Source organism: Streptomyces sp. NPDC006368 (assembly GCF_040612535.1).
Classification (GTDB): Bacteria; Actinomycetota; Actinomycetes; order Streptomycetales; family Streptomycetaceae; genus Streptomyces.
In genome coordinates, this window is record NZ_JBEXQK010000038.1 from 1 (window position 1) to 57,671 (window position 57,671).

45 protein-coding genes and 1 pseudogene (1 of these 46 running past the window's edge) are annotated in these 57,671 nt (G+C 72.1%); 30 read left to right on the plus strand and 16 right to left on the minus strand.

Features of this window, described 5'->3' with window-relative positions; translation table 11 throughout:
• Positions 1-331 precede the first annotated feature (331 nt).
• The 4 genes from ABZZ38_RS23690 to ABZZ38_RS23705 all read left to right on the plus strand — a co-directional run bounded on the left by ABZZ38_RS23690 (position 332) and on the right by ABZZ38_RS23705 (position 5,197).
• Positions 332-1,339, plus strand: a complete 1,008-nt coding sequence (locus ABZZ38_RS23690) for an EamA family transporter (protein ID WP_356743240.1) — start codon at positions 332-334, stop codon at positions 1,337-1,339.
• Between the two features lie 107 nt (positions 1,340-1,446).
• Positions 1,447-2,889 (plus strand): aldehyde dehydrogenase family protein, encoded by a 1,443-nt coding sequence (locus ABZZ38_RS23695; RefSeq protein WP_356743244.1) that lies wholly within the window; start codon positions 1,447-1,449, stop codon positions 2,887-2,889.
• A gap of 733 nt (positions 2,890-3,622) precedes the next feature.
• The gene (locus ABZZ38_RS23700; RefSeq protein ID WP_356743246.1) at positions 3,623-4,060 is read left to right on the plus strand and encodes an NfeD family protein; all 438 of its coding nucleotides are present in this window, start codon (positions 3,623-3,625) and stop codon (positions 4,058-4,060) included.
• 27 nt (positions 4,061-4,087) lie between these two features.
• The gene (locus ABZZ38_RS23705) at positions 4,088-5,197 is read left to right on the plus strand and encodes an SPFH domain-containing protein (protein ID WP_356743249.1); all 1,110 of its coding nucleotides are present in this window, start codon (positions 4,088-4,090) and stop codon (positions 5,195-5,197) included.
• A gap of 427 nt (positions 5,198-5,624) precedes the next feature.
• On the opposite strand, the gene ABZZ38_RS23710 is transcribed toward ABZZ38_RS23705, so the two are convergent.
• The gene (locus ABZZ38_RS23710; protein WP_356743355.1) at positions 5,625-5,972 is read right to left on the minus strand and encodes a hypothetical protein; all 348 of its coding nucleotides are present in this window, start codon (positions 5,970-5,972) and stop codon (positions 5,625-5,627) included.
• On the opposite strand from ABZZ38_RS23710, the pseudogene ABZZ38_RS23715 reads away from it, so the two are divergent.
• The 9 genes and pseudogenes from ABZZ38_RS23715 to ABZZ38_RS23755 form a co-directional block, all read left to right on the plus strand.
• Positions 5,947-6,039, plus strand: a pseudogene (locus tag ABZZ38_RS23715) (hypothetical protein); the annotation flags it as partial. The gene ABZZ38_RS23710 and the pseudogene ABZZ38_RS23715 overlap by 26 nt on opposite strands.
• Positions 6,040-6,090: 51 nt before the next feature.
• Complete coding sequence (locus ABZZ38_RS23720) at positions 6,091-6,939, plus strand: BBE domain-containing protein (protein ID WP_356743353.1); 849 nt, start codon at positions 6,091-6,093, stop codon at positions 6,937-6,939.
• 415 nt (positions 6,940-7,354) lie between these two features.
• The gene (locus tag ABZZ38_RS23725; RefSeq protein WP_356743252.1) at positions 7,355-9,292 is read left to right on the plus strand and encodes an acyl-CoA dehydrogenase family protein; all 1,938 of its coding nucleotides are present in this window, start codon (positions 7,355-7,357) and stop codon (positions 9,290-9,292) included.
• Positions 9,293-9,452: 160 nt separating this feature from the next.
• Positions 9,453-10,715 carry a 1-deoxy-D-xylulose-5-phosphate reductoisomerase gene (gene dxr / locus ABZZ38_RS23730; RefSeq protein ID WP_356743254.1) on the plus strand — a complete coding sequence of 421 codons (1,263 nt, stop codon included), beginning with the start codon at positions 9,453-9,455 and terminating at the stop codon, positions 10,713-10,715.
• The gene (locus tag ABZZ38_RS23735) at positions 10,712-12,013 is read left to right on the plus strand and encodes a site-2 protease family protein (protein ID WP_356743256.1); all 1,302 of its coding nucleotides are present in this window, start codon (positions 10,712-10,714) and stop codon (positions 12,011-12,013) included. Before dxr ends, ABZZ38_RS23735 begins: the two co-directional genes overlap by 4 nt.
• Positions 12,014-12,152: 139 nt before the next feature.
• On the plus strand, positions 12,153-13,307 hold the full coding sequence (gene ispG, locus ABZZ38_RS23740; RefSeq protein WP_356743258.1) for a flavodoxin-dependent (E)-4-hydroxy-3-methylbut-2-enyl-diphosphate synthase: 1,155 nt from the start codon (positions 12,153-12,155) through the stop codon (positions 13,305-13,307).
• A 178-nt stretch (positions 13,308-13,485) separates the two neighbouring features.
• On the plus strand, positions 13,486-14,331 hold the full coding sequence (locus ABZZ38_RS23745; RefSeq protein ID WP_356743260.1) for a GNAT family N-acetyltransferase: 846 nt from the start codon (positions 13,486-13,488) through the stop codon (positions 14,329-14,331).
• Between the two features lie 16 nt (positions 14,332-14,347).
• Entirely contained in the window at positions 14,348-14,887 is a 540-nt protein-coding gene (locus tag ABZZ38_RS23750) for a GNAT family N-acetyltransferase (RefSeq protein ID WP_356743262.1), read from the plus strand.
• A gap of 67 nt (positions 14,888-14,954) precedes the next feature.
• The gene (locus ABZZ38_RS23755; protein ID WP_356743264.1) at positions 14,955-16,652 is read left to right on the plus strand and encodes a proline--tRNA ligase; all 1,698 of its coding nucleotides are present in this window, start codon (positions 14,955-14,957) and stop codon (positions 16,650-16,652) included.
• A gap of 78 nt (positions 16,653-16,730) precedes the next feature.
• On the opposite strand, the gene ABZZ38_RS23760 is transcribed toward ABZZ38_RS23755, so the two are convergent.
• The 4 genes from ABZZ38_RS23760 to ABZZ38_RS23775 form a co-directional block, all read right to left on the minus strand.
• The gene (locus ABZZ38_RS23760) at positions 16,731-17,726 is read right to left on the minus strand and encodes a slipin family protein (RefSeq protein WP_356743266.1); all 996 of its coding nucleotides are present in this window, start codon (positions 17,724-17,726) and stop codon (positions 16,731-16,733) included.
• A gap of 268 nt (positions 17,727-17,994) precedes the next feature.
• Positions 17,995-18,894: an aminoglycoside phosphotransferase family protein gene (locus ABZZ38_RS23765; protein ID WP_356743268.1), complete on the minus strand. Its 900-nt coding sequence runs from the start codon at positions 18,892-18,894 to the stop codon at positions 17,995-17,997.
• 69 nt (positions 18,895-18,963) lie between these two features.
• Positions 18,964-19,380 carry a ferritin-like domain-containing protein gene (locus ABZZ38_RS23770; RefSeq protein ID WP_356743270.1) on the minus strand — a complete coding sequence of 139 codons (417 nt, stop codon included), beginning with the start codon at positions 19,378-19,380 and terminating at the stop codon, positions 18,964-18,966.
• Positions 19,381-19,409: 29 nt separating this feature from the next.
• Positions 19,410-20,030, minus strand: a complete 621-nt coding sequence (locus tag ABZZ38_RS23775; RefSeq protein ID WP_356743272.1) for a hypothetical protein — start codon at positions 20,028-20,030, stop codon at positions 19,410-19,412.
• A 153-nt stretch (positions 20,031-20,183) separates the two neighbouring features.
• On the opposite strand from ABZZ38_RS23775, the gene rimP reads away from it, so the two are divergent.
• The 10 genes from rimP to ABZZ38_RS23825 all read left to right on the plus strand — a co-directional run bounded on the left by rimP (position 20,184) and on the right by ABZZ38_RS23825 (position 33,188).
• Entirely contained in the window at positions 20,184-20,681 is a 498-nt protein-coding gene (rimP, locus tag ABZZ38_RS23780) for a ribosome maturation factor RimP (protein WP_356743274.1), read from the plus strand.
• Between the two features lie 2 nt (positions 20,682-20,683).
• Positions 20,684-21,679, plus strand: coding sequence for a transcription termination factor NusA (gene nusA / locus ABZZ38_RS23785; protein WP_356743276.1), 996 nt, complete (start codon positions 20,684-20,686; stop codon positions 21,677-21,679).
• Positions 21,680-21,810: 131 nt separating this feature from the next.
• Positions 21,811-22,089: a YlxR family protein gene (locus ABZZ38_RS23790; protein WP_356743278.1), complete on the plus strand. Its 279-nt coding sequence runs from the start codon at positions 21,811-21,813 to the stop codon at positions 22,087-22,089.
• A 149-nt stretch (positions 22,090-22,238) separates the two neighbouring features.
• On the plus strand, positions 22,239-25,391 hold the full coding sequence (gene infB, locus ABZZ38_RS23795) for a translation initiation factor IF-2 (RefSeq protein ID WP_356743280.1): 3,153 nt from the start codon (positions 22,239-22,241) through the stop codon (positions 25,389-25,391).
• A gap of 169 nt (positions 25,392-25,560) precedes the next feature.
• Positions 25,561-25,854 (plus strand): DUF503 domain-containing protein, encoded by a 294-nt coding sequence (locus tag ABZZ38_RS23800; protein ID WP_356743282.1) that lies wholly within the window; start codon positions 25,561-25,563, stop codon positions 25,852-25,854.
• A 116-nt stretch (positions 25,855-25,970) separates the two neighbouring features.
• A complete protein-coding gene (gene rbfA / locus ABZZ38_RS23805) occupies positions 25,971-26,417 on the plus strand; it encodes a 30S ribosome-binding factor RbfA (RefSeq protein WP_356743284.1) in 447 nt (148 codons plus the stop codon).
• On the plus strand, positions 26,414-27,346 hold the full coding sequence (gene truB / locus ABZZ38_RS23810; RefSeq protein ID WP_356743286.1) for a tRNA pseudouridine(55) synthase TruB: 933 nt from the start codon (positions 26,414-26,416) through the stop codon (positions 27,344-27,346). The genes rbfA and truB overlap by 4 nt, the downstream gene beginning before the upstream one ends.
• Positions 27,347-27,548: 202 nt before the next feature.
• Positions 27,549-31,103, plus strand: coding sequence for a serine protease (locus ABZZ38_RS23815; protein WP_356743288.1), 3,555 nt, complete (start codon positions 27,549-27,551; stop codon positions 31,101-31,103).
• 42 nt (positions 31,104-31,145) lie between these two features.
• Positions 31,146-32,108 (plus strand): bifunctional riboflavin kinase/FAD synthetase, encoded by a 963-nt coding sequence (locus ABZZ38_RS23820; protein WP_356743290.1) that lies wholly within the window; start codon positions 31,146-31,148, stop codon positions 32,106-32,108.
• Between the two features lie 333 nt (positions 32,109-32,441).
• Positions 32,442-33,188, plus strand: coding sequence for an alpha/beta fold hydrolase (locus tag ABZZ38_RS23825; RefSeq protein WP_356743292.1), 747 nt, complete (start codon positions 32,442-32,444; stop codon positions 33,186-33,188).
• A 14-nt stretch (positions 33,189-33,202) separates the two neighbouring features.
• Here the strand turns inward: ABZZ38_RS23825 and ABZZ38_RS23830 are convergent, their stop codons facing one another.
• From ABZZ38_RS23830 to eccE, 8 genes are all read right to left on the minus strand, one after another.
• Positions 33,203-34,180: an ABC transporter ATP-binding protein gene (locus ABZZ38_RS23830; protein WP_356743294.1), complete on the minus strand. Its 978-nt coding sequence runs from the start codon at positions 34,178-34,180 to the stop codon at positions 33,203-33,205.
• Positions 34,177-35,136: an ABC transporter ATP-binding protein gene (locus tag ABZZ38_RS23835; RefSeq protein ID WP_356743296.1), complete on the minus strand. Its 960-nt coding sequence runs from the start codon at positions 35,134-35,136 to the stop codon at positions 34,177-34,179. Before ABZZ38_RS23835 ends, ABZZ38_RS23830 begins: the two co-directional genes overlap by 4 nt.
• Positions 35,133-36,017 carry an ABC transporter permease gene (locus tag ABZZ38_RS23840; protein ID WP_356743298.1) on the minus strand — a complete coding sequence of 295 codons (885 nt, stop codon included), beginning with the start codon at positions 36,015-36,017 and terminating at the stop codon, positions 35,133-35,135. The genes ABZZ38_RS23835 and ABZZ38_RS23840 overlap by 4 nt, the downstream gene beginning before the upstream one ends.
• Positions 36,014-37,048, minus strand: a complete 1,035-nt coding sequence (locus ABZZ38_RS23845; RefSeq protein ID WP_356743300.1) for an ABC transporter permease — start codon at positions 37,046-37,048, stop codon at positions 36,014-36,016. The genes ABZZ38_RS23840 and ABZZ38_RS23845 overlap by 4 nt, the downstream gene beginning before the upstream one ends.
• A gap of 6 nt (positions 37,049-37,054) precedes the next feature.
• The gene (locus tag ABZZ38_RS23850) at positions 37,055-38,899 is read right to left on the minus strand and encodes an ABC transporter substrate-binding protein (protein ID WP_356743302.1); all 1,845 of its coding nucleotides are present in this window, start codon (positions 38,897-38,899) and stop codon (positions 37,055-37,057) included.
• 167 nt (positions 38,900-39,066) lie between these two features.
• Positions 39,067-42,144 carry an SCO5717 family growth-regulating ATPase gene (locus ABZZ38_RS23855; RefSeq protein ID WP_356743304.1) on the minus strand — a complete coding sequence of 1,026 codons (3,078 nt, stop codon included), beginning with the start codon at positions 42,142-42,144 and terminating at the stop codon, positions 39,067-39,069.
• A 266-nt stretch (positions 42,145-42,410) separates the two neighbouring features.
• Positions 42,411-43,175: a hypothetical protein gene (locus ABZZ38_RS23860; RefSeq protein ID WP_356743306.1), complete on the minus strand. Its 765-nt coding sequence runs from the start codon at positions 43,173-43,175 to the stop codon at positions 42,411-42,413.
• A 131-nt stretch (positions 43,176-43,306) separates the two neighbouring features.
• Positions 43,307-44,602: a type VII secretion protein EccE gene (gene eccE / locus ABZZ38_RS23865; protein WP_356743308.1), complete on the minus strand. Its 1,296-nt coding sequence runs from the start codon at positions 44,600-44,602 to the stop codon at positions 43,307-43,309.
• A 191-nt stretch (positions 44,603-44,793) separates the two neighbouring features.
• Here eccE and eccB point away from each other — a divergent pair, with 191 nt between their 5' ends.
• The 4 genes from eccB to ABZZ38_RS23885 all read left to right on the plus strand — a co-directional run bounded on the left by eccB (position 44,794) and on the right by ABZZ38_RS23885 (position 48,439).
• Positions 44,794-46,344 carry a type VII secretion protein EccB gene (eccB, locus tag ABZZ38_RS23870; protein WP_356743312.1) on the plus strand — a complete coding sequence of 517 codons (1,551 nt, stop codon included), beginning with the start codon at positions 44,794-44,796 and terminating at the stop codon, positions 46,342-46,344.
• A 17-nt stretch (positions 46,345-46,361) separates the two neighbouring features.
• Entirely contained in the window at positions 46,362-47,618 is a 1,257-nt protein-coding gene (mycP, locus tag ABZZ38_RS23875; protein ID WP_356743315.1) for a type VII secretion-associated serine protease mycosin, read from the plus strand.
• Between the two features lie 143 nt (positions 47,619-47,761).
• A complete protein-coding gene (locus ABZZ38_RS23880) occupies positions 47,762-48,100 on the plus strand; it encodes a WXG100 family type VII secretion target (protein WP_356743317.1) in 339 nt (112 codons plus the stop codon).
• Positions 48,101-48,145: 45 nt separating this feature from the next.
• Positions 48,146-48,439, plus strand: a complete 294-nt coding sequence (locus ABZZ38_RS23885) for a WXG100 family type VII secretion target (RefSeq protein WP_356743321.1) — start codon at positions 48,146-48,148, stop codon at positions 48,437-48,439.
• A gap of 99 nt (positions 48,440-48,538) precedes the next feature.
• On the opposite strand, the gene ABZZ38_RS23890 is transcribed toward ABZZ38_RS23885, so the two are convergent.
• The 3 genes from ABZZ38_RS23890 to eccCa all read right to left on the minus strand — a co-directional run bounded on the left by ABZZ38_RS23890 (position 48,539) and on the right by eccCa (position 53,300).
• Positions 48,539-48,784, minus strand: coding sequence for a DUF397 domain-containing protein (locus ABZZ38_RS23890; protein ID WP_356743323.1), 246 nt, complete (start codon positions 48,782-48,784; stop codon positions 48,539-48,541).
• Between the two features lie 54 nt (positions 48,785-48,838).
• On the minus strand, positions 48,839-49,246 hold the full coding sequence (locus tag ABZZ38_RS23895) for a hypothetical protein (protein ID WP_356743326.1): 408 nt from the start codon (positions 49,244-49,246) through the stop codon (positions 48,839-48,841).
• A gap of 100 nt (positions 49,247-49,346) precedes the next feature.
• Positions 49,347-53,300 (minus strand): type VII secretion protein EccCa, encoded by a 3,954-nt coding sequence (eccCa, locus tag ABZZ38_RS23900; RefSeq protein ID WP_356743329.1) that lies wholly within the window; start codon positions 53,298-53,300, stop codon positions 49,347-49,349.
• Positions 53,301-53,495: 195 nt separating this feature from the next.
• Between eccCa and eccD the strand changes: the two genes are divergently transcribed.
• From eccD to ABZZ38_RS23915, 3 genes are all read left to right on the plus strand, one after another.
• Positions 53,496-54,974 (plus strand): type VII secretion integral membrane protein EccD, encoded by a 1,479-nt coding sequence (gene eccD, locus ABZZ38_RS23905; RefSeq protein WP_356743331.1) that lies wholly within the window; start codon positions 53,496-53,498, stop codon positions 54,972-54,974.
• 176 nt (positions 54,975-55,150) lie between these two features.
• Complete coding sequence (rpsO, locus tag ABZZ38_RS23910) at positions 55,151-55,441, plus strand: 30S ribosomal protein S15 (protein ID WP_003958228.1); 291 nt, start codon at positions 55,151-55,153, stop codon at positions 55,439-55,441.
• A gap of 374 nt (positions 55,442-55,815) precedes the next feature.
• A protein-coding gene (locus ABZZ38_RS23915) for a polyribonucleotide nucleotidyltransferase (protein WP_356743334.1) crosses the window boundary here: on the plus strand, positions 55,816-57,671 show its 5' portion. The gene runs 376 nt beyond the window's last position; the window shows 1,856 of its 2,232 coding nt (coding positions 1-1,856); the start codon lies at positions 55,816-55,818; its stop codon lies beyond the right edge, outside the window.

The window sequence follows — 57,671 nt, forward strand, 5'->3', positions numbered from 1 at the left end:
CCCCGCGCACCCCTACGGCGCGAGTGGTCACCCACCTTCGTGAGGGGGACGGGGTCGGGGCGTGGGGTGTGTTTCGGGCGTAAACGACCGAACTCGCGCGAAGCGCGGTGAACGAGAGCCCGAAGGCCCCCCACCGGAGACCCCGGCACCCGACCCCCACGGCGCACCACACCGGGCGCCCACCCCGGGCAACGGCACCGCACCGCACCGCAGCCGAGGAGCCCACCACGCAACGGCCCGCGCAGCGGCACCGCGCCCGAATCCGTAAATCCTGCCCGAACTCGGGCAGATTCCTGGCATCCGACCCGGCCGAATGCTTAACCTCCCGTGCATGACAAACGGTCCCGCGCCCGACCCCATCACTCCCGACCCGACCGCGCCCCGCCTCACCACCCACCATCCCACCGCGTCCCCTTCGGCCGTCCCCGGCGCCGCCCGCCGCCCTCTGGGGAAAGCCGTGTGGGTCGCGCTCGGGATCGTGTACGTCGTCTGGGGGTCCACGTACCTCGGGATCCGGGTCGTCGTGGAGACCATGCCGCCCTTCCTGTCCGCCGGCGCGCGGTTCGTCGTCGCCGGGCTGCTCCTCGCCGCGTTCCTCGTGTGGCGGCACGGGCCGGGCGTCCTGAGGGTGAACCGGCCGGCGGAGCTCGGCTCCGCGGCCCTCGTCGGGCTGCTGCTGCTCGTCGGCGGGAACGGCCTCGTCGTGCTCGCCGAGACATCCGTGCCCTCCGGTCTGGCCGCCCTGCTGATCGCCGTCGTGCCCGCCTGGGTCGTGATCCTGCGGACGGTGGCCGGCGAGCGCCCGGGCGCGGGGGCCTACGCCGGCGTGCTGCTGGGGCTGGCGGGGCTGGCCGTCCTCACTCTCCCCGGGCTCAGTGGCGAGACGCGCCTCGGTGGTGTCCTCACCGTGATCGTGGCCGCGTTCCTGTGGGCGCTCGGCTCGTTCTCGTCGTCGCGGATCCCGATGCCCTCCAACCCGTTCACGGCCAGCGTGTACGAGATGGTCGCGGGCGGTGCCGGCTGCCTCGTGACGGGGCTGGCCCGTGGTGAGCACCACGGCCTGGACGTGGGCGCCTTCTCGGCCCGCTCGTGGACGGCCCTCGGCTACCTCCTCGTCTTCGGCTCGCTGGTCGCGTTCACCGCGTACGCCTGGCTTCTGCAGTCGGCCCCGCTCTCGCTGGTCGCGACGTACGCGTACGTCAACCCCGTCGTCGCCGTCGTTCTCGGCGCGCTGGTGCTCGGCGAATCGCTGACCTGGGCCATCGTCCTCGGCGGCGGAGTCGTCGTCGCCGGCGTGTGCCTGATCGTCCGGACGGAGAGTACGGAACGGCGCAACTGACGCTCCCCACCACTCCATCCCGGACAAACGACCGCCCTGCCTCCCGGCCCTACCGTGTGAGCAGAGAGAACCCACCTCCGCACAGTTTCGAAAGGGCCGGGATCGCAATGACTGCCACCGCCTTCTGGCTCGCCGGCCGCCAGGCCACCGGCGAGACCACCTTCGACGTCACCTCCCCCTGGGACGGCCGCCTCGTCGGCCAGGTCAGCGTGCCCACGGAGGCGCAGGTCGAGGAGGCCGTGGCCGCAGCCCACGCGGTTGTGGACGAGTTCGCCGCGTCCCCGGCGCACGTCCGTGCCGCCGCCCTCGACCACGTGTCGAAGCGGCTCGCCGAGCGCACCGAGGAGATCGCCCAGCTGATCTCCGCCGAGAACGGCAAGCCCATCAAGTGGGCCCGCGGCGAGGTCGGCCGCGCCGTATCGGTGTTCCGGTTCGCCGCCGAGGAGGCGCGGCGCTTCAACGGCGGCGAGGCCCAGCGCCTCGACACCGACGCCGGCGGCCAGGGCCGTCTCGCCCTCACCCGCCGCTTCCCCAAGGGCGTCGTCCTCGGCATCGCGCCGTTCAACTTCCCGCTGAACCTGTGCGCCCACAAGGTCGCCCCGGCCATCGCCGTCGGCGCGCCCATCATCCTCAAGCCCGCCCCGGCGACCCCGCTCTCCGGCCTGATCCTCGGTGAGCTGCTCGCCGAGACGGACCTGCCGACCGGCTCCTGGTCGATCCTGCCGGTCACCAACGACCGCATGCCCGCCCTGGTCCAGGACGAGCGCCTGCCGGTCATCTCCTTCACCGGCTCGGACAAGGTCGGCTACGCCATCCAGGAGTCGGTGCCGCACAAGCACTGCACCCTGGAGCTCGGCGGCAACGCCGCGGCCGTCGTCCTCGCCGACTGGGCGTCGGAGGAGGACCTGGACTGGGCGGCGACCCGCATCGCCACCTTCTCCAACTACCAGGGCGGCCAGTCCTGCATCTCCGTCCAGCGTGTGATCGCCGACGCCTCCGTGTACGACCGGCTCGTCCCGAAGGTCGTCGCCGCCGTCGAGGCGCAGGGCACCGGTGACCCGTCCGACGACACCACCGACGTCGGCCCGCTGGTCAGCGAGGACGCCGCCAAGCGCGTCGAGACCTGGGTGGACGAGGCCGTCAAGGCCGGCGCCACACTGCTGACCGGCGGCAAGCGGGAGGGTGCGACCTACGCCCCGACCGTCCTCGCGGACCTGCCCGCCGACACCACCCTCGCCTGCGAGGAGGTCTTCGGCCCGGTCCTGACCCTGCACAGGGTGGACGGCGAGGCCGCGGCCTTCGCCGAGGTCAACAACTCGAAGTTCGGCCTCCAGACGGGCGTGTTCACGCACGACCTGCAGACCGCCTTCCGCGCCCACCGCGCGCTGGAGGTCGGCGGCGTGATCGTCGGCGACGTCCCTTCCTACCGCGCCGACCAGATGCCGTACGGCGGCGTCAAGCAGTCCGGCGTCGGCCGCGAGGGCGTGCGCTACGCGATGGACGACTACACGTACGAGCGGGTGCTGGTCCTCACGGGCCTCGCCCTGTAGCCCGTACGGCTCAGACCGGCGGCCGGAGCCCACTGTGCGGGGGCTCCGGCCGTCTCCTTGCCTTCCCGTTCTGCCCTGCCTTCGCCGGGCAGGGACCGGCGAGAAGTACCGGAAGCGCTGCGGGACGTGCAGTCCGCCCAGTCGGGCCGGTTCAAGATGTTCAGCGCCCGTGGGGCGGGATGGGACCCGGTCACCGAACGCGGCGGCCGCCAGCTCTCTCGGTTCCGGCCCGCCAGCCGCGCGCCGCACGGGGAAGAGAAGTTCGGCGAACTGTGCCCGAAGACTTTTCCGTGATGCGGCTCCAGGGCCCGAGCCGATACCACAGCAGTTTCGTCGGCGTCGCCTCGTTGGGCGACCCGTAGTGATCGAGGGGCTTCTCGCCGACCTTCTTCGGTGCTTCGGGCCACTGTTCGATGGCCGACCGCGCTTGCTCCGGAGGCACCGACTGGCGCGGCCCCAGCTCTGCCCCGGAAACTCCCTGCCTTTCAGGCGCCGGGCGCGGGACCGGCTGGTAGCCAAAGCGCCCATCCTCTTGTGGGTGGGTCCACGGCCACCTGGCCCTTGATCGTCTTCACACACATTCATGATCACGGTGGTCGTTCAGCTGCCCGCCGGTACACCCGCCGATCAAGGCAACCCCCTTGACGGCCAAGAACCGCAGCTGCCGTGTCTGCCTGCCCGGCGGTCCGGGAGGTAGCTTGGTGGAGAAGGCCCCTCGAAGGAGGGCGATTCGATGCCGTGGTTCGTATGGTTGCTCGCCGCCGCGGCGCTGGGTGCCGCGGAGTTCTTCACCCTGACGCTGGTCTTCGGGTTGCTCGCGGGCGCTGCGTTGGTTGCCGCCGTAGTCGCTGGTGTGGGCATCGGCGTTGTAGGCCAGCTCGTGGCCTTCGGAGCGGCGGCGGCAGCGGGTCTCGTCATCGTCCGTCCCATCGCGCAGCGGCATACGGCACAGCAACCCATCACGCGCGAGGGCAGCGACGCGCTGATCGGCAAGCGGGCTGAGGTCCTGCAGGAGGTCACCGCGACCCGGGGCCTGATCAAACTCTCCGGCGAAGAGTGGTCCGCCCGTGCCCTCGACGAAAGCCATGTGATCCCGGTGGGAGCGCTGGTGGATGTCATGGAGATCGAAGGCGCCACGGCCATCGTCCACCCCCGCGAACTCCTTCCGTGAACGGCTGAACCCAGCAATGGAGGCACCGTGGATCCAGTTGTCATCCCCATTCTCGTGGCGGCCATTGTCGTCGTCTTCCTCGTGGCCTCCACTGTGCGGATCGTCCCGCAGGCGCGCCGTTACAACATCGAGCGGTTCGGCCGATATCGCCGGACACTGCAGCCCGGCCTGAACTTGGTCCTGCCGGTGGCGGACCGCATCAACACCAAACTCGACGTGCGCGAGCAGGTCTATTCGTCCGACCCCAGGCCGGTGATCACCGAGGACAACCTCGTGGTGAATATCGACACCGTGCTCTACTACCAGATCACTGACCCGCGGGCGGCGGCCTACGAGGTCGCTGATTACCTGCAGGCGATCGATCAGCTCACCGTGACCACCCTGCGGAACGTCATCGGCAGCATGGACCTGGAGGAGACGCTCACCTCGCGTGAGGAGATCAACTCCCGGCTCCGCGCCGTCCTCGACGATGCCACCGGCAAGTGGGGCATCCGGGTCAACCGCGTCGAGATCAAGGCCATTGATCCACCGCACACCATCAAAGAGGCGATGGAGAAGCAGATGCGGGCCGAGCGTGACAAGCGCGCGGCCATCCTGCACGCCGAAGGGGAGCGACAAGCCAAGATCCTTACCGCGGAAGGCACGAAGCAGAAGGACATCCTGGAGGCACAGGGCACGCAACAGGCCATGATCTTGCGGGCGGATGGCGAGGCAAAGGCGGTGGAGCTCGTCTTTCAGGCCGTCCATCGCAACAATGCCGATCCGAAGATCCTGGCCTACAAGTACCTTGAGACGCTTCCGCACCTGGCGAGCAGCGACAACAACACGTTCTGGGTGATCCCGGGGGAGCTGACCGAGGCCGTTCGGACCGTCACCAGCGCGTTCGGTGATCAGTCGGCGGCGGGCCCCTCCCAACCCGCACAGCCTGAGGAAGCCGCGACCGCCGACGCTGACGAGACGTCGGACGAAGGCCGGACTCCGGCGCTTGAGGCAGGCTCGGCAGTTTCGCTCGACGCTGCCACGGCTGCGGACGAGGCCGTGAAGCAGGCCGACGCCGCGGTGAGCGACGCCAAGGCGGAGGCCGCGGCTGCGAAGTCGCCCCAGGTGCCGCGCCGGGGGCGGACGTCCGGCGATTGAGCCCACCCTCGCTGCGACCGTCGCGCAGGCTGTCGCCGCGCGGCTCGCCGCCGAAGGCATCCCCGTGTACCGGGCCCGCCGGCCCGGCAACACCGAGCTGGGGAACACCGCCCGACACGGAACCGACGAATACCGCGGCATGGCGCAGAAGGGCCCGGCGGCCCGCCGCCGGGCATTCGCCTTGTCCGGTCGCTGGAGCTGTTCTCGGCCGTGGGTCTCCCACGGGAACACGGCCGGTCGGGGTTACGGGGAGATGCGCACACATGAGCCTGCAGGTCAGAGGCGGTGTGAGGAAGCCGCTGTGCGGGGGCTCCGGCCGTCTTTCCCGTATGCCTACGTGACGCAGCGCGACCGCTCCACACGGATGGGCGGCGGCGTAACGTGGACGGAGAGGCCCGAGAGACTCCGGGGAGACGTGGTGGCGTCCCTACAGGTGCAAGCGCGAACCGGCGACCAGACGGGCGTGGACGAATCGGCTGTCGAGCGCCTGGGTGTGGGGCTGCGCGGCGGGCTGCTCCGCCCGGGAGATCATGCGTACGAGCAGGCGCGTGCGGTCTGGAACGGCCAGATCGACCACCGGCCCGCGCTGATCGCCCGCTGCTCCGGAGCGGCCGACGTCCTGCAGGCCGTCGCCTTCGCCCGTGAGCACGACCTGCTGGTGTCGGTGCGAGGAGGCGGGCACAACATCGCGGGCAAAGCGGTGTGCCCCGGCGGCCTGGGAACTGGACCGAGCCACGCAGGCATCGGGCCTGGCCACGACGGCCGGCGTCGTCACGCACACGGGTGTCGCCGGGCTCACCTTGGGCGGTGGTGTGGGTCGGCTGGCCCGGAGGTACGGCCTCTCCTGCGACAACCTGCGGGCCGCGGAGGTCGTCACCGCCGACGGCCGGGTGGTGAGAGCGGACGAGTCCGACAACGCCGACCTCTTTTGGGGTCTACGGGGCGCCGGAGCCAACTTCGGGGTCACCACGTCCTTCGAGTTCCAGCTCCACCGCGTGGGCCCCGAAGTGCTCGGAGGCGTCGTCGTCCACCCCCTGAAGAAGGCCAAGGCCGCGCTGAGGTTCTACGGCGAGTACTCCCTGTCGGCTCCCGACGAGCTGTCGGCCGACGCGATCTTCCTGACTTCACCCGATGGCGACCCATTGCTCGCCATCTCCGTGTGTTACATCGGGTCGATGGAGGAGGGCGAGCGTGTGCTGCGACCACTCCGGCGGTTCGGCCCTCCGCTGGTCGACGGGATCGGCCCGGTGGCGTATACGGAACTGCAGGCCGCGGCCGACGCCTTCTTCCCCATCGGCCTCCGCTACTACTGGAAGTCCCATTTCCTGGAACGGATCGCCGACGACACCGTGGAGGCCACGGTGGACCACTTCGCCCGCGCCCCGTCCCCCAGGTCCCTCATCGTCTTCCAGCAATACGGCGGTGCCGTCGGCCGCGTCGACCCATCCGCCACGGCCTTCCGCCCCCGGAACGCGCAGTATGACAACTTCGCTGCGTCCATCTGGACCGACCCCGACCCCGGGGAACTCCGGACGCAGAGGCAGTGGGTCCGGCGGTGGTGGGACGCGATGAGCCCCTTCTCTCTGGGAGCCGAATACGTGAACAACCTGGGAGAAGAGGGGGAGGAGCGCGTGCGGGCGGCTTACGGCGGGAACCATGAGCGGCTCGTGTCTCTCAAGAACACGTACGATCCCGACAACTTCTTCCACCTGAACGCGAACATCCGGCCCAGCAGGCGGTGATACCCAACAGTGCGTCGTCTCCGGGTCACAGCACGAGGAGCGTCCTGCGATCACAATGCGCGTCAGGTTGGCACCGGCCCGCCGAGGCGCCCCCGGTCGGCGCCCTGGTGGAGCGAGGAGTTCCGCCGGGTGCGGCGCCGTGACGCGTGGTCCCGGGCTCCCACGGGAAACACCGATGGCCGATCACGCGGGTGGCCGCGGCCTGCGGCCGGACGCGTGAAGATGCGGGCCGCAGCGCCGAGCATTGGCGCAGGTGAGAGAGAAGCCGCAGGTCAGGGGGCGTCGTGGGGACACCGCTGTACGGGGGCTCCGGCCGTCTTTTATCACCCACCGGAATCGGGTAATACGGACGGGTAGCACCGGTCGGCACCACCACCGGCCGGCCGCCCCCGACTCCGCGGCGAGGTGAGCCCCCATGTCCGGCCCCCACCACAAGCCCAAAGTCTCCGAGCGAGAAGCCCGCCAGGTCGCCGAGGCGGCCCGCGAGCAGGACTGGCGCAAGCCCAGCTTCGCCAAGGAGCTGTTCCTCGGCCGCTTCCGCCTCGACCTGATCCACCCGCACCCGCTGCCGCCCTCCCAGGACGCGCAGCGCGGCGAGGAGTTCCTCGCGAAACTCCGCGACTTCTGCGAGACGAAGATCGACGGCGCGCTGATCGAGCGCGAGGCCCGCATCCCCGACGCGGTGATCGACGGCCTCAAGGAGCTCGGCGCCCTCGGCATGAAGATCGACCCCAAGTACGGCGGGCTCGGCCTCACCCAGGTGTACTACAACAAGGCCCTGGCCCTCGTCGGCTCCGTGAGCCCGGCCGTCGGCGCGCTGCTCTCCGCCCATCAGTCGATCGGCGTACCGCAGCCGCTGAAGATCTTCGGCACCCCCGAGCAGAAGGAAACCTTTCTGCCGAGGTTGGCCCGCACCGACATCTCCGCCTTCCTGCTCACCGAGCCGGACGTGGGCTCCGACCCGGCCCGCCTCGCCACCACCGCCGTACCGGACGGTGACGACTACGTCCTGGACGGCGTGAAGCTGTGGACCACCAACGGCGTCGTCGCCGACCTGCTCGTCGTCATGGCCCGCGTACCGAAGTCCGAGGGGCACAAGGGCGGCATCACCGCGTTCGTCGTCGAGGCGCAGTCGCCCGGCGTCACCGTCGAGAACCGCAACGCCTTCATGGGGCTGCGCGGCCTGGAGAACGGCGTCACCCGCTTCCACCAGGTACGCGTCCCCGCCGCGAACCGCATCGGCCCCGAGGGCGCCGGCCTCAAGATCGCGCTGACCACCCTCAACACCGGGCGCCTGTCGCTGCCCGCCATGTGCGTCGGGGCCGGCAAGTGGTGCCTGAAGATCGCCCGCGAGTGGTCCGCCGTCCGCGAGCAGTGGGGCAAGCCGGTCGCCCACCACGAAGCCGTCGGCGCGAAGATCTCCTTCATCGCCGCCACCACCTTCGCCCTCGAAGCGGTGGTGGACCTGTCCAGCCAGATGGCCGACGAGGACCGCAACGACATCCGCATCGAGGCGGCCCTGGCCAAGCTGTACGGCTCCGAGATGGCCTGGCTCATGGCGGACGAGCTGGTCCAGATCCGCGGCGGACGCGGCTTCGAGACCGCCGAGTCGCTGGCCGCCCGGGGCGAACGCGCGGTCCCCGCCGAGCAGCTGCTGCGCGATCTGCGCATCAACCGCATCTTCGAGGGCTCGACCGAGATCATGCACCTGCTGATCGCCCGTGAGGCCGTCGACGCCCACCTCGCCGTCGCCGGCGACATCATCGACCCCGACAAGACGCTCGGCGACAAGGCCAGGGCAGGCGTCCGGGCGGGCGCCTTCTACGCCCGCTGGCTGCCCAAACTGGTCGCCGGACCCGGCCGGCTCCCGCGCTCGTACGCCGAGTTCCACCCGGCCGGGCACCCCGACCTGTCGACGCACCTGCGCTACGTCGAACGCACCGCCCGCAAGCTGGCCCGCTCCACGTTCTACGCCATGTCCCGCTGGCAGGGCCGCATGGAGACCAAGCAGGGTTTCCTCGGCCGGATCGTCGACATCGGCGCCGAGCTCTTCGCGATGAGCGCCGCCTGCGTACGGGCGGAGCTGCTGCGCACGACCGAGGACCACGGCCGCGAGGCGTACCAGCTGGCGGACGCCTTCTGCCGCCAGTCCCGCATCCGCGTCGAGGAGCTGTTCGGCCGGCTCTGGCACAACACCGACGACCTGGACCGCACGGTCGTCAAGGGCGTGCTGTCCGGCACGTACACCTGGCTGGAGGAAGGCGTCCTCGACCCCAGCGGCGACGGCCCCTGGATCGCCGACGCCACCCCGGGCCCGTCCACCCGCGAGAACGTCCACCGTCCCATCCGCTGAGCACGGGCGCGCGGGGCGGCGAAGCTGTACGGACACACCGGGCACGTCGCCCCGGCGCCCACCGTCCCGGCGCCGGCGGCGACCGCCCGCCCCGGGACTCGGGGCGCCTGTCCGGGGAGTACTGGTCCTGGCACTCGGGGGATGCGGCAAGAATGGGGGCATGAGCGACAGTCCAGCCCCCCTCGCAGACCCGCACATCGCCTTCGATCCGGCCGAAGGCCGCCGGGACATCGTCGTCCTCGGCTCCACCGGGTCCATCGGTACCCAGGCCATCGACCTGGTCCTGCGCAACCCCGACCGCTTCCGCGTCACCGCCCTGTCCGCCGCCGGCGGGCGGGCCGGGCTGCTGGCCGAGCAGGCGCGCCGGCTGCGGGTGCGCACGGTGGCCGTGGCGCGCGAGGAGGCGGTGCCCGCGCTGCGGGCCGCGCTGAGGGAGCAGTACGGCTCGGATCCGCTGCCCGAGATCCTCGCCGGGCCCGACGCGGCCACCGAGCTGGCGGCCTCCGACTGCCACACCGTGCTCAACGGCATCACCGGCTCCATCGGACTCGCTCCGACCCTGGCCGCCCTCGAAGCGGGCCGCACCCTCGCCCTCGCCAACAAGGAGTCGCTGATCGTCGGCGGCCCGCTGGTGAAGGCGGTCGCCAAGCCGGGCCAGATCATCCCGGTCGACTCCGAGCACGCCGCGCTCTTCCAGGCGCTGGCCGCCGGCACCCGCGCCGACGTCCGCAAGCTGGTCGTCACCGCCTCCGGCGGCCCCTTCCGCGGCCGTACGAAGGCGGAGCTGGCGCACGTCACCCGGGAGGACGCCCTCGCGCACCCCACCTGGGCCATGGGGCCGGTGATCACGGTGAACAGCGCCACTCTGGTCAACAAGGGACTTGAGGTCATCGAGGCGCACCTGCTCTACGACATTCCCTTCGACCGCATTGAGGTCGTCGTCCATCCCCAGTCGTATGTTCATTCAATGGTGGAATTCACGGACGGCTCGACTCTCGCCCAGGCGACCCCGCCCGACATGCGCGGCCCGATCGCCATCGGGCTCGGCTGGCCGGAGCGGGTGCCCGACGCCGCCCCCGCCTTCGACTGGTCCACCGCCTCCACCTGGGAGTTCTTCCCCCTCGACACCGAGGCGTTCCCGTCCGTCGGCCTCGCCCGGCACGTCGGGGAACTGGGCGGCACCGCCCCGGCCGTCTTCAACGCGGCCAACGAGGAGTGCGTGGAGGCGTTCCTCGCCGGCCGGCTGCCCTTCACCGGGATCATGGACACGGTCACAGCGGTCGTCGCGGAGCACGGCGTACCGGACACGGGAACCTCACTCACCGTCCCGGACGTCCTGGAGGCGGAGACCTGGGCCCGTGCCCGGGCCCGTGAGATGGCGGCACGGTTCAGCGAAGGACGATCCGCGGAGGCGCGCGCATGACGATTCTGTTGACCATCCTCGGCGTCGCGCTGTTCGCCGTCGGACTGCTCATCTCCATCGCCTGGCACGAGCTCGGCCACCTCTCCACGGCCAAGCTCTTCGGCATCCGGGTACCGCAGTACATGGTCGGCTTCGGCCCGACCATCTGGTCCCGGCAGAAGGGCGAGACGGAGTACGGCATCAAGGCCATCCCCGCCGGCGGTTACATCCGCATGATCGGGATGTTCCCGCCCGGCGACGACGGCCGGATCGAGGCCCGCTCCACCTCGCCGTTCCGCGGCATGATCGAGGACGCCCGCTCGGCGGCGTTCGAGGAGCTCCGGCCGGGCGACGAGAACCGGCTGTTCTACACGCGCAAGCCGTGGAAACGCGTCATCGTGATGTTCGCGGGCCCCTTCATGAACCTGGTGCTCGCCGTCGCGATCTTCCTCGGCGTCGCGATGACCTTCGGCATGCAGACCCAGACGACCGAGGTCGCCGGGGTCCAGAAGTGCGTCATCGAGCAGAGCGAGAAGCGGGACACGTGCGCCAAGGGCGACCCGGTCTCGCCCGGCTACGCCGCCGGTCTGAAGGAGGGCGACAAGATCGTCGCCTTCAACGGTGAGCGCGTGCACGACTGGCCCACCCTCTCCGACCGCATCCGCGCCACCGTCGGACCGGCCAGCCTCACCGTCGTACGTGACGGCGAGGAGGTCGTCCTGCACCCCACGCTCATCGAGAACACCGTGGTCAAGAAGGACGCCGACGGCGAGGTCGTCCCGGAGGACTACGTCAAGGCCGGCTACCTGGGCTTCGCCTCCCGGACCGAGATCACGCCGCTCACCCTGGGTCAGTCCGTCGACCGCATGGGCGACATGATCGAGAGCGGTGTCGACTCCATCGTCGCGCTGCCCTCCAAGATCCCCGACCTGTGGAACGCGGCCTTCGGCGACGGCGAACGCAAGTCCGACTCCCCGGTGGGCGTGATCGGTGCCGCGCGCATCAGTGGCGAGGTGATGAACCTGGACATCCCGACGCAGAACATCGTCGCGTCGTTCCTGATGCTCCTGGCCACCTTCAACCTCTCGCTCTTCCTGTTCAACATGCTGCCGCTGCTGCCGCTGGACGGCGGGCACATCGCGGGCGCGCTGTGGGAGTCCGTACGCCGCACCGTGGCGAAGGTCTTCCGGCGCCCGGACCCCGGCCCGTTCGACGTGGCCAAGCTGATGCCGGTGGCGTACGTGGTGGCCGGCATCTTCATCTGCTTCACGCTGCTCGTGCTCGTGGCGGACATCGTGAACCCGGTGAAGATCACCTAGTTCGACCGGGCGGCGCGCAGGTGAACGACGGCGGCCGGACGCCCGGTGGTGTCCGGCCGCTCGGCCCCGGGGCTGTAACCTCAAACCTGGAGCCCGCCGATCTCGGGACCTCGATCCACACCTTGGGGTTGCACACCAGATGACCGCGATTTCTCTCGGTATCCCGTCCGTTCCGACCAAGCTCGCCGACCGCCGGGTCAGCCGCAAGATCCAGGTCGGGTCGGTGGCTGTCGGCGGCGACGCTCCCGTGTCGGTGCAGTCCATGACGACGACCCGGACCTCGGACATCGGGGCGACCTTGCAGCAGATCGCCGAGCTGACGGCGTCGGGTTGCCAGATCGTACGGGTGGCGTGTCCGACGCAGGATGACGCGGACGCTCTGTCGGTGATCGCGAAGAAGTCGCAGATCCCGGTGATCGCGGACATTCACTTCCAGCCGAAGTACGTCTTCGCGGCGATCGACGCGGGGTGTGCCGCGGTGCGGGTCAACCCCGGCAACATCAAGCAGTTCGACGACAAGGTCAAGGAGATCGCGAAGGCGGCCGGGGAGGCGGGGGTGCCGATCCGGATCGGTGTGAACGCGGGCTCGCTGGACCGGCGGCTGCTGGAGAAGTACGGCAAGGCCACCCCCGAGGCGCTGGTGGAGTCGGCGCTGTGGGAGGCGTCGCTGTTCGAGGAGCACGGTTTCCGGGACATCAAGATCTCGGTGAAGCACAACGACCCGGTGGTGATGATCGCCGCCTATCGTCAGCTGGCGGCCGCGTGTGACTATCCGCTGCATCTGGGTGTGACGGAGGCGGGTCCGGCGTTCCAGGGGACGATCAAGTCGGCCGTGGCGTTCGGCGCGCTGCTGAGCGAGGGTATCGGGGACACGATCCGGGTGTCGCTGTCGGCTCCGCCGGCGGAGGAGGTCAAGGTCGGTATCCAGATCCTGGAGTCGCTGAACCTGCGGCAGCGGCGTCTGGAGATCGTGTCGTGTCCGTCGTGCGGTCGTGCGCAGGTGGATGTGTACCGGCTGGCCGATGAGGTGACCGCGGGTCTGGAGGGCATGGAGGTGCCGCTGCGGGTGGCGGTGATGGGCTGTGTGGTGAACGGTCCGGGCGAGGCCCGTGAGGCGGACCTGGGTGTGGCCTCGGGCAATGGCAAGGGGCAGATCTTCGTGAAGGGCGAGGTGATCAAGACCGTTCCGGAGTCGAAGATCGTCGAGACCCTCATCGAGGAAGCCATGAAGATCGCCGAGCAGATGGAGAAGGACGGCATCCCCTCCGGCGAGCCCTCGGTCTCCGTCAGCTGACGACCCCCTACGCACCCCCTACGCATCCCGTACGCACTCCGTCCCACGCACCACAAGCCCCGCCGCGCGGCCCGCGGCGGGGCTTCGCGCCTTCCCGGCCCGGCAGCCGTCCCTGCCCCTCCCAACGCACCGCCAGGTACAGTTCCAGGACCCTGTAGGAACACGGTGAGGCCCCCTCGTGCTGACGCAGACCACCACCCGGGTCCTCGAACCCAGCGATCTCGGAGCCGTGCTCGCCCTCCTGGAGAGCGACCCCGTCTCCAACGCGTTCGTCACCTCCCGCGTCCGGGCCGCCGGGCTCGACCCCTGGCGCCTCGGCGGCGAGATGTGGGGCTGGTACGCGGACGGGCGGCTGACCTCCCTGTGCTACTCCGGCGCCAACCTCGTCCCCATCTGCGCCACCCCCGAAGCCGTCCGCGCCTTCGCCGACCGCGCCCGCCGCACCGGCCGCCGCTGCTCCTCCATCGTCGGCCCCGCCGAACCCACCGGCCGGCTGTGGCGGCTCCTCGAACCGAGCTGGGGCCCCGCCCGCGACGTACGCCCCCACCAGCCCCTCATGGTCACCGAACAGCCCTCGCCGGACATCGAGCCCGACCCCTGCGTCCGCCGCATCCGCAAGGACGAAATAGACGTGATCATGCCGGCGTGCGTGGCCATGTTCACCGAGGAGGTCGGCATCTCACCGATGACCGGCGACGGCGGACTGCTCTACCAGGCACGCGTCGCCGAACTGGTCGGAGCCGGCCGCTCCTTCGCCCGCATCGACGACGGCAAGGTCGTCTTCAAGGCGGAGATCGGCGCGGCGACGCCGCAGGCCTGCCAGATCCAGGGCGTCTGGGTCGCCCCCGAGTACCGTGGCCGCGGCCTCTCCGAGACCGGCATGGCCGCCGTCCTGCGCTACGCCCTCGCCGACGTCGCGCCGGTCGTCTCGCTCTACGTCAACGACTACAACACTCCGGCGCGGGCGGCGTACCGCCGTGTCGGCTTCCGCGAGGTCGGCGCCTTCATGAGCGTGCTGTTCTGAGGCTAGGGTTCGGCACATGGAAGACGTCGTGGTCGAACCGGTCAACCTCGCCGCGCACGTGGACGCGGCGCTCGCCGTACAGGCCGTCGCCTTCGGCCTCAGCGAGGACGAGGTCGCCGTGCGCCGCCATATCGTCCTGCGCCATCTGCTCTGCCCGGGTGCCCTCGCCTACGGCGCGACGACACCGTCCGGGCGGCTCGTCGGCTTCGTGTACGGGATGCCCAACGACCGCGCCCACTGGTGGTCCACGGTCGTCCAGCCGTACCTCGTCCGCGAGGGCAACGACAGCTGGCTCGACGACTCCTTCGTCATCACCGAACTCCACGTCCACCCCGACTTCCAGGGCCGGGGCATCGGCCGCCGACTGATCACCACCATCACCGACGCGGCCGAGGAACCGCGCTCGATCCTCTCCGCGATCGACGTCGAGAACACCGCCCGGCTGCTCTACCGCTCCCTCGGATACGAGGACCTCGCCCTGCGCGTCCACTTCCCGAGCGCCGCGAAGCCGTACGCGGTGATGGGCGCGCCGCTGCCGCTGCGCGGGCGTTACTGATTTCCGCGGGGCGGGGGCCCGGGGCTAACCTCCTAGCCATCACACTTTTCACCGCAGGAGAGTTCCCATGGCCCAGGTCCAGCGCATGTCCCGGTTGATGGTCAAGACACTGCGCGACGACCCGGCGGACGCCGAGACGCTCAGCCACAAGCTGCTCGTCCGTGCCGGTTACGTCCGCCGCAACGCCGCGGGCATCTGGTCCTGGCTGCCGCTCGGCAAGAAGGTCCTGGAGAACGTCGCCCGCGTCGTGCGCGAGGAGATGGACGCGATCGGCGCGCAGGAGGTCCTGCTGCCGGCCCTGCTGCCCAAGGAGCCCTACGAGGCGACGGGCCGCTGGGAGGAGTACGGCGCCGAGCTGTTCCGCCTGAAGGACCGCAAGGGCGCCGACTACCTGCTCGGCCCCACCCACGAGGAGATCTTCACCCTCCTGGTCAAGGACCAGTGCACGTCCTACAAGGACCTGCCGGTGATCCTCTACCAGATCCAGACGAAGTACCGCGACGAGGCGCGTCCGCGCTCGGGCATCCTGCGCGGCCGTGAGTTCCAGATGAAGGACTCGTACTCCTTCGACACCACGGACGAGGGCCTCGCCGAGTCGTACCGGCTGCACCGCGAGGCGTACATCAAGATCTTCCAGCGGCTCGGCCTGGAGCACAAGATCGTCTCCGCGGTGTCGGGTGCCATGGGCGGCTCCGCGTCGGAGGAGTTCCTCGCCCCGGCCGCCGCCGGTGAGGACACCTTCGTCCACTGCCCCTCCTGCGACTACGCCGCCAACACCGAGGCCGTCACCTACCCGGCCGGCGAGCCCGCGGACGCCTCCGCGCACGGCCCCGTCGAGGAGCTGGACACCCCGGACACGCCGACCATCGAGACGCTCGCCGCACACCTGGGCGTCCCGGCCTCCGCGACCCTCAAGAACTTGCTGGTCAAGGTCGACGGGGAGATCGTGGCCGTCGGCGTCCCGGGCGACCGCGAGGTCGACCTCGGCAAGCTGGAGGACCACCTGGCCCCGGCCACCGTCGAGCTCGTCACGGCCGACGACTTCACCGGCCGCCCCGACCTCGTCCGCGGCTACGTCGGCCCGCAGGGACTGGACAAGGTCCGCTACATCGCCGACCCGCGCGTGGCCCACGGCACCTCCTGGATCACCGGCGCCAACAAGCCCGACACCCACGCCAGGAACGTCGTCGCCGGCCGCGACTTCGAGGTCGACGAGTACCTCGACGTCGTCGTGGTCGAGGACGGCGACCCCTGCCCGCGGTGCGGCACCGGCCTCAAGCTGGACCGCGCCATCGAGATCGGCCACATCTTCCAGCTGGGCCGCAAGTACACCGACGCCATGCAGCTCGACGTCCTCGGCCAGAACGGCAAGCCCGTGCGCGTCACGATGGGCTCGTACGGCATCGGCGTGTCCCGCGCGGTCGCGGCCCTGGCCGAGCAGCACGCCGACGAGCAGGGCCTGTGCTGGCCCCGCGAGATCGCCCCGGCCGACGTCCACGTCGTCGCGGCCGGCAAGGCGCTCCAGACCGAGCTCGCGCTCGACGTCGCGGAGAAGCTGGGCCAGGCGGGGCTGCGCGTCCTGGTCGACGACCGGGCCGGGGTCTCGCCGGGCGTCAAGTTCACGGACGCGGAGCTCATCGGCGTACCGAAGATCCTCGTCGCCGGCCGCCGCTCCGCCGAGGGCGTCCTGGAGCTGAAGGACCGCCGCACCGGTGAGCGCGAGGAGCTCACGGTCGACGAGGCGATCGCCCGCCTGTCCGCGTAACACGGCCCGCCGCCGCCGCGCGCGTCACGGGGCCGCGACCCGGCACTCCGGGTCGCGGCCCCGTCCCGTGGCGCCGCGTCACATGCACCCGGCCGTGCCGGTGTCCTCCTCCCGGACCTCCCGCGCGTCCCGGACCTGCCGAAGGGGGGCGGCCGGAGCGGCCGCGCGCGTCTCGTGGACGTACGCGTCCGGGACGACCGGCTCCTGCGGATACGGCTCCTGCGGATACGGCTCGTGCGTGTGCGAATCGTGCGTGTGCGGATCGTGGACGTGCAGCGCCGGGGCCGGCGCCGGCCTCTGCTCGGGGGGCGGGTTCTGCCCGGCCCGCTCCAGGAAGCGCAGCAGCTCCACCGGGAAGGGCAGCACCAGCGTCGAGTTCTTCTCGGCGGCCACCGCCACGATCGTCTGCAGCAGCCGCAGCTGGAGCGCGGAAGGCGTCTCCGACATCACTCCGGCGGCCTCCGCCAGCTTCTTCGAGGCCTGGAGCTCCGCGTCGGCGTTGATGACCCGCGCCCGCCGCTCGCGGTCGGCCTCCGCCTGGCGGGCCATGGAGCGCTTCATCGTCTCCGGCAGCGACACGTCCTTGATCTCGACACGGTCGATCGTCACGCCCCACTCCACGGCGGGGTTGTCGATCATGAGTTCAAGGCCCTGGTTGAGCTTCTCCCGGTTCGACAGCAGGTCGTCCAGGTCGCTCTTGCCGATGATCGAGCGCAGCGACGTCTGCGCGATCTGCGAGACCGCGAAACGGTAGTCCTCGACCCGGATGACCGCCGCCGCCGCGTCCACGACCTTGAAGTACACGACCGCGTCGACGCGGACCGTGACGTTGTCGCGGGTGATGCCCTCCTGGGCGGGCACCGGCATCGTCACGATCTGCATGTTGACCTTCTGCAGCCGGTCGATGAACGGGACCACCATGGTGAACCCGGGGGACCGGACCCCGCTGCGGAGCCGGCCGAACCGGAGCACGACCCCGCGCTCGTACTGCTTGATGACCCTGGCGGCGGCTGCCAGGTACACCGCGCCTGCGGACGCCGTCGCCGCGGCCGCCGTGAGCACTTCCTCGACCATGACAACCCCCTGCCGTCGAAGCCGGGTGGGTACGGGTGCGTATGCCCAATATCGCACTTACAGGGCCATTCGGGGAGGCCGACGGCTCCGGCCTGCGGCGATGACTGCCTGCGACGCCCACTGCGGGGCGATCCGGCCCGTCGCCGCGGACACCCCCCGGCCACCGCCCGGAGCCGTCCGACGCCGCCCGGCCCCCACGGCGTCGCCGGGGGCGCCCCGGACGCCGCCGGGCCCGCCCCTTGAGCGGACACACCGCTGCGCGGGCCCCCTACAGCCAGCCCGCGAACTCCAGCAGCAGCTCCCCGTCCTGCCGCCGCCCCGCCGCCAGCGCGCGGGTCCCCGACTCGACGGCCCGGAACAGCGTCCAGCCGCGCAGCCTCTCGCGGTCCATGTCCAGCGAGTCGGCCAGCTTGTTCACCCGGCGGCGGGCCACCGCCGCGCCCGAGGCCGCCGCGACCAGGTCCTCGACCCGGTCACGGACCAGCCGCGCCAGGTCGTACGCGCGTTCGCCGACGACCGGGTCCGGGCCCACCGCCAGCCACGGCGCGCGGTCACCGGCCAGCACCTTGCCCTGCCGGAAGGCGCCGTGCAGCAGCACTTCCTCGGCCGCACCGGACACCAGCTCCTCGCGCGCGTCCAGCGCGGCGGTCACGAGCTCGGCCGTCGCCGCGTCCTTCGCGGCCCGCATCGCCTCCGCCTGTCGCGCCGTGCGCTCCGCCACCGACTCGAAACCGTGCCCCGAGGGCGGCTCCACCCACAGCCGCCGCACCGTGCCCGCCGCCTCCAGCAGCGCCTTGGCCTCCGGCAGTGAGCGCAGGGACATCTCCGGGTGCAGCCGCTCCAGCAGCAGCCCCGGCCCGGCGTCCCCGCCGTCCAGGAGCCGCACCGCGCCCCAGCCGTTCCAGTGGGCGAGCGCGGCCCGCTCCCGCTCCGGCGCGGTGAACGGGGGCGCCACCTTCAGCGCGGCCGGCTCCCCGTCCGGCTGCCGTACGAGGACGACCAGGCTGCTGCGCCCGCCGGGGGCGACCAGTCGCTCGATGTCCAGCCCGCGCCGGGACAGCTCGTCCCGGACGGCGTCCGGCAGCCGGTCGAGCCAGTCGCGGGCAGCCGCGTCCCCGTACACCTCGCCGAGCGCCCGCACCAGTCGCTGCGGCGGTTCGAAAGCCATGCGTGCGTTGTTCCCTTTCGCCGGCCGGGCTCACTGCCCGAGGGGGGTGTTCCGGATCCGTGCGGTCACTCACCGTCGCTCGGCGAGCCCAGGAAAGGCTACGCCGCTGCCCCGCCACCGCACCGCCCGCACCGCTGCCTCCCGCAGCGCGCCCGCCGCCTCGCGGCGCAGCGGCCCCTCGGCCGCCCGCACCAGGTCGGAGTAGACGCCCGCGATCCGGTCCTCCAGCTCCGCGGCCAGCCGTACGGCCGCGGCGGCGTCCGGCACCGCGAACGGCAGCGCGTACCCGGCGGCGGCAGCGGCGGGCCTGCCGCCCAGGTCGCGGACGGTGCGCGTGAGCGCGTCGCGCCGCGCGCGGTGCGCGTCGTACGCGGCGGTCGCCTCGGCCCGCCGGTCCTCGCCGACCCGGGCGCCGACGACCCCGTAGCCGTACACCGCCGCGTGCTCGGCGGCGAGTGCCGCCTGGACGGCGTCCAGGGCGCTCATATGGGGTCCCTTCGTGCTGGGGCGGCGGCTCAGGCGCCGCCCTGGTCGGCGGTCAGCAGATACGCGTGCGCCGCCGCGGCGGCGGCGACGGAGGCCAGCAGCCGCGCGTACTCGGGCGGGGCGGCCAGCAGCGCGGCGGTGTGCGCCTCCGCGGTACGGCGGGCGTCCGCGGCGAGCCGCGCGAGGGCGCCGCCCGGGTCCTGCGGTACGGGCTCGGGGGAGCCACTCGGCCGGGCGGTGGGGGCGGCTGTCCCGGCCGCGGACGCGGCCGGTGCCGGGGCCGCGGTCGGGGCGGCGGGCGCTCCCGCGGCGGTCCCCGGCGGCGTGGCCGTCCCCGCCCCGGGGCCCGTGTCGGGCGCGCCCAGCGCCGCCGTGTGCGAGGCCACCGCCGCGCGCAGCGGGTACAGCCGGGGGCCCAGCGAGGGGTGCGCGGCGAGCACCGCGTCGTACCGCTCCAGCAGCGCCGCGCTGGTCGCGACGGAGCGGCGCCGCAGCCGGGCCTCCTCCCGCTCGGCCGCCGAGGAGCGTGTACCACGCCGGCCGTCACCCGGTGAACAGCCCGTCAGCAGCCCGGTCGGCGCCAGCGCGCCCGTGGCCGCCGCGCCCGTCACGATGAGCGCGCGTCTGCGCGTCGTACCCGTGCGCCCCACGCGTCTCTCCCCTCGGCCGGCTCGAAGATCACCGCAGGCGAGCGTACCTGCGGGCCGGCGCGAGGTGGACGGCAACACCCCCCGCGACCGGATACCCTTTGATCTGACACGCGACGATCCCACAACAGCACACGCGGCCGAGGAGTCACCCGGATGAGCACCACCCAGAGCGAGAGGCTGCGCGGGCTGCTGGAGCCGCTCGTCAGCGCCAAGGATCTGGATCTCGAGGAGATCGAGGTGTCACGGGCCGGCCGCCGCCGGATGCTGAGGATCGTCGTGGACTCGGACGAGGGCGTGGAACTCGACGCCTGTGCCGAGCTGAGCCGCGCCATCTCGGACAGGCTGGACGAGACGGACGCGATGGGCGACGAGGAGTACGTCCTCGAAGTGAGCTCGCCGGGCGCCGACCGCCCGTTGACCGAGCACCGCCACTACGTACGCGCCACCGGCCGCCTGGTGAAGCTCCAGTTCCACGAGGGCGGTGAGCTGGTGGCCCGCATCCTCTCCGTGGACGGCGACGGCCTCGATCTCGAGGTGCCGGGAGTGAAGGGGCGCAAGCCCACCACCCGCCGTGTGGAGTTCCCGGACATCGCCAAGGCGCGCGTGGAGATCGAGTTCAACCGCAAGGACAAGAAGGAAGAGGAGGCGTAACCGTGGACATCGACGTGAAGCTCCTGAGGGGCTTGGCACAGGAGAAGGAGATTGCCTTCGACCTGCTGGTCGAGGCGATCGAGTCGGCCCTCCTCATCGCGTACCACCGCACCGAGGGCGCCCGCCGCCACGCACGCGTCGTGCTGGACCGGCAGACCGGTCACGTGACGGTGTGGGCGAAGGAGGACCCCGCGGACCTGGAGGAGGGGCAGGAGCCGAAGGAGTTCGACGACACCCCGTCGGACTTCGGCCGGATCGCCGCGAGCACCGCCCGCCAGGTCATCCAGCAGCGGCTGCGGGACGCCGAGAACGACGTCACCTTCGGTGAGTACGCCCGCCGTGAGGGCGATGTCGTGGCCGGCATGGTGCAGCAGGGCAAGGACCCGAAGAACGTCCTGGTCAGGCTGGACGACAAGCTGGAAGCCATCCTTCCGGTGCAGGAGCAGGTGCCGGGCGAGGAGTACACGCACGGCCTGCGCCTGCGGACGTACGTCGTCCGGGTCGCCAAGGGTGTCCGCGGTCCGTCCGTCACCCTTTCGCGCACGCACCCCAATCTGGTGAAGAAGCTCTTCGCGCTGGAGGTCCCCGAGATCGCGGACGGCTCGGTCGAGATCGCCGCGATCGCCCGTGAGGCCGGTCACCGCACCAAGATCGCTGTACGGTCCACCCGTTCGGGCCTGAACCCCAAGGGCGCCTGCATCGGCCCGATGGGCGGCCGTGTGCGCAATGTCATGGCCGAACTGCACGGCGAGAAGATCGACATCGTCGACTGGTCGGACGACCCGGCCGAGATGGTGGCGAACGCGCTGTCCCCGGCCCGGGTCTCCAAGGTGGAGATCGTCGACCTCGGCGCCCGCTCCGCCCGGGTGATCGTGCCGGACTACCAGCTCTCCCTGGCGATCGGCAAGGAGGGCCAGAACGCCCGCCTCGCCGCCCGTCTCACCGGCTGGCGCATCGACATCCGCCCCGACACGGAGCAGGTCTCCGAGCAGGACTGAGGCCGGCGGCCCGCCAGGGCACCGGGAATAGAACCCGTCGTGGTCACGTTGTGACACGATGAGATCACGACAACAACCGTTCGATTTTTGCCCCAGAGGGGTGAGGTCGGTGCGGGGAGGTAGACTTAAGCGTGTCTGGCCGGACGCATGCCCGCGCATGCCCTGAGCGAACCTGTGTGGGATGCCGGGAGCGAGCGGCCAAGCGCGATCTGCTGCGCATCGTGGTGATCGAGGGCGGCTGTGCCCCCGATTCACGCGGTACGCTGCCCGGCCGGGGTGCATACGTGCATCCCGCCTCGGTCTGTCTCGACCTGGCGGTCCGCCGCCGGGCGTTCCCGAGGGCCTTCAGGGTCCAGGGGCCGCTCGAAACCGCGGAGTTGCGCCACTACGTCGAGCAGGCGACACCGTAAGAAAGAAGTACGGCACGGATCACCGTGCGGTCAGGTACCTCGCGAGTTGGAAGTAGGTCGAGATTGCGATGAGCACTCGATGAGTACGCGATGAGTACGCCCATGAAGTAGCGACGGTCCGGCGGTAACCCGGACCTAAAAGGAGCGAAGTGGCTAAGGTCCGGGTATACGAACTCGCCAAGGAGTTCGGCGTGGAGAGCAAGGTCGTCATGGCCAAGCTCCAAGAACTCGGTGAATTCGTCCGTTCGGCGTCCTCGACGATCGAGGCGCCGGTTGTACGCAAGCTGACTGACGCGCTGCAGGGGCCCGGCGGCAACGCCGGCAAGTCCGCAGCCAAGCCCGGCGCGCCCCGCAAGGCCGCGCCTTCCTCCCCCGCGGCGGCAAGCCGCGAGGGTGGGTCCCCCAGTACACCCACCGCCCCCGCGCCCTCCCCGGCGCAGGCGGCACGTCCGGCCGCCCCGAAGCCCGGCGCTCCCGCGCCGAAGCCCCCGGTGGCCGACTCGCCCTCCCCCGCGGCGGCAAGCCGCGCGGGAGGTAGCTCGGCGCCGGCCCCCGGCCCGCGCCCCACGCCGGGCCCGAAGCCCGCGGCGGCGGCCAAGCCCGCCGCGGCCAAGCCGGCTCCGGCCGGCCCGGCCCCGTCGAACCCGGAGTTCACCGCGCCTCCGTCGGCCCCGGCCGCCGGTCAGCGCCCCGGTGCCACCCCCGGTCCCCGTCCGGCCGCACGGCCGGCCCAGGGTCCCGGCCAGGGTGGCCAGGGCGGCGCCCGTCCCGGAGCCCCGCGCCCCGGTGGCGAGCGCGCTCCGCGTCCGGGCGGTGCCCGTCCCGCGGGTCCGCGTCCGGGCAACAACCCCTTCACCTCCGGCGGCTCCACCGGCATGGCGCGCCCCCAGGCGCCCCGTCCGGGCGGTGCCCCGCGTCCGGGTGGCCAGGGTGCCCCGGGTGGTCCGCGTCCGCAGGGCGCCGGTCAGGGCGGTCCCCGTCCGCAGGCCGGTCCCGGTGGCGCGCGTCCCACGCCCGGCGGCATGCCGCGTCCCCAGGCCCCGCGTCCGGGTGCCGGCCCCGCCGGTAACCGCCCGAACCCGGGCATGATGCCGCAGCGTCCGGCTGCCGGCCCGCGTCCGGGCCCCGGTGGCGGCGGTCGCGGTCCCGCGGCCGGCGGTCGTCCCGGTGGTCCCGGCGGCGGTGGCGGCGGTGGCCGTCCCGGCTTCGCCGGTCGTCCGGCCGGTCCCGGTGGCGGTGGCGGCGGCTTCGCCGGCCGTCCCGGTGGCGGCGGTGGCGGCGGTCGTCCCGGTGGTCCCGGTGGCGGTGGCTTCGGTGGCGGCGGTGGCCGTCCCGGCTTCGCCGGTCGTCCCGGCGGCCCCGGTGGCCGTGGTGGCACGCAGGGCGCGTTCGGCCGTCCCGGCGGTCCGGCCCGTCGTGGTCGCAAGTCGAAGCGGCAGAGGCGCCAGGAGTACGAGGCCATGCAGGCCCCGTCGGTCGGCGGCGTGATGCTGCCTCGCGGCAACGGCGAGACCGTTCGCCTGTCGCGCGGTGCGTCCCTCACCGACTTCGCGGAGAAGATCAACGCCAACCCGGCGTCGCTCGTCGCGGTCATGATGAACCTCGGCGAGATGGTCACGGCCACGCAGTCCGTCTCCGACGAGACGCTGCAGCTCCTCGGCGACGAGATGAACTACACGGTTCAGATCGTCTCCCCGGAGGAGGAGGACCGCGAGCTGCTCGAGTCCTTCGACCTCGAGTGGGGCGAGGACGAGGGTGGCGAGGAGTACCTCGCGCCGCGTCCGCCGGTGGTGACCGTCATGGGTCACGTCGACCACGGTAAAACGCGACTGCTGGACGCGATCCGCAAGACGAACGTCATCGCGGGCGAGGCCGGCGGTATCACCCAGCACATCGGTGCGTACCAGGCCGCGACCCAGGTCAACGACGAAGAGCGCAAGATCACCTTCATCGACACCCCGGGTCACGAGGCGTTCACCGCCATGCGTGCCCGTGGTGCCAAGTCCACCGACATCGCGATCCTCGTGGTGGCGGCGAACGACGGTGTGATGCCTCAGACGATCGAGGCGCTGAACCACGCCAAGGCGGCCGACGTGCCGATCGTGGTCGCGGTCAACAAGATCGACGTCGAGGGTGCCGACCCGGTCAAGGTGCGCGGTCAGCTGACCGAGTACGGCCTGGTGGCCGAGGAGTACGGCGGCGACACCATGTTCGTCGACATCTCCGCCAAGCAGGGTCTCCACATCGACTCCCTGCTGGAGGCCGTGATCCTCACGGCGGACGCCTCGCTCGACCTGCGGGCCAACCCGGAGCAGGACGCGCAGGGCATCGCGATCGAGTCCCACCTCGACCGTGGCCGCGGCGCCGTCGCGACCGTCCTGGTCCAGCGAGGCACGCTGCGGGTCGGCGACACGATGGTGGTCGGCGACGCGTACGGCCGTGTCCGGGCGATGCTCGACGACAAGGGCAACAACGTCGAGGAAGCGGGTCCGTCGACCCCCGTCCTGGTCCTGGGTCTCACCAACGTCCCGGGCGCCGGCGACAACTTCCTCGTCGTCGACGAGGACCGTACGGCCCGCCAGATCGCCGAGAAGCGCGCCGCGCGTGAGCGCAACGCCGCCTTCGCCAAGCGCACCCGCCGGGTGTCCCTCGAGGACCTCGACAAGGTGCTCAAGGCCGGTCAGATCCAGGAACTCAACCTCATCATCAAGGGCGACGCGTCCGGTTCGGTGGAGGCTCTCGAGTCCTCGCTGCTCCAGCTCGACGTCGGTGAAGAGGTCGACATCCGGGTCCTGCACCGCGGTGTCGGTGCGGTCACGGAGTCGGACATCGACCTGGCGATGGGCTCCGACGCCATCGTCATCGGCTTCAACGTCCGCGCGGCCGGCCGTGCCGCGCAGATGGCGGAGCGCGAGGGCGTCGACGTCCGGTACTACTCGGTGATCTACCAGGCCATCGAGGAGATCGAGGCGGCCCTGAAGGGTCTGCTGAAGCCGGAGTACGAAGAGGTCGAGCTCGGTACGGCGGAGATCCGCGAGGTCTTCCGCTCGTCCAAGCTGGGCAACATCGCGGGTGTCCTCATCCGCTCCGGCGAGGTCAAGCGCAACACCAAGGCGCGCCTCATCCGCGACGGCAAGGTCATCGCGGAGAACCTCAACATCGAGGGTCTGCGTCGCTTCAAGGACGACGTCACCGAGATCCGCGAAGGCTTCGAGGGCGGTATCAACCTCGGAAACTTCAACGACATCAAGGTCGACGACGTCATCGCGACGTACGAGATGCGCGAGAAGCCGCGCGCCTGATCCGGGTGCACCCGGTGACGGGTGCTCCTGGTCACAGGAGGGCAGCCGGGGCCGGTCGGCGGGAGTATTTCCGTCGATCGGCCCCGGCCGTTGCGTGTACGGTTCTTGTGTCCCTGCCAAGCGGTTGGCGGGGCCCTGAACCCGAACCGGCGGGACATCCGGGCTATCCATGTATGTGGGGACTCTGTCCTTCGACCTGCTTCTCGGCGACGTACGGTCGTTGAAGGAGAAGCGCTCCGTCGTCCGCCCGATCGTCGCCGAGCTGCAGCGCAAGTACGCGGTGAGCGTGGCGGAGACCGGCAGCCAGAACCTCCACCGCAGGGCCGAGATAGGGCTCGCGATGGTCTCCGGTGACGTCGGGCACCTGACGGACGTACTGGACCGGTGCGAGCGCATGGTCGCCGGCCGGCCCGAGGTGGAACTGCTGTCCGTACGACGGCGGATGCACACCGACGAAGATTGACCGTGCACGACGACGTACTCGTGTACGTAGACGCACGTGGACGAGGTACGCGGCGTGTGGGGCGTGCAGGACGTGCACGACCAGATTGCACAGCGCAAGAAAGAGGAGACGGACCAGTGGCCGACAACGCGCGGGCGAAGAAGCTGGCGGACCTGATCCGGGAGGTGGTGGCGCAGAAGTTGCAGCGCGGAGTCAAGGACCCGCGCCTGGGGTCGCATGTGACCATCACCGACACCCGGGTCACCGGTGACCTGCGGGAGGCGACCGTCTTCTACACCGTGTACGGGGACGAGGAGGAGCGCCAGGCCGCCGCCGCGGGGCTGGAGAGCGCCAAGGGCGTCCTGCGGTCGGCGGTCGGCGCGGCGGCGGGGACGAAGTTCACCCCCACGCTGGCCTTCGTCGCCGACGCCCTCCCGGAGACGGCCCGCTCGATCGAGCACCTCCTCGAGGAGGCCAGGGCCCAGGACGCCAAGGTGCGCGAGGCGGCGTCCGGCGCCGCGTACGCGGGCGAGCCCGACCCGTACCGCAAGCCGGAAGACGACGAGGACGCCGCCGCCGAATGAGTCAGAGCCAGCACCCGACGCCCGACGGCCTTGTCATCGTCGACAAGCCGTCGGGCTTCACTTCGCACGACGTCGTCGCGAAGATGCGCGGGATCGCCAGGACCCGGCGCGTCGGGCACGCGGGGACGCTCGACCCGATGGCGACGGGCGTCCTCGTCCTCGGCGTCGAGAAGGCCACCAAGCTGCTCGGGCACCTCGCGCTGACCGAGAAGGAGTACCTGGGCACCATCCGGCTCGGGCAGGACACGATCACCGACGACGCCGAGGGCGAGATCACCTCGTCCACCGACGCCTCCGCCGTCACGCGCGAGGCCGTCGACGCCGTGGTGGCCACGCTGACCGGCGACATCATGCAGGTGCCGTCCAAGGTCAGCGCCATCAAGATCGACGGCAAGCGGTCGTACGCGCGGGTGCGCGGGGGAGAGGAGTTCGACATCCCGGCCCGTCCGGTGACGGTCTCCTCGTTCCAGGTGTACGACATGCGCGAGGCCGTCGCGGAGGACTCCACGCCCGTCGTGGACCTCGTGGTGTCGGTGGTCTGCTCCTCCGGTACGTACATCCGGGCCCTCGCCCGGGACCTGGGCGCCGCGCTCGGCGTCGGCGGTCACCTCACCGCGCTGCGGCGCACCCGTGTGGGGCCGTACAAGCTGGACGCGGCCCGCACGCTCGACCAGCTCCAGCAGGAGCTGACCGTCATGCCGATCGCCGACGCCGCTGCCGCCGCCTTCCCGCGCTGGGACGTGGACGAGCGGCGTGCCCGGCTGCTGCTGAACGGCGTACGGATCGACATGCCGGCCGGGGGCACCTCCCGGACCGGAGGCTCCGGGGGAGCGGCGGCGCCGGTCGCCGTCTTCGGCCCCGACGGCCGCTTCCTCGCGCTCGTCGAGGAGACGAACGGCAAGGCCAAGAGCCTCGCCGTCTTCGGCTGAGCGTTCCCGGTCACCGTGGAGCGGGCAACGGGCTCGCACTGCCCGCTCCACGATCCCCCCTCTCCCCCTCCCACAGGTCTATCCGGGAACCCGCGCGGATTCACCCACTTGGGCAGGCGCTCGGAGTGCAGGGAGGAGCACCGGGGGGCGCTTTCGGGTCGCGTCCTTCTCGCGGTGATCATCGCGGACCTACCGTCGGACCATGGAACGCGGGGACCGGGCGACGCTGGTACGGATCTGTGACCTGGCGGGCCGGTCACGCGGCACCGGCTTCGTCGCCGACGACATGGGCACGGTCGTCACCAGTCACGAGACCGTCGACGGCCTCGTACGGGTGGTGCTGCACGGATCGGGCGACCGCACGTACGTCGCGGAGGCCGACGCCATCACCGCGCTGCCCGGTGACGCGCTGGCCCTCGTCCGCACCGAGGGCCTGGGGATGCGCCCCCTGCCGCCGGCGGACCGGGCGACGGTCGAGCCGGGCACGTACGTACGGATCGCCGCGGGAGGCTGGCGCCAGGCCCGGGTGCTCGGCACGACCGACGTGACGTACACCGCGACCGACCGCTTCCACGAGCTCGGTGACGTCCTGGAGCTCGCCATCGGCACGGACGGCAGCGAGGCGCTCCGGCTGGGCGGCCAGGCCGCGGGCGGGCCCGTCCTGGACGCCGAGACCGGGGCGGTGCTCGCCGTGCTCGGCACCGCGCTGCACGCCGGCCACCGGGCGGCCGGATTCGCCGTGCCCCTCGCGGCCGTCGCGGCCCGGGACCCCGGCGGCCCTCTCGCCGCCCTCCTGCGGCGCGGCGCCGCGACCGTCCCGGCGTACGGGCGGGACCTGAACCTGGCGGGTGTCCTGGAGCTCACCGCCACCTCCGGCGGCGCGGTCGGCGGGTCCGGCGCCCGGCCCGACCCGGTCGTACGGGCGGGCGTGGCGCGCGAGTACGACCTGTTCGCCGCCACCGACGCCCTGGTGCTCGGTCTCGTCGGCGACCCCGGCACCGGCCGCACCACCGAGCTCGCCGCCCTCGCCGGACGCCGGGCACGCGGCCCCGAACCGGCCCCCACCGTCCGGCTGCGCGGCGCCGACCTGCGGGCCGACGACTCCTCCGTCGCCGACGCCATCGGGCGGGCCCTGTGCCGGGCAGCCCGGATCGTCGCCGCCTCGGGCAGGCCGGGGCTGTGGGACGAGTCGGCCGCCGCCGCACCCGAGCGGGTGGCGCGGCTCGCCCGGGAGGAAGGGCGCCCCCTTCTCGTCCTGCTGGACGGCCCCGAGGAGATGCCTCCCCACCTGGCGCACCGGCTGCCCGACTGGACCGCCGGAACCATCGCCTGGCTCCGGGCGCACGGCGCCCGGCTGGTGATGGCGTGCCGCCCCGAGCACTGGGAGCAGGCGGTCGCCCTCCACCCGGGCGGATCGGCGCGGTGCGTGCCGATCGGCGACCTGACCGCACCGGAGGCGCGCCGCGCCCTGGAGCGGTACGGGCTGCCCGGCGACGCCGTCGCCGCGGCGGACGCCCGGCACCCGCTGGCGCTGCGGCTGCTCGCCGAGGTGCGCGAGACGCTGCCCGGCGAGGTGCCCGGCAGGCCCGGACGCGAGGAGATCTTCGCCGCCCACCTGGACCTGATGTGCCTGCGCGTCGCCGTCCGCCTCGCGGCCACCTCACGGCCCGTGGTGCGCGGCGCCGCCGTACGGCGCCTGGCCGCCCGGGTGGCGGGCCGCGTCCACGAGGCGGCGCGCCGCTGCCTGGGGCCCGGGCAGGGCGAACTGGACCGGGCGGCGTTCGAGGAGCTGTTCCCGTGGAGCAGCGGCTGGGCTTCGGCCGTCCTCACCGAGGGCCTGCTCCTCCCGGCGGGCGCGGGTTACCGCTTCGCCCACGAGGAGCTCGCCGACTGGCTTCAGGGCGCCCACCTGGAGGTGGACGCGGCACTCGGGTCGCTGGTGCGCCGCGGCCCTTCCTCCCGGGAGACCCTCCCGGTGCCACGCCATCGCATCGGCCCGGTGCTCCAGGCGCTCCTGCGCCTGGAGCGGGTCCACGGCCCGGCGGCCCTCGCCCACCGCCTGGAGGCCCTGATCGAGAGCCTCGACCAGGCGCCCGCCCCGGCGCCGGCGCCCACCGGGACGGGCGGCCCGGAGCCGCGGGTGCCCGCGGCGCGGACCGCGGCGGAGGACCCGCAGGCCGGACCCGCGGACGTCGCGCCCGACGGCGCGGCGCGCACCGGGGACGCCGAGTGGTGGGCGGCCCGGCTCGTACGGGAGGTGCTGCTCAGGGTCCCGGACGCGCGCCCCTACCTCGGGGTGCTGCGGATGCTCGCCGAACGGATCACCGACCGCTCCCTGCGCGGGGGCGGGCCCGATCAGCCGGGCGGCCTCGCCGAGTTCCGCCCCCGCTTCTGGGAGCGGCTGCCCCTCGGCGAGGACGAGCGCGTCGACCTCCTGCGGCGGCTCGTGCCCGCCGACGGCGCGCCCGGCAGCCACGACGCGCCCCGGTACCTCGACGCCGTCGCCGCACGGCTCGTCGCCGACCCCCGGGGCGTGCAGCCGCTGCTGTGCCGCTGGTTCGGCGACGAACGGCCGCTGCCCGCCGCGCCCGGCGCCCGGGTGCGGCCCACCGTGGCCGGGGCGGCGCAGGCCCTGCTGTACGCCCACCGCGACCTGGCCGTCGACGACCTGTGCGAGGCGCTCGTCACCACCGCCCACCCGAGCGCCGACGAGCTCCTCGCCGACCTGGCCGAGGACGAGCCGTCGGCGCTGTGCCGGGCCGTGGACCGCTGGGCCCACGACGACACCCGCCCCGGCCGCCGGGTCGCCGCCGCCACGTACGCGCGGCTCGTCGCCGAGCACGCCACCACCCCCGCCGACCGCGAACTGCTCAGGTACGCCGCTCTCGCGCTGCTCGCCCGCCCCGGCGACCGCGCCCTGCACGGAGCGGCGCTCGGCCTGCTCGTACGCGACCCCGACACGCGCGGACGGCATCTGCCACGGGCCCTCGCCGCCTTCCGGGCCGGTGACCCCGGCCTGTCCGCCGGCGCGCTGGCCGCCGCCGCGCACACCCACCCCGAGCCCGTCCTGGCCGCCTTCCGTGCCCGGCTGCGCGACGCCGGCCCGGGCGCCGCCGACGTCCTCGCCGCCCTCGCCGCGCTGCACACGCCCGCGCTCGCCCACCGAGCCGCGACGCTGGTGCGCGAGTACGTCGACCGGCACCCCGAGGGAGCCGTGCACGCCGCCGCGTACGTCGACCGGCGCCTGGAGCACGGACCGGCCGCCCGCGCCGTGCTGTTCCCCCTCGTCACCGGCCTGCTGCGGGGCTGCCCCGTCCAGGTGCGCGGCGCCCTCGCCCCGGTCCTCGCGGCGCCCGGCACCCGCGCCTCGCGGCAGCTGCGCGAGGAGCTCCTCGACGTCCTCCTGGAGTACGAGCAGTACGAGAGCCGTGACCTCGCCGTGGCGGACGCGGTGCTGCGGGCCGCCGCGCTCGGCTCGGCACGGCGCCCGGAGCCGCGCACCCGTGAGCTGGTGCACCGCACCGGCCTGCTCCTCGTGCGCACCCCCGAAGGCGCGACCTGCTTCGACCGCAGGCTCGTCGAGCTGGCTCGCCAGGTGCCCGGCTTTGCCGCCCTGGTCACCGGATGGCTCGCCCGGGCGCCCGACGAGTGGGCCTTTGTCGTCGGCCCGAGCGCGCGCCGGACCGTCGAGTCCCTGGCCGGTCCGGTGCCGATGCGGGCCGCGAGCCGCGGGCATGGCAGTCTTAGACCTGCGTAATCGGTCAATGACGTACACGGGTTCGGGCGAGGAGCGGTCACAGTGCAGCGCTGGCGTGGCTTGGAGGACATCCCCCAGGACTGGGGGCGCAGCGTCGTCACCATCGGCTCTTACGACGGAGTCCACCGCGGACACCAGCTGATCATCGGGCGCGCGGTGGAGCGGGCGCGTGAGCTCGGCGTCCCCTCGGTCGTCGTCACCTTCGACCCGCACCCCTCCGAGGTCGTACGCCCCGGCAGCCATCCGCCGCTGCTCGCGCCCCACCACCGGCGTGCCGAGCTGATGGCCGAGCTGGGGGTCGACGCCGTGCTCGTCCTCCCGTTCACGGCGGAGTTCTCGCAGCTGTCACCGGCGGACTTCATCGTCAAGGTCCTGGTCGACAAGCTGCACGCCCGCGCGGTCATCGAAGGCCCCAACTTCCGCTTCGGCCACAAGGCCGCCGGCAACGTCGCCTTCCTCGCCGAACTGGGCGCCACGTACGACTACGAGGTCGAGGTCATCGACCTCTACGTCAGCGGCGAGGCGGGCGGCGGCGAACCGTTCTCCTCGACCCTCACCCGCCGCCTGATCGCCGAGGGCGACATCGAGGGCGCCGCCGAGATCCTGGGCCGCCCGCACCGCGTCGAGGGCGTGGTCGTACGCGGCGCCCAGCGCGGACGCGAGCTCGGGTACCCGACGGCGAACGTCGAGACCCTGCCGCACACCGCGATCCCGGCGGACGGCGTCTACGCCGGGTGGCTCACCGCGAACGGCGAGCGGATGCCGGCCGCGATCTCGGTCGGCACGAACCCGCAGTTCGACGGCACGGAACGGACGGTCGAGGCGTACGCGATCGACCGCGTCGGGCTGGACCTGTACGGGCTGCACGTGGCCGTCGACTTTCTCGCGTACGTGCGGGGCCAGGAGAAGTTCGCATCGATCGAGGCGCTGCTGGAGGCCATCGGTGCGGACGTGAAGCGCTGCCGCGAACTGACCGAGGCCTACGACCAGGACGCCGCCGCCTAGGCCAGGTCGTGTCTTCACAGTCCCGTCTGCCCGTCGGCGCCCGGCACGCACTCCCCCAGAGCTTCGCCGGGGGTACCCCCAGCCGCGTTGTCGTCAGTCGCGATGTCCCCCGTAGCCCTTCGGGCACGGCAGGCGCCCCCACCGCAGTGGCTCCCTCCTCCGCCGTGCGAGCGCACGCACCGGACACCGCCAGGCCCGCCCTTCGGGCGGACGACGCTCCTTTGCAGACACTCCCTGGGGCCTGACCCGGACCCCGCACGCCGCGCCACGGGCCGGTACTGAGAGGCTTTTCGGAAGACGCTTGCGAGCGGTGAGCGACCGGAGGAGGCACACATGGCGGTACGGCCCGGCGACGCCGACGCCCTCGTGGTGGGGACGGCGCCCGCCGACCCCGTGGCGGCGGTGCTCCTCCTGCACGGCGGGCGCGAGGACGGTGACGCTCCGCCGCCGGCGCTCAACCTGCCCGGTGCGCGGATGCGGCCCTTCGGGCGGGCGGTGCTCCGTGCGGCCCGGCCGCACCCGGTGCTCCTCGGCGCCGTGCGCTACCGCCACCGTGGCTGGAACGGCGCGCGCGACGACGCGGCGCACGACGCCCGGCGGGCGCTCGACGCGCTGGAACGGCTCGCCGGGCCCGTACCCGTGGTGCTGGTGGGCCACTCCATGGGCGGCCGGGCCGCCCTGCGGGTGGCGGACCATCCACGGGTGCGCGGCGTGGTGGCGCTCGCCCCCTGGTGCCCGCGCGGCGAACCCGTGGCCCACCTCGCGGGCCGCCGGGTGTACGTCCTCCACGACGAGGCGGACCGCGTCACCGGCGCCCGGGACTCCTGGGACTTCGTCCGCCGGGCCCAGGACGCCGGAGCGGAGGCCAGAGGCATCGCCATGCCGCGCGGCGGCCACGCGATGCTCCGGGACGCGGGCACCTGGCACCGCCTCACGGCCGCCCTCGTCACCGGCATGCTCGGCCTCACTCCGTCCCCGCCGGGCCTCGCGGCGCCCCCGGGCGAGGCCGGCCTGGTCCACCCGGCCCACCACGTCCTCACCGACCTGCCCGACACGAGCCCCACCGGAACCACCGGCTGAAGCGGGCCGGCCGGTCAGGGGGGAGTCGCCGTCGCCGCCCAGTGGCACGCCGCCGCCCGTCCCCGCCCGTCCAGAACCGGCAGGTCCCGCGTGCGGCACCGGTCGGCGACGCCCGCCCGGGCCGCCTCACCCGAGGCCAGGACCTGGCACCGGGCGTGGAAACGGCATCCGGCGGGGACGCGGGACGGGTCCGGGGGCTCGCCCGACAGGACGACGGGTTGCGTACCGGACTCCGGGAGCACCGACAGCAGCGCCCGCGTGTACGGGTGCCGGGGCGCCGACAGGACCTCCTCCACCGTGCCCGTTTCGACGACGCGTCCCAGGTACATCACCGCCACCCGGTCCGCGATGTTCCACGCGAGGCCCAGGTCGTGTGTGACGACGAGCGCGGACAGTCCCAGCTCGTCGCGCAGGCGCAGCAGCAGCGCCAGGATCTCGCCGCGTACCGACGCGTCCAGCGAGGCGACCGGCTCGTCGGCGACGATCAGTTCGGGGTCGAGTACGAGCGCCCCGGCGATGACGACGCGCTGTCGCTGCCCGCCCGACAGCTCGTGCGGGTAGCGGAGGAAGAACCGCTCGGGAGGGCGCAGCCCGGTGCGGGAGAGCGCCGAGGCGACGGCGGCGCGCTCGTCGCCGTCGTACCCGTGGATCCGCAACCCCTCGGCGACCGCGTCGTACACGGTGTGCCGGGGGTTGAGCGAGCCGCCGGGGTCCTGGAGGACGAGCTGGACGCGCCGCCGGTAGGCCTTGAGAGCGGCGCCCTTGTACGGGAGCGGCGCTCCGGCGAAGGTGACGGTGCCGGACGTCGGCCGCACCAGTCCCAGCAGCGCACGGGCCAGCGTCGTCTTGCCGCACCCGGACTCACCGACGAGCGCGACGATCTCCCCGGCGCCGATGTCGAGGTCGACCCCGTCCACGGCGCGCGCGGACGGCCCGCCGCGCCGGCCCGGGAAGGTGACGTGCAGACCGGTCGCGGACAGCAGGGGCGTCATGCGGGGCTCCCCGTCGTCAGGACACAGGCCGCGCGGTGACCGGGCGCCGCCTCGACGAGCCGGGGTTCGTCGACGGCGCACGTGTCGAGCGCGACCGGGCAGCGTGGGTGGAACGTGCAGCCGGGCGGCAGCGCGGCCGGGTCCGGCGGATCGCCCGGCAGGCCGCGCGGGGCCCGCCGGGACGCCGGGTCGCCGATGCGCGGGAAGGCGGCGGACAGCGCCCGACCGTACGGGTGCCGGGCCGTGTCGTACACGGCGCGCGCGGGGCCCTCCTCGACGATCCGCCCCGCGTACATCACGGCGAGCCGGTCGCAGGTGTCGGCCAGCACCGCGAGGTCATGGCTGATCATCACCAGGCCGATGTCCTGGTCGGTCACCAACTGCTCGATGAGCCGCAGGATCTGGGCCTGGATCATCACATCCAGCGCGGTGGTCGGCTCGTCGGCCACGATGAGCCGGGGGTCGCAGGCCAGCGCCATGGCGATCATCACGCGCTGCCGCTGCCCGCCGGACAGCTCGTGCGGGTACGCGTGGGCCCGCGCGGCGGGCAGCCCCACCTGTTCCAGCAGTGCGCCCACCCGCTCGCGGGCCGCGCCCGGTGTCGCCCTGCGGTGGACGAGGAGCGGCTCGGCGATCTGGTCGCCGACGCGGTGCACGGGGTTGAGGGAGTGCATCGCCCCCTGGAACACGATCGACGCGCCCGCCCACCGCACCGCTCGCAGCCGCCCCCACTTCATGGTCAGGACGTCCTCGCCGTCCAGCAGGATCTGCCCGGTCAGCCGCGCCGTCGGGGGCAGCAGCCGCAGCAGCGCCAGCGCCAGCGTGGACTTCCCGCACCCGGACTCGCCCGCGATGCCCAACTTGCGGCCCGCCTCCACGGTGAGGTCCACGCCGCGTACGGCGGCGGTGTCCGCACCGTACGTGACCGTGAGGTTCCTGATGTCGAGGAGGCTCAACGCCCCACCCCCAGCTTCGGGTTGAGCACCGACTCGACGGCCCGCCCGCACAGCGTGAAGGTGAGCGCGACGACCGCGATGGCGATCCCGGGCGGCGCCAGGTACCACCAGTGCCCGGACGACACGGCGCCCGCCTCGCGCGCGTCCTGGAGCATGCCGCCCCAGGAGACGACGGTCGGGTCACCGAGCCCGAGGAAGGCGAGCGTGGCCTCGGTGAGGATGGCGTTGGAGATGCACAGGGTCGTCTGGGCCAGCACGAGCGGCATCACGTTGGGCAGCACATGACGGCTCATGAGGTGCGCGTGCCCGCCGCCGAGCGCCTTGGCGCGCTCGATGTACGGGCGGGACTCGACCGCGATGGTCTGCGCGCGCACCAGCCGGGCCGTGGTGGGCCAGCTGGTGACGCCGATCGCCAGGATCACCGTCCACACGCTCCGCGACATCACCGTGGCCAGCACGATCGCCAGGACGAGCGACGGCATGACGAGGAACCAGTCCGTGATCCGCATCAGCACGGTCGCGAACCAGCCGCCGTAGTGACCGGCGATGACGCCCACGAGCGTGCCGATGGCGACGGACAGCGCCGCCGCGAGCAGCCCGACGGCGAGCGACACCCGGGCCCCCCACAGCAGCAGCCCGAGCAGGGACCGCCCGAACTGGTCGGTCCCCAGCGGGAACGCGGCGCTCGGCGACTCCAGCGCCGTACCGGGCGCGTTGGTCACGCTCTGCACGTCGCCGCCGACGAGCAGGGGCGCGGCGAGCGCGACGACTGAGATCAGGGCCAGGGCGCCGAGCCCGTACAGCCCGGCCCGCCGCGTACGGTACTGCCGCCAGAAGCGCGCCGCCGACTCGCGTCTGCGCGCCCACGTCAGAGAGGTCATCGGCCCACCCGGGGATCGAGCAGCGGGTACAACAGGTCGGCGAGCAGGTTCATGGCGATCATCGCGCCGGCGAAGACCACGAACAGCCCCTGGACGAGCGGCAGGTCGGGCACGGACAGCGCCTGGTAGAACAGCCCGCCGAGCCCCGGCCAGGAGAACACCGTCTCGACGAGGATGGAACCGGCGGCCACATGGCCCAGGTTGATGAAGACCATGGTGACGGTCGGGAGGAGGGCGTTCGGTACGGCGTGCCCGCGGCGTACGAGATCGTCCCGCAGGCCCTTCGCCCGCGCCGTCGTCAGATAGTCGCTGCCCATCTCGTCGAGCAGTGAGGACCGCATCACCAGCAACGTCTGCGCGTACCCGACGGCGACCAGCGTCAGCACGGGCAGCACCATGTGGTGCGCCACGTCGGCGACGTACGCGAACCCCGTCTCGTCGCCCGACTCCATCCCGCCCGTCGGGAAGAGGCCGGGAAGCGGGCCGACGCCCACCGCGAGGACGATGATCAGCAGCAGACCGAGCCAGAACGACGGCACGGACCACAAGGTCAGCGCCACCCCCGTGTGGAGGCGGTCGCCGAGGCCGCCGTGGCGCCAGGCGGCCCGGGTGCCGAGCCACAGCCCGATCGCCGAGTACAGGACGACCGCCACACCTGTGAGCAGCAGTGTCGCCGGCACCTTCTGCGCGATCAGCTCGGCGACCGGTGCCCGGAACTGGTACGACATGCCGAGATCGCCGGTCAGTGCCTTGCCGCAGTAGTCCGTGAACTGCTGCCACATCGGCTGGTCCAGGCCGAACTGCCGCCGCAGTGTGGCCATTTGCCCCGCCGACGTCGGTACGCCGCGCGTCATGGCCTTGACCGGGTCGCCGGGGATGACGCGGAAGAGGAAGAAGCTGGTGACGAGGACGGCGAGCAGGGACACCACCGCGCCGGCCAGCTTGCCCGCCAGATGGCGCGGATAGGTGCTCGCGGTGGTCCTCCCACGCTCCACCGCCTGGGCGGGCGGGGCGTCGCCGGTGGCCGTCATCGCCCGCTACTCGCGGTCGTCGGCGGTCTTGCGGCGGCGCACGGCGGTCCAGGCGCCGACCGCGAGGAGGATGAGCGCCACCGGACCGAGCACCACCCACAGGGTGGTGGAGGAACCGGAGTCCTCGCTCCTGCCGGTGGCGGCGGGCTCGGCCGACCACCAGCTCCAGTACCCGTCCTGGCCCCAGAGGTTCCCGGCCGCCTCCGGCATCGTCCTGATCGACCCGATGTGGTCCGTACGGTAGGCCTCGACCGCGTTCGGGTACACCATGACGTTCATGTAGCCGGTGTCGTACAGCCGCGACTGGAGCTGTCTGACCAGGTCCGCCCGCTTGACGGGGTCGTACTCGGCCGACTGCCGCGCGTACAGCTCGTCGTACCGCTTGTCGCAGATGAAGTTGTCGGTGGCGCCGGTGTCCTTCGGTGTCGCGGGGAGGGCGGCGCAGGTGTGGATGGAGAGGACGAAGTCGGGGTCGGGGTTGACCGACCAGCCGTCGAACGCGAGGTCGTAGTCGCCCTTGAGCCACGGGTCGGAGACATTGTCGAGGCAGTCGACCCGCAGCCCGATGCCCAGCTTGCCCCACCACTCCTGGAGGTACCTGCCGACCGCCTTGTCGTTGGGGTCGGTGGCGTGGCACAGGATCCGGAAGTCGAGCGGCCTGCCGTCCTCGCCGACGCGCTTGCCCGCGCCGTTCAGGCGATACCCGGCCCGGTCGAGGGTCCGCGCGGCCTTCTCGGGGTCGTGGGCGAGCCTCTGTGCGCCCTGCGGCTTCCAGAAGTACCGGTCGAAGCGGGGCGGGATGTACCCCTCGCCCTCCACCGCGTGGCCCTGGAAGACCTTGTCGACGATGGCCTTCCGGTCGACGGCGAGGAAGAGCGCCCTGCGGACGGCCGGGTCGAGCAGGGCGGGGTGCCCGGTGCCGAACTTCTTCCCGTCCTTGGAGCGTGCGCCCGGGTTGGTGGCGAGGGCGAAGAAGCGACGGCCGGGCGCGTCGTTCACCTTGATGTCGGGGTCGGAGCGGAGCGACGCGGCCTGGGCGGGGGTGAGGTTCGGTACGAAGGACACCTCGCCCTTGCGCAGCGCGGCGACGGCGGCGTCACCGTCCTTGTAGTACATCAGCACCAGCTCGTCGAACTTGGGCGCCCCACGCCAGAAGTGCTTGTTCGGCTTGAGCTTGACGAACTGGTCGACCTTGTAGGCCGTGATGACGAAGGGGCCGTTGCCGACGATCGGGAACCGCTCGTCGTTGTTGTACGTGGAGAAGTCGCGGACCTTCTCCCACATGTGCTTGGGCACGATCGGCACGTCGAGCGCGGTCATGGTCGCCTGTGGCTTCTTCAGCTCTATGACGAGGGTGCGGGGGTCGGGCGCGGTGACCTTCTCGAAGTTGGCGGTGAAGCTGCCGTTGGCGGTGGCGGCGTTCTCGTCCGTCATCATCTTGTTGAAGGTCCAGGCGGCGTCCTCGGCGGTGGCCCGCTTGCCGTCCGACCACCTCGAGTCGGAGCGGATGGTGTACGTCCACGTCAGCTTGTCCGGGGACGACTTCCACGCGGTGGCGAGGCCCGGGATCGTACGGCCGTCCTTGACGTCGTAGTTCGTCAGGTACTCGTAGGTGAGCCGGTGGAGCGTGGTGGAGACCAGCCGCTGGGCGAGGAAGGGGCTCAGGGAGTCCACACTCTGCGCGACGGCGATCGTCAGGACCCTCTTGCCGGGCTTGCCGGCCTTTCCGTCGCCGTCGGTGTCGGCCGCCCGGGCGGGTGAGGCGGTGGCGAGGCCGGTGATGAGTGCGGAGGCGGCGACGGCTGAGGCGAGAAGCAGGCGGAGGGAGCGGTGTGGAGCCATGATGACCATGAGGTTGACCTCGCGTCGATCTCGGGGCGCCGGCTGGTGAAGCGAGGTTTATCAGCGCCGAAGGGCCGCGTCAACGATGCGTCAGATCCGTTCTGTCCTGCGGGAATGCGGAAGGGCCCGCACCGCCGGAACGGTGCGGGCCCTCATTGGTCCAGTCCTCTGCCGCCTTACTGCTGAGGGGGTGGCGGCGCCTGCTGGGGCTGCTGCGGGGGCTGCTGGGGCCACCCGGCCGGCGGCTGACCGGGCACGTGGCCGGGCGCCTGACCCGGGGCATGCCCCGGCGCCTGGCCGGGCGCCTGCCCGGACTGCGGGTGCCACCCCTGGGGCGGGTACGGCTGTCCGGGTGCCGGCTGCTGGGGCGGGTACGGCTGACCCGGCGCCATGGACTGGCCCGGCACCGGGGGCGCCATCTGCGGAGGCATGCTCCCCTGGCCGTCCGCGGTCCACAGCCCCTGCGCCTGCTGCGCCCGTACGAAGTCCTCGGCGACCATCGCGGAGAGGTTGAAGTACGCCTCCCGCGTCTTCGGCCGCATCATGTCGAGGTCCACCTCGGCGCCGGCCGCCAGGTGCTCGTCGAACGGCACCACGATCACACCGCGGCACCGCGTCTGGAAGTGCTGGACGATGTCCTCGACCTTGATCATCTTGCCGGTCTCCCGGACACCGGAGATGACGGTGATGGACCGCTGCACCAGCTCCGCGTACCCGTGCGCCGACAGCCAGTCGAGCGTCGTCGACGCGCTGGACGCGCCGTCCACGGACGGCGTCGAGATGATGATCAGCTGGTCGGCGAGGTCGAGCACCCCGCGCATCGCGCTGTAGAGCAGGCCGGTGCCCGAGTCGGTGAGGATGATCGGGTACTGCTTGCCCAGGACGTCGATCGCCCGCCGGTAGTCCTCGTCGTTGAACGACGTCGAGACGGCCGGGTCCACGTCGTTGGCGATGATCTCCAGACCGGACGGCGCCTGCGAGGTGAAGCGGCGGATGTCCATGTACGAGTTGAGGTACGGGATCGCCTGGACGAGGTCGCGAATGGTGGCCCCGGTCTCGCGGCGGACGCGGCGGCCGAGCGTACCGGCGTCCGGGTTGGCGTCGATCGCCAGGATCTTGTCCTGCCGCTCGGTGGCCAGGGTGGAGCCCAGCGCGGTGGTGGTCGTCGTCTTGCCGACACCGCCCTTGAGGGAGATGACCGCGATCCGGTAGCAGGACAGCACGGGCGTACGGATCAGCTCCAGCTTGCGCTGCCGCTCGGCCTCCTCCTTCTTGCCGCCGAGCTTGAAACGGGCGGCGGCGGAGGGCGTACGGCTCGACTTGGCCTTCTGCTTGTTGTTGCGCAGGAGACGGTCGGAGGACAACTCGACGGCCGCGGTGTAACCGAGCGGCGCGCCCGGCACGGAACGCTCCCGCTGGTCATGGGTCACGGGCGTGGGCCACGCACCGCCGACCCTCGGGTCGTACTGCCCCTGCGGGGCGGGCGCCTGAGGTGTGGGCGCCTGCGGAGGCAGGGCTCCGGCCTGCGGCTGACCGGGCTGCCCCGGCTGCGGCTGGGCGGGGATGTGCGGTTGCCCGGGGTAAGGCTGGCCGGGCTGCGGCTGACCGGGCTGCCCGGGGTGCGGGAAGCCGTAGCCGCCCTGCGGGTCCGGGGCCTGGGGCGGCTGGCCGGGGTGGCCGGCCTGGCCCGGGTGCGGGAAGCCGTAACCCCCCTGCGGCGTGGGTGCCTGCGGGGGCAGGGCTCCTGCGGGGCCGGGCTGCGGCTGCCCGGGGTAAGGCTGGCCGGGCTGCGGCTGGGCGGGCTGACCCGGGTGCGGGAAGCCGTAGCCGCCCTGCGGGTCCGGGGCCTGGGGCGGCTGGCTGGGCTGGCTGGGCTGACCCGGGTGCGGGAAGCCGTAGCCGCCCTGTGGCGTGGGTGCCTGCGGGGGGAGGGCTCCTGCGGGGCCGGGCTGCGGCTGTGCGGGGTAAGGCCGGCCCGGGTGCGGGAAGCCGTAACCCCCCTGCGGAGCCGGAGCCTGGGGCTGTTGCGCGGGCTGCCCCGGCTGAACCTGATCCGGGTGCGGGAAGCCGTAACCGCCCTGCGGCGCGGCGGCGTTCTGGGGCTGGGTGGCGGCCGGCGGGAAGGCCGACTGGTCCTGGGCGGGCGCGGGAGCCGGCCACTGCGGCGCGTTCGTCGGCGCGGCCGGCTGGAACGCCGGCGGCAACGGCGGCAGGGCCGCGCCCTGCTGCGGGCCAGGCGGCGGGGACCACGGCTGCGCCGGCGGCGCGGCGGGCGGGGTGTCCTGCGGGGCGGCGTCCCCGGGTGTCGCGTCCTGGGGTACGGCGTCGTCAGCGGCGTCCGCGCTCTCGGCCCTCACCGGGGCGGCCCCTTCGGGCACCGCGTCATGAGGCTCGTCGCCGGTGCCCGCGCCCGTGTCGTCCTGGCCCTCCGGCTCGGCTTCCTCCGCTGCCGCTCCCTCGGCCACCTCGGCATCTGCGGCCTCGGCGGTCCCGACCGTCTCGGCCGCCTCGGCCGGCTCATCGGCCCCGGCCGCACCGGCGTCGCCGGGCTCCACGGCCTCCGGCGCTTCCTGGGCCGGCTCGGCACCGGGCTCCTCGGGAGGCTGGGCGCCGCCCTGTACGGCCTGGACGGCCTCCGCCGCCGCCTGCGCGGCCCCGGTCGACTTCGCGGCTTCCCGCTCCGCGATCTCGGCCATCTCCCGCTTCAGGGCGGAGGGCGAGAAGCGCATGGTCGCACCGCTCTCCAGATCTCCGCCCCCGAACGGCTGCGGCGCATCGCCCGCCGACGCCTCGGCGACCGACGGCTCAGCCACCTCGGCGGCATCGGCGACCTCCGCGGCGGGCTCGGGCACCGAAGAAGCCGCAGGAGCAGGAGCAGGAGCAGGAGCAGGAGCGGGTGTGGGCGCGGGCGCATGAGTAGGAGCCGCCGGCGCCGTCGTCGGCGGCCAGTTCGGCTCGAACCCCCCGCCCGTCGGCAGCCCCGGCACCGGCACCGGTGTCGCCCCGCTGGGTGGCGGCGGAGGCGTGAAGGCCCCGGGTGCGCCACCCGGCACGGCCCCGGCACCGCCGGCCGGTGGCGGAGTCGGGGTCGCCGGGGATGACGACGTGTCAGCCGCGTTCTGCGTGTACCAGGCCGGCGGGGTGTAGTCGATGGTGAACTCACCCGTCATCTCGGCGGGATCCGCGTCGGACTGATCATCGACGGGCGGCGTGTTCCAGCCGCCCCCGCGGATCTCGTCCCGATCGCCGTTCACTTTGCCTCCTGGTGTGGTCGAGCACCCTTGTGCCGTCGTGGGTGGGGGCGACCGTTCCTGATTGCCGTCGTCCGTCCCGCCGCGCTCTTTCCCACCCTAATCGTCAACCGCGTCCGTACGTCAGGCCCGTCGGTCCCTCGTCGACCACCCCCCACGTCACCCGCTGCCCGCACGTGACGCGCCTACGCCGCAGCGTGAAGAAAGCACGCGGAAGTGGCACCTCAAAACCGTACATTCGCGTGCAGATCAGAGAGTGCGCCCGGGCCTCAGTCCATCCGGCGTGCGCTGCCCAACAATCCGGTCTCGGCGTCGGTGGCCTGCGTCATGACGAACTGCCGGTCACTGCCGCTGCTCCACAGTGTGACCCCGTCGGCGAGCGTGGACAACGCCTCCGTCTCGCCGCGCGACAGGTTCATGATGCGGCCGATCTGCGCGGCCTCGTCCGGCGACACCCGCTGCACGCCGACGAGCCCGGACTTCTCCATCAGCCGCGGCGCGACCGGGCTCAGGTACGGCAGTAGCGTCACCACCGACTGCCACGGCCCCGCCACCACGCGCCCGCGCGGCGGTCGCATCCCGCAGTCGCGCACGACGACGACCGGGCTGCCGGCCGACGCGCCCTGCGGCGGCACTCGTCCCACGTCGTGCAGCGTGACGCACGGCTGCCCGCCGCCCGCGGCCTGCGCGAGGGCGGTCCAAACCGGCGCGCGACCGGTCTCGACGGCGACGCGCGCACCGGTCGCGGCGGCCCGCAGCGCCAGCACCTGCGCGGTCCACAGGCCGCCGATCAGCGTGACGTCGTACGGAGTGGGCCGGTTGATGCCCAGCACCGCGGGCCGCCCCTCGGCGTCGACGCCGATCACCACGCCGTCATCGCCGACCGGCAGGCCGAGCGCGCCCAGCTGATCCAGGGGGACGGAGTGCCGTTCGCGGCGCGGCCCGATCAGCCCGAAGCCGAGCCGCGGCCGGCCACTTCGCCCCGTACGACCGGCCGGGCCCGTACCCGTATCCGTGGCGGAACCCGTGCCCATGGCAGGGCCCGCGCCCGAGGCAGGGCCCGCGCCCGTACCGGGGCCGAAGCCCGTACCGGCGGGGGAGCCCACACCCGCGGGTCCCGTCCCCGCGGCCGACCCCGTACCGGCGAGAGAAGCGGAGGACGACATCAGCGGGCACCCCCGAGCGGCAGAGTGGCGAGCATCGCGGGCATCTGCTCGCGGTCGAGCCGGACGAGTCCGGTCTTCACCCCGCGCGCGGCACGCTCCAGTTCATGACGGGACGCCACGAGCTCCTCGTCGCTGCGTCCGGTGATCCGCACATGCCCGGTCACCGTCACCTCCTGCCGGTCGCCGCCGCTCAGCGTCAGACTGAACGTGGTGGCCAGTGCCGGGATGGAGGTGAGCAGCGCGACCAGCTGCGGCATGGACGCCCCGCCCGGCCCGAACTGCGGCCAGCGCCCCACCCAGTACGTCGTGTGCCGCCGGTCGTCGCAGCGCCAGGTCCGCGAGGTCTCCTGCGTCCGCCGTCCCGGCGTCCGCGCCCGCCCGGCCTGCGCGATGGCGAGCGGATTGGCGCAGGTCGAGGTCGCCAGCGCCGACGTCAGCTCCTGCTCCGTCAGCACCGTCGCCCGGAATCCGGCGCCGGCCAGGCGGCTCGCCAACTGGTCGGCCGCGCGCACCAGGCACTTCTGCGCGCCCTCCATACCGCCACCGCGCGCGACGACCGCCTCCGGGCACAACTCCGGGTCCAGCTTGAGCGCGATCCACGTGATCCGGAGTGATGGGGAGCCGGTCTGGGCCTGCAGCGGCGCGTAGTTGCGTGCGGCGACCGACTGCTGCGGCAGGTGCGGGGCGGGCGCGGGCTGGGTGTGCTGCACGATCTGCGCCGACTCCAGCCGGATGCCGTCGACCTCCAGTACGTCCCGGACGAGCCCGAGCGGCAGGGGCCGCGCCGAGCGGTCGGGCCGCAGGGCCGTGGCGTCGGACTCGACCTGCAGGACGGCCGTCAGGAACGTCCCGTCACCGATCATTCCGACCGGCCGACGGTCGCGGTCGCTGTAGGTGTACGCCCGAAGGGCGGGGTCGCACTCGACGACCGGCGCCAGCCCGGGCTCCGTCCCCGGCGGCACCGTCAGGGACGCCGCCCGGCGCGTCCGGGCGCGCAGCGCGAACACCGTGGCCAGCCACTCGGGCAGCGAGCGCCGGTGCCGGCGCACCACCGCGAGCAGCACCAGCAGCGCCGCCACGACACCGGCCGGGACGAGCAGCAGCGGGTCGATCACCCAGGCCACCAGCAGCAGCGCGGCGGCCACCTCGATCAGTACGAGCTGTTGCAATCGGAACGAACCGAAGTGCCCGGGACGGCCCTTGAGGCGGGGCGTGACGGCCGACCGGTCCGGCACCCTGGCCGACGCACGCGCGGCGTGCCGCGTCGGCGTCGCGGAAGGCGTCGCGGAAGCCATGATGGAGATTCCCCCAATTCATCCCGATCACCCTGACCTGCCAGGGCTTTGGCGGCTGGATCACCCTACCCGCCCCACGAGCACGCTCGGTCAACAGGCATAGTAGGGGGCCGGTCCGACAACGGGGCCCCGGGTGCCATGCTCCCCAGGGGCGCTCGCAAGTGACTGTGCCTTTTCGAAGATGGGGACTCATGGCATCACGGCGGGATGAGCTCAACGCGTACACCTTTGCGAAGAAGCGCACGGTGGCCGCATTTCTCCAACCCTCACCCACGGGTACGGAAGAAGGGGCGCCGCGACCGCTGCGGGCCGTCGTGCCCAGCCTGATCGCGGGCGCGCTCGTGCTGGCCGTCTTCGGAGCCTGGGGCATGTTCAGCCCCAAGGCCCCCAAGGGCTGGGACACCCCCGGGGCCAAGGTGATCGTCGGCAAGCAGTCCACCACCCGCTATGTGGTCCTCTCCACCGGCAAGGGCAAGGACAAGAAGGTCCTGCTGCACCCGGTCCTCAACCTCGCCTCCGCGCGCCTGCTGCTCAACCCCCAGCAGTTCGCCGTGATCCAGGTCAGCGACGACATCCTCGACGCGGGCAAGCCGCCGCGCGGCCCGATCCTCGGCATCCCGTACGCGCCCGACCGGCTGCCCAGCGACAAGGAGGCCGCCAAGCCCAAGCGCTGGGCCGTGTGCGAGCAGCCGGGCGGCGGCAAGGGCGCCAGCGTGCAGAAGGCCACCTTCGTCCTCGCCGAGCGGGACTTCGGCCGCACCGACGGCAAGGAGCGGCTGAAGGACGGCCAGGTCCTGTACGTCAAGGGGCAGAAGGGTGCCCGCTATCTCATCGACGCCTCCGGCACCAAGTACCTCGTGGGCGGCACCCCGACCGACTCCGCCCTCCTGACGACGACGCTTGTGGGCCTGAACAAGGAGCCGCAGCCCGTCACCGACGACTGGCTGGCCACCCTGCACGACGGCAGCCCCATCGTCTTCCCCGAGATCGACGGCACGGTCGGCGAGACGGCCGGCATCGAGGGCGCCCTCAGCGCGACCGAGAACCGCGTCGGCATGGTCCTGCGCGCCCAGACGGGCTCCGGCCCCCAGCACTTCGTCGTCCTGCCGGGCAAGGTGCAGCCGGTCTCCGACTTCACCGCCTGGCTGCTCATCAACTCGCCGGACACCAAGGACCTGAACATGAACGGCGAGCCGGCCACCGTCGACGCCGCGTCGTTCACGTACGACTCCCGGACCTTCGGCGCGCAGTACCGCTGGCCGACGCGGCGAGCCGAACAGGTCAACTCCACCGGCGGCGACGACGCCCGCGACACCGTGTGCAGCGTCCTGCGCCGGGTCGACGACAAGGGGCGCGCCACCCTGTCCACCTGGGCCGGCGGCAAGTACCCCGCCGACATCACGGCGGGCGGCACCAGCACCTACGTCACGCCCGGCAGCGGCCTCCTCTACACCCAGGTCCAGGGCAAGCAGACCAAGCCCGACGGCTCGCTGTTCCTCGTCACCGACACCGGTCTGCGCTACGCGGTCCAGGCCAACGGCGACAGCGACTCCGAGCGTTCCGAGATCGGCACCGGCGACCAGCAGAAGCAGCAGGACGGCCGCCCCGAACCCAGCCAGGCCCAGGTCCGCCTCGGCTACGAGAAGGTCACCCCCTCCCTCGTGCCGATCACCTGGTCGGAGTTCCTGTCCAAGGGGCCACGCCTGGACACCAACAGCGCCCGCCAGCCGCAGGGCTCGTGAGGGGGACGACGACGCCCATGCCGTACCGGATCAGGACCACCGCCTCGCTCACCGCCGCCACGGCCCTCACCGGCCTGCTGGCCCTGCCCCCGTCCGCGTACGCCGTCGAACGGCCCGGAGGACTGGGCATCAACGGCAGCGGCGAGTGCACCTTCCCGATGAAGAAGCAGATCGAGGGCACGCCCTGGCCGCTCCAGCGGGTGCTGCTCGACGAGCTCTGGCAGGACACCAAGGGCAAGGGCGTACGCGTCGCCGTCATCGACACCGGCGTCGACGACGTCAACCCACAGCTCAGGAAGGCCGTCGACGCGTCGGCCGGCGCCGACTTCCTCAAGCCCGGGAAGGACGACCCGGACAGCAGGCGCGGCAGGACCGACGGCACGGTCGACGAGGTGGGCCACGGGACGAAGGTCGCCGGCATCATCGCCGCACGCCCCCGCAAGGGCACCGGTTTCGTGGGGCTCGCCCCCGAGGCGACGATCATCCCGATCCGCCAGAACGACGAGAAGAACAGCGGCAAGTCCAACACCATGGCCCAGGCGATCGACCACGCGATCGCCAAGAAGGCCCAGGTCATCAACATCTCCCAGGACACCACCCAGCCACTGAAGCCGCAGTCGGAGCTCGGCCGGGCGGTCGCGCGGGCGCTCGCCCAGGACATCGTGGTGGTGGCGTCCGCCGGCAACGACGGTATGGACGGGAAGTTCAAGAACACCTATCCGGCGGCCTTCGACGGGGTCCTCGCCGTGGCCTCCTCCGACCGCAACAACGAGCGCGCCGCCTTCTCCCAGGCCGGCCCGTTCGTGGACGTCGCGGCCCCCGGCGTCGACGTGGTCTCCACCGTCCCGGGCGGCGGCCAGTGCGTCGACAACGGCACCAGCTTCTCCGCTCCGTACGTCGCCGGCGTCGCCGCCCTGCTGCGCGCCAAGTACCCCGAGTGGAAGGCCCACCAGATCGTCGCGCAGATCGCGCAGACCGCCGAGCGCTCCATCAACGGACACGACAACTACGTCGGTTGGGGCGTCGTCGATCCCGTACGCGCGCTCGACGGCGACGCCGGGCCGCCCGAGTCACCGACCCCCGACCCGGGCCCCCCGAAGCCGCCCGCGCCCGAACCGGCGCACCTGGCGCTGACGGAGACCGCGCAGGAGCGCGCCGAGCGGTACGCGACGTACGCGATCGGTGTCGGCGGGGTGCTCGTGGCGGTGGTGGCGGGTACGGCGATCGTGGTGCGGGACAGCCGCCGCAAGAGGGCCCACCGAGCGGCGTCGTGAGCCAAGTCTCCCTGCATACCTTTGCAGTTGGAACTGTCGTACCAAGTGACTAGAGTGACCTTCGTGGATCACGAGAGTGAGCCAGCACGGGGGCGGCATCCAATCGGCTTCCGTCTACAGACTGTCGCAGGAAGAAGGGCAAGATGTCGGGCAAAGACCTGAATGTAACCAGTGGCGAACTCGTCAGCCTCGCGGGCAAGGTCCAGACGCTGCAGGACGAGCTGAACTCCCGCATCACCTCGCTCAACAGCGTGGTCGACCGGATCCAGGCGGGCTGGCAGGGCGCTGCCAGCAAGGAGTACGACGCGGCTCAGGACCGGCTCAACCGGCGCCTGCGGGGCATGCAGCAGGACCTCGAGAACCTCGAGAACCTCATCCGGATGAGCGCCGACGGCTTCGACGCGGAGGAGCAGGAGCGCCTGCGTTCCTTCCGGAACATGGAGCAGTCCAACGGCAACGAGAGCGCCATCCTCAGCATCTGAGCCCGGACATCACCCGCTGAATTTCGTCACCAGAGGAGACAGTCAATGACCACTGCCGTCAACTACGACACAGTGACCACGGCGGCCAGCGATGTCCGCGCCACCTCGTCCTACCTGAACGAGCAGCTCGAGACCCTGATGACGCACGTGCGCCGGGTCGCCGAGAACTGGGAGGGTGACGCCAAGGCCGCCTACCAGGAGCTCCAGCTCCAGCTCGCCCGCGACCTGTCCGGCATGAACCAGGACCTGGCCCACATCGCGCGCCTCCTGGACGAGTCGGTCATCGGCTACCGGGACACCGACAAGGGCAACGCCGCCCGGTTCCGCATGGCGCACTGACGCACATCGCGTCACCCACGCACATCGCGTCACCCACGCACGAGGGGGCTGCCCGCACCGGCGGGCAGCCCCCTTCGTCGTGCGCGCGACCCACCGGGTTCAGACGATGTCGAACTCCCCGTCCCGCGCCCCGAGTACGAACGCCCGCCACTCCGCCTCCGTGTACCGAAGGACGGTGTCCGGGTCCAGCGACGACCGCATCGCCACGGCCCCGCCCGGCAGATGGGCGATCTCCACCCGCTCCTCGTCCGGACTCGTACCCGGCGCGCCGTGCCACTCCACATCCGAGATGTCCAGCGCGTAGAGCTCTTCCTTCACGCGTTCCTTGTCGACTGCGTCAGCCATCGGCGGTCCCTTCGCGGTGGTACGTACGAGCTTCGGCGGTCACACTATGGCAGTTCACCGGTACCGGATGAGCTGGAATCCGCTTGCGGCCACCTCGTTGAGGTCCATGATCGGATCGGCTGAACCATCGACCACTCCGGTGCCGCCCTGAGACCGGTAGCCGGTCAGCAGCAGCCCCACCGACTCCCGACCGCTGCCGTCCACCCGCCGCACCCGGATCAGCGCTCGCGCCCCGACGGGGAAGGCGCCCTCATCGAGGAGCGACCCCCACTCGGCGTGCTGTTCGGCGGCCCACAGCCCGCCCCGGTCGTCCAGCGGCACCAGGACCGCGCTGCTGCGGAAGTCGGCCAGCCGCTCCAGAGCCGCCTCCCGCGCCCCCTCGACCCCCGCGTCGCACGCGCCACCGTCCGGCGCCTCGCGACCCGCGTCACCCGCGCCACCCGCGCCACCCGCGCCACCCACGCCGTCCGACGCCCTCCGTGAGGCGCCGGGCGGCCTCGCTCCTGACCCGGCCCCAGAGTTCCTCGAAACCCCTGTCCGCGTCCATGTCGGTCCCCCGCTCCTACCGGTCCGGCATCCATCCCAGCTGCACCAGCGGCGTGCCGCGCTTGCGCGACACGAACGTGCCGCGCCCCGGCGGCATCGGACGCGCCCGTACGCCGCCGAGGATGTCGCCCTCCTGCGGGTCGCCGGACATCACGACACCCTGCGCGCCGAGCTCCTTCATGCGCTGCATGAACGGCTCGTACATCGCGCGGGAGGCGCCCGCCGCGCTGCGCGCCACGATGAACCGGATGCCGACGTCCCGCGCGAACGGCAGGTTCTCCACCAGCACCGACAGCGGATTGCCCGAGCTCGTCGCCACCAGTTCGTAGTCGTCGATCAGCACGAACAGCTGCGGGCCCGTCCACCAGCTGCGGTCGCGCAGCTGCTGCGGGGTGATGTCCGGCTTCGGCGCCCGCTTCTCCATCACCGTGTTGATCGCATCCATGTGCATCTGCATGGCGGACGCCATCGGCGCGTACTCCAGCAGGTGCGAGGGCGCCACGGCCTCCAGCATCGTGCGCCGGTAGTCACCGACCACGATCCGCGCCTGCTCCGGCGTGTACCGCTCGCACAGCTGCTTGGCGATCAGGCGCAGCAACGCCGTCTTGCCGGACTCGCTCTCGCCGAAGACCATGAAGAACGGGTCGGTCTCGAAGTCGACGAACACCGGCTCCAGGTTCGTCTCGTCGATACCGATCGCGATGCCGTGCTGCGGGAACTCGAACCCCTTCGGCAGCTGCTCGGCCGGCAGCTTGCGCGGCAGCAGCCGCACACCCGGCGCCGCCGGGCCCGCCCAGGCGCTCTTCACCGCCCGCACGAACGCCGCCGTGCCCTCCGACAGGTCCTCCGCGCTGCTGGAGCCGTCGATACGCGGCAGCGCCCCCATGAAGTGCAGCCTCTCCGGGACCTGGCCACGGCCCGGCACACCGGGCGGCACGTTCGCCGCGACCTTCCGGTCGAACTCGGAGTCCATGACGTCGCCGAGCCGCAGCTCCAGCCGCCCCAGCATCTGGTCCTTGAGCGCCGCCCGCACCTCCATGTACCGGGCGGCGGTGACCACGACATGGATGCCGTAGCCCAGACCGCGCGCGGCGATGTCCGAGACGACGGGCTCGAGCATGTCGTAGTCGTTCTTGAACTGACCCCAGCCGTCGATGACCAGGAACACGTCCCCCCACGCCTCGCCCGGCAGTTCACCCGCCGCGCGCTTGCGCCGGTAGGTGGAGATCGAGTCGATGCCGTTGGAACGGAAGAACTCCTCGCGCCGGTTCAGTACGCCCATGACCTCCGCGACCGTACGCCGCACCCGCTCGGGGTCCAGCCGGGAGGCGACCCCGCCCACATGCGGCAGGTCCGCGAGCGCCGCCATACCGCCACCGCCGAAGTCCAGCGCGTAGAACTGCACCTCCCGCGGGGTGTGGGTGAGCGCGAACGCCGAGATCAGCGTCCGCATCAGCGTCGACTTACCGGACTGCGGACCGCCGACCACCATCATGTGGCCCGCCGCACCCGAGAAGTCCCGGTACAGCACCTCACGCCGCTGCTCGAACGGCTTGTCGATCAGACCCAGCGGCACGGTCAGCCCGCCCGGCCGGGTGTACTCGGTCGCCGTGAGCCCGCGCTCGGCGGTCGGCGCGAGGCCCGGCAGCAGGTGGTCCAGCGTCGGCGCCTGGTCCAGCGGCGGCAGCCACACCTGGTGGGCGGGCACACCCTGCCCCTCAAGCCGCCGCACGATCACATCGAGCACCGTGTCGGCCAGCGCGTCGTCCTCCTCACCCCGTGAGGAGGCCAGGTGCGCCGGGTCGGGCGCGGCGTACACCACCGGCACCGGAGTGGCCGTGAAGACGGCCGGACGCCGCTCGATCGGCAGCTGGTCCGCCGACAGCCGCGGCCCTCCCGTGCGGTACGTGCCCGAGACGTACGCCGCCTTGAAGCGGGTCATCTCCTCCGTACCGAACTTCAGATAGCCCGAGCCGGGCACCGACGGCAGGTGGTACGCGTCGGGCACACCGATCGCCGTGCGCGACTCGGCCGCCGAGAAGGTCCGCAGACCGATCCGGTACGACAGGTACGTGTCCAGGCCGCGCAGCTTGCCCTCCTCCAGGCGCTGCGAGGCGAGCAGCAGATGCACACCCAGCGACCGGCCGATACGGCCGATCTGGATGAACATGTCGATGAAGTCCGGCTTGGCCGTGAGGAGTTCGGAGAACTCGTCGATGACCAGGACCAGCGAGGCCAGCGGCTCCAGCGGGGCACCCGCCGCACGCGCCTTCTCGTAGTCGTGGATGTTGGCGTAGTTGCCCGCCGAGCGCAGCAGCTCCTGCCGCCGCTGCAACTCTCCGCGGATCGCGTCACCCATGCGGTCGACGAGCGTCAGGTCGTCGGCGAGGTTGGTGATGACGGCGGCGACGTGCGGCATCTGCGACATGCCCGCGAACGTCGCACCACCCTTGAAGTCCGCCAGGACGAAGTTCAGCGTCTCCGACGAGTGCGTCACCGCGAGCCCGAGCACCAGCGTCCGCAGCAGCTCCGACTTTCCGGAACCCGTCGCACCCACGCACAGCCCGTGCGGGCCCATGCCCTCCTGCGCCGCCTCCTTGAGGTCCAGCATCACCGGCTGGCCGTCCTCGCCGACACCGATCGGCACCCGCAGCCGCTCGGCCGTCGACCGGGGCCGCCAGGTGCGGGCGACGTCCACCGACGCCGCGTCGCCCAGGTTCAGCAGATCGGTGAAGTCCAGGTTGGCGAGCAGAGGTTCGTCGTCGTCGCCCCCGCCCGTCCGCAGCGGCGCCAGCTGCCGGGCCAGCGCCTCGGCGGCCGGCAGCGACAGCCCGTCCGGCACGCCCTCGTACGCGAAGCCGGACCCCGACTCCAGGCGCAGCCTCCCGGGCCGTACGACGACGGAAAGCCCCCCGCGCGGCTCGTCCAGCTCCCCGGAGACCACCTCCACGATGGTGACGCCCTGGAGGCCCTCGGCCGCCGCGAACAGCGAGTCCGGCGGGACCATCCCCCCGTCCAGGACGACCACGACGTGCGGCTGGTCCAGCACCGGCTGGCTGTCCCGGCCGAACCGCGGGCGCCCGTCCAGCTTGGCGCGCAGCATCTGCTCCAGCTCACCGAGGTCGTCACCGAACAACCGCTTCGTACCGGCCCCGTCGACCTGCCCGGGCACCTGCGTGTGCGGCAGCCACTTCGTCCAGTCCCAGCGCGGTACGGCGCCGGGCGCGGCCACCACCGCGACCATCAGGTCCTCGGGGGAGTGCAGCGTCACCAACTGCGCGACCAGCGCCCGCGCCGCGGCCTGCGCCGACTCCGGCTCCCCGGACACCGTCACGTGGTAGAACGCCCGCATCGACACGGCCATCGGCAGCCCGTCCAGCGAGCCGTGCACGGCCAGGAACTGCTGCATGGCGCCCGCGCACAGCGGCTCCAGCTCGTCGACCGGAGCCGTCTCGGGCGCTATCAGCGGTGTGGACAGCTGCTGCGCGCCGAGCCCGACCCGCACCTGACCGAAGTCCTTGTCACCGACGCGCCGTTCCCACACCCGCGAGCCCTCGGCCACCACCGACCACAGCTGTTCGGGGGAGGGGTGCAGATACAGCTGGGCATCGCGCTGCGCGCGGGCGGTCTTGCGGACCGTACGCCGCGTCTGCGCGAGGTATTTGAGGTAGTCGCGCCGCACATCGGCAATTTGCCCCTGCGTACCGCGCCGGTGGCGCACCAGCTGGGCGATCACCATCGCGACCGTCGACACCAGCATCAGGACACCCATGATCCGCATGAACGGATGGGAGTTCGGCATGAAGAAGAACACCACCGACGAGCCCATGCCGAGCAGCGGCAGAAGCTGCATCAGCATGCCCTCCTGCTGGCCCCTCGGCAGCTCCGGCGGAGCCTCCAGGGTCAGCTCCTCGGTGGGCACTTCCGGCGGAAGGGACCTCGGCGGGCGTTTGACGACGATCTGGCTCACCGGAGCATCAATCCCTTGGATACGGACGGAAGTCGGAAGGCAGGTTCCGCACCGGCGCCCCCGCGACAGCTCTGTTGGCGGATGTTGGCGGACTTCGCTCCGCGCGACGGTGATCCTACTTGCAGGCGCTGACACCACCGCCCGGTAGGGTGGCGCGCGCACCGTGCGCAACCGCGAATCAGGGGGTCCAGACACGTGAGTACGACCGCAGCGACCGGCTTCTGCCGCGTCACCGTCGTGGCGCCGGACAGCCGCATCGATGTCGCTCTCCCCGAGGACATCGCCGTCGCCGACGTCTACCCGGAGATCCTGCGGCTCACCGGCCAGACCCAGGCGGCCGGCACCCCCACCGGCTACCACCTCGTGCGCCGCGACGGCACCGTCCTCGACAGCGCCCGCTCCCTCGCCGCCCAGCAGGTCCTGGACGGCGAGGTGCTCTCCCTGCGGCCGTTCGCCGAGTCGCTGCCGCCCGCCGTCTACGACGACGTCTCCGACGCCGTCGCCTCCGCCGTCACCCGCGACCGCCACCTGTGGAGCGACGACCTGCTGCGCGGCGCCGGCCTGATCGGCGGCGTCCTGCTGCTCGTCCTCATGGGCTTCGTGCTCTGGTTCGCCGACCCGCTGCGCCACGACATGCACAGCCTGCCCGGCATCATCGCGGGCGCCGCCGGCCTCCTGCTGACCGCCTTCGCGGGCGTCCGGGCCCGGGTCTACGGCGACCGCACCACCGCCGTCGCGCTCGGCCTGGGCGCGCTGCCGCTGCTGCTCATCGCGGGCTCCGGCATCATCGGCCCGGACGCCGGCCAGGGGCCGGGTCGGCTGCAGTTCCTGCTCGGCTGTGTGACCGTCCTGGTCGCCTCCGTCGCCCTCGTCGCGCTCACCCCCAGCGGCGACGCCCCCTTCGTCGCCGCCACCTTCCTCGCCACCGTCGGCACCATCGCCACCTTCGTGGCCATCCTCACCGAGGCCACCGCCACCGAGACCGCCGCCGTCTGCGCCCCCGTCGCCATCGGCCTGGTCGCCTTCCTGCCCGGCCTCTCCGCCCGCTTCGCGCGCCTCCCCATCGGATACGCCTCACCGCGCTCCGCCACGACCGGCTACGACGACACCTTCGCCGACCCGAACGAGACCCCCGAGGCCCAGCCTGTCGACGCCGAGCGCATCGCGCTCCAGACCCGCCGCGGCCACGAGATGCTGCTCGGCCTGGTCGGCGGCTGCGCGGCCGTCGTCGTGGGCTCCGCCGCCGTCCTGGGCTTCGCCGGAAACATCTGGGGCCAGTTCCTCGCCCTCTCCGCCGGCCTCGCGATGCTGCTGCGCGCCCGCCTCTTCCGCTACACCTCGCAGGTCGCGTGCACCCTGGTCGCCGGCATCGCCGCCATCGCCCTGCTGATCCTCGGCCTGTCCCTGAACCCGCCCGCCGACCTCGTCAAGGACCTGATCATGTACGGGGACCGGGGCGGCCTGGACATCCGTACGGTCTGGCTCACCGCCGCCGTCGCCGCCGGCGCGGCCCTGATCACCGCCATCGGCCTGATCATCCCGAAGAAGGGCCTCTCGCCCTTCTGGGGCCGCCTGCTGGACCTCGCGGAGGGGGCGGTGCTGCTCTCCCTGGTCCCCTTCTGCCTGGCCGTCCTGGACGTCTTCAACGCCGCCCGCTCCCTGACCAGCAAGTAAGAAGGACCCTCCCGGGGCTGGTACGCTGTGTGACGGCCGTTTGTGTACGCGATTCCCGGAGCCTCTGACTCTGGAGTCCAGCGCCCATCGTGCCTTCGCCTCCGAGTCACGGAAGCTCCCCTGAGATCAAGACCAGGGGCACTCGCAGGCGCATCGAACACCAAGAGGAGTACCGAGTGTCTCTCGACGCCGCTACGAAGAAGCAGATCATGGCCGAGTTCGGCACCAAGGAGGGCGACACCGGCTCCCCCGAGGTCCAGGTCGCGATGCTCTCCCGCCGTATCTCGGACCTGACCGAGCACCTCAAGACGCACAAGCACGACCACCACTCCCGTCGTGGTCTGCTGATCCTGGTCGGCCAGCGCCGCCGTCTGCTGCAGTACCTGGCCAAGAAGGACATCCAGCGCTTCCGCGCCCTGGTCGACCGCCTCGGCATCCGCCGCGGTGCGGCCGGCGGTGCCAAGTAAGACGCCGTGAAGGGAGCGGTTCCCACTCTGGGGAGCCGCTCCCTTTGCTGTACGCGCGGCACGAACCGTACGTGCGTACGCCTGTACGTGCTGTGATCGGAATGCCAACCTGGGCCCAAGCTCAGTAATCTGGTCGCACAACGCAATAACGGATAGCCCATAAATGCCGTAAGGCTGGATAAAAGCCAGTCAACGGCAACACGGAGGGGCGCCCCTCGCCGTCGCCGGTCCTCGGTAGTGGCCCCCGGGATGCATCACCCCGGGTGCTTCGATCGAAGACCGGCCCGCACACAAGGCGCGCTTCTCCGCCACCGTCCCCCGCCACACGGGTGTTCCGGGGACGCAAAGACGACAAGCAAACGGAGAAATCGCTAGTGGAGAACGAGACCCACTACGCCGAAGCCGTCATTGACAACGGCTCCTTCGGCACCCGCACCATCCGCTTCGAGACGGGCCGCCTGGCCAAGCAGGCCGCCGGCTCCGCCGTGGCGTACCTGGACGACGACACCATGGTTCTGTCGGCCACCACCGCCTCCAAGAAGCCCAAGGACCAGCTCGACTTCTTCCCCCTCACGGTGGACGTCGAGGAGCGGATGTACGCGGCCGGCAAGATCCCCGGCTCCTTCTTCCGCCGGGAAGGCCGCCCCTCCGAGGACGCCATCCTCACCTGCCGCCTGATCGACCGCCCGCTGCGCCCCTCCTTCAAGAAGGGCCTGCGCAACGAGATCCAGATCGTCGAGACGATCATGGCGCTCAACCCCGACCACCTGTACGACGTGGTCGCCATCAACGCCGCCTCCTGCTCCACGCAGCTGGCCGGCCTGCCCTTCTCCGGCCCGATCGGCGGCACGCGTGTCGCCCTGATCAAGGGCCAGTGGGTCGCGTTCCCGACGCACACCGAGCTCGAGGACGCCGTCTTCGACATGGTCGTCGCCGGTCGCGTCCTGGAGGACGGCGACGTCGCGATCATGATGGTCGAGGCCGAGGCCACCGAGAAGACCATCCAGCTCGTCAAGGACGGCGCCGAGGCCCCCACCGAGGAGGTCGTCGCCGCCGGTCTCGAGGCCGCGAAGCCCTTCATCAAGGTCCTCTGCAAGGCCCAGGCCGACCTGGCCGCCAAGGCCGCCAAGCCGGTCGGCGAGTTCCCGGTCTTCCTCGAGTACCAGGACGACGTCCTGGAGGCGCTCACCGCCGCCGTCAAGTCGGAGCTGTCGCAGGCGCTGACCATCGCCGGCAAGCAGGAGCGCGAGGCCGAGCTGGACCGCGTCAAGGAGATCGCCGCCGAGAAGCTGCTCCCGCAGTTCGAGGGCCGCGAGAAGGAGATCTCCGCCGCGTACCGCGCGCTGACCAAGAAGCTGGTCCGCGAGCGCGTCATCAAGGACAAGGTCCGCATCGACGGCCGCGGGATCACGGACATCCGTACCCTCGCCGCCGAGGTCGAGGCCATCCCGCGCGTGCACGGCTCGGCGCTGTTCGAGCGTGGCGAGACCCAGATCCTGGGCGTCACCACCCTCAACATGCTCCGCATGGAGCAGCAGCTGGACACCCTCTCCCCGGTGACCCGCAAGCGCTACATGCACAACTACAACTTCCCGCCGTACTCCGTCGGCGAGACCGGCCGCGTCGGCTCCCCCAAGCGCCGCGAGATCGGCCACGGCGCGCTCGCCGAGCGCGCGATCGTGCCGGTCCTGCCGACGCGCGAGGAGTTCCCGTACGCGATCCGTCAGGTGTCCGAGGCCCTCGGCTCCAACGGCTCGACGTCCATGGGCTCGGTCTGCGCCTCCACCATGTCGCTGCTGAACGCCGGTGTGCCGCTCAAGGCCCCCGTCGCCGGTATCGCCATGGGTCTGATCTCCCAGGAGATCGACGGCGAGACGCACTACGTCGCCCTCACCGACATCCTCGGTGCGGAGGACGCGTTCGGCGACATGGACTTCAAGGTCGCCGGTACGAAGGAGTTCGTCACCGCCCTCCAGCTCGACACCAAGCTGGACGGCATCCCGGCCTCCGTCCTGGCCGCGGCCCTCAAGCAGGCCCGCGACGCCCGCCTCCACATCCTCGACGTGATGATGGAAGCGATCGACCGCCCGGACGAGATGTCCCCCAACGCCCCGCGGATCATCACCGTCAAGATCCCCGTGGACAAGATCGGTGAGGTCATCGGCCCCAAGGGCAAGATGATCAACCAGATCCAGGAGGACACCGGCGCCGAGATCACGATCGAGGACGA

Bases quoted from the DNA above. Each gene is read 5' to 3' on its own strand.
- eccE (WP_356743308.1), bottom strand. From the start codon at position 44,602: ATGGCTTCCGCGACGCCTTCCGCGACGCCGACGCGGCACGCCGCGCGT.
- ABZZ38_RS23725 (WP_356743252.1), top strand. From the start codon at position 7,355: ATGTCCGGCCCCCACCACAAGCCCAAAGTCTCCGAGCGAGAAGCCCGC.
- ABZZ38_RS23735 (WP_356743256.1), top strand. From the start codon at position 10,712: ATGACGATTCTGTTGACCATCCTCGGCGTCGCGCTGTTCGCCGTCGGA.
- ABZZ38_RS23760 (WP_356743266.1), bottom strand. From the start codon at position 17,726: ATGGTCGAGGAAGTGCTCACGGCGGCCGCGGCGACGGCGTCCGCAGGC.
- ispG (WP_356743258.1), top strand. From the start codon at position 12,153: ATGACCGCGATTTCTCTCGGTATCCCGTCCGTTCCGACCAAGCTCGCC.
- ABZZ38_RS23770 (WP_356743270.1), bottom strand. From the start codon at position 19,380: ATGAGCGCCCTGGACGCCGTCCAGGCGGCACTCGCCGCCGAGCACGCG.
- ABZZ38_RS23755 (WP_356743264.1), top strand. From the start codon at position 14,955: ATGGCCCAGGTCCAGCGCATGTCCCGGTTGATGGTCAAGACACTGCGC.
- ABZZ38_RS23890 (WP_356743323.1), bottom strand. From the start codon at position 48,784: ATGGCTGACGCAGTCGACAAGGAACGCGTGAAGGAAGAGCTCTACGCG.
- ABZZ38_RS23850 (WP_356743302.1), bottom strand. From the start codon at position 38,899: ATGGTCATCATGGCTCCACACCGCTCCCTCCGCCTGCTTCTCGCCTCA.
- ABZZ38_RS23695 (WP_356743244.1), top strand. From the start codon at position 1,447: ATGACTGCCACCGCCTTCTGGCTCGCCGGCCGCCAGGCCACCGGCGAG.
- ABZZ38_RS23885 (WP_356743321.1), top strand. From the start codon at position 48,146: ATGACCACTGCCGTCAACTACGACACAGTGACCACGGCGGCCAGCGAT.
- ABZZ38_RS23840 (WP_356743298.1), bottom strand. From the start codon at position 36,017: ATGACCTCTCTGACGTGGGCGCGCAGACGCGAGTCGGCGGCGCGCTTC.
- dxr (WP_356743254.1), top strand. From the start codon at position 9,453: ATGAGCGACAGTCCAGCCCCCCTCGCAGACCCGCACATCGCCTTCGAT.
- ABZZ38_RS23815 (WP_356743288.1), top strand. From the start codon at position 27,549: ATGGAACGCGGGGACCGGGCGACGCTGGTACGGATCTGTGACCTGGCG.
- ABZZ38_RS23700 (WP_356743246.1), top strand. From the start codon at position 3,623: ATGCCGTGGTTCGTATGGTTGCTCGCCGCCGCGGCGCTGGGTGCCGCG.
- truB (WP_356743286.1), top strand. From the start codon at position 26,414: ATGAGTCAGAGCCAGCACCCGACGCCCGACGGCCTTGTCATCGTCGAC.
- ABZZ38_RS23860 (WP_356743306.1), bottom strand. From the start codon at position 43,175: ATGGGCACGGGTTCCGCCACGGATACGGGTACGGGCCCGGCCGGTCGT.
- ABZZ38_RS23880 (WP_356743317.1), top strand. From the start codon at position 47,762: ATGTCGGGCAAAGACCTGAATGTAACCAGTGGCGAACTCGTCAGCCTC.
- ABZZ38_RS23690 (WP_356743240.1), top strand. From the start codon at position 332: ATGACAAACGGTCCCGCGCCCGACCCCATCACTCCCGACCCGACCGCG.
- eccB (WP_356743312.1), top strand. From the start codon at position 44,794: ATGGCATCACGGCGGGATGAGCTCAACGCGTACACCTTTGCGAAGAAG.
- ABZZ38_RS23825 (WP_356743292.1), top strand. From the start codon at position 32,442: ATGGCGGTACGGCCCGGCGACGCCGACGCCCTCGTGGTGGGGACGGCG.
- ABZZ38_RS23750 (WP_356743262.1), top strand. From the start codon at position 14,348: ATGGAAGACGTCGTGGTCGAACCGGTCAACCTCGCCGCGCACGTGGAC.
- ABZZ38_RS23800 (WP_356743282.1), top strand. From the start codon at position 25,561: ATGTATGTGGGGACTCTGTCCTTCGACCTGCTTCTCGGCGACGTACGG.
- ABZZ38_RS23830 (WP_356743294.1), bottom strand. From the start codon at position 34,180: ATGACGCCCCTGCTGTCCGCGACCGGTCTGCACGTCACCTTCCCGGGC.
- mycP (WP_356743315.1), top strand. From the start codon at position 46,362: ATGCCGTACCGGATCAGGACCACCGCCTCGCTCACCGCCGCCACGGCC.
- ABZZ38_RS23765 (WP_356743268.1), bottom strand. From the start codon at position 18,894: ATGGCTTTCGAACCGCCGCAGCGACTGGTGCGGGCGCTCGGCGAGGTG.
- ABZZ38_RS23845 (WP_356743300.1), bottom strand. From the start codon at position 37,048: ATGACGGCCACCGGCGACGCCCCGCCCGCCCAGGCGGTGGAGCGTGGG.
- rimP (WP_356743274.1), top strand. From the start codon at position 20,184: ATGAGCACCACCCAGAGCGAGAGGCTGCGCGGGCTGCTGGAGCCGCTC.